This window comes from Streptomyces sp. NPDC093510, assembly GCF_040683555.1.
Taxonomy (GTDB): domain Bacteria; phylum Actinomycetota; class Actinomycetes; order Streptomycetales; family Streptomycetaceae; genus Streptomyces.
This window is the reverse complement of record NZ_JBFBEE010000007.1, coordinates 1,571-57,978: the sequence shown is the minus strand read 5'-3', so window position 1 is coordinate 57,978 and position 56,408 is coordinate 1,571. Positions and strand designations below refer to the sequence as shown.

Annotated in this window: 51 protein-coding genes, 1 tRNA gene, 6 pseudogenes and 1 riboswitch (1 of these 59 cut by a window edge); of the genes and pseudogenes, 36 read left to right on the top strand and 22 right to left on the bottom strand. The window is 69.6% G+C overall.

From position 1 onward, the window contains the following. Positions 1–1,598: the 3' portion of a tetratricopeptide repeat protein gene (locus AB0N81_RS13215; RefSeq protein WP_365357894.1), read on the top strand. Its footprint begins 538 nt before the window's first position; only the last 1,598 of its 2,136 coding nucleotides appear in the window; the start codon falls outside the window, past its left edge; its stop codon occupies positions 1,596–1,598. A 9-nt stretch (positions 1,599–1,607) separates the two neighbouring features. On the opposite strand, the gene AB0N81_RS13210 is transcribed toward AB0N81_RS13215, so the two are convergent. Further along, a complete protein-coding gene (locus AB0N81_RS13210; protein WP_365357893.1) occupies positions 1,608–3,413 on the bottom strand; it encodes a translation initiation factor 2 in 1,806 nt (601 codons plus the stop codon). 225 nt (positions 3,414–3,638) lie between these two features. Here AB0N81_RS13210 and AB0N81_RS13205 point away from each other — a divergent pair, with 225 nt between their 5' ends. From AB0N81_RS13205 to AB0N81_RS13190, 4 genes are all read left to right on the top strand, one after another. After that, on the top strand, positions 3,639–4,997 hold the full coding sequence (locus tag AB0N81_RS13205) for a radical SAM protein (RefSeq protein ID WP_365357892.1): 1,359 nt from the start codon (positions 3,639–3,641) through the stop codon (positions 4,995–4,997). Between the two features lie 41 nt (positions 4,998–5,038). Continuing rightward, a riboswitch (SAM riboswitch) is annotated at positions 5,039–5,148 on the top strand. A 44-nt stretch (positions 5,149–5,192) separates the two neighbouring features. Next, positions 5,193–5,450 carry a hypothetical protein gene (locus tag AB0N81_RS13200; protein WP_365357891.1) on the top strand — a complete coding sequence of 86 codons (258 nt, stop codon included), beginning with the start codon at positions 5,193–5,195 and terminating at the stop codon, positions 5,448–5,450. Positions 5,451–5,551: 101 nt separating this feature from the next. Continuing rightward, entirely contained in the window at positions 5,552–6,286 is a 735-nt protein-coding gene (locus tag AB0N81_RS13195; RefSeq protein WP_365357890.1) for an SDR family oxidoreductase, read from the top strand. A gap of 20 nt (positions 6,287–6,306) precedes the next feature. Further along, positions 6,307–6,861: a GNAT family protein gene (locus AB0N81_RS13190; RefSeq protein ID WP_365357889.1), complete on the top strand. Its 555-nt coding sequence runs from the start codon at positions 6,307–6,309 to the stop codon at positions 6,859–6,861. On the opposite strand, the pseudogene AB0N81_RS13185 reads toward AB0N81_RS13190, so the two are convergent. Then, positions 6,842–7,056: pseudogene (locus tag AB0N81_RS13185) on the bottom strand (amino acid permease); the annotation flags it as partial. The gene AB0N81_RS13190 and the pseudogene AB0N81_RS13185 overlap by 20 nt on opposite strands. Before the next feature lie 142 nt (positions 7,057–7,198). Then, a complete protein-coding gene (locus tag AB0N81_RS13180; protein ID WP_365358098.1) occupies positions 7,199–8,185 on the bottom strand; it encodes a hypothetical protein in 987 nt (328 codons plus the stop codon). 263 nt (positions 8,186–8,448) lie between these two features. On the opposite strand from AB0N81_RS13180, the gene AB0N81_RS13175 reads away from it, so the two are divergent. The 4 genes from AB0N81_RS13175 to AB0N81_RS13160 all read left to right on the top strand — a co-directional run bounded on the left by AB0N81_RS13175 (position 8,449) and on the right by AB0N81_RS13160 (position 13,531). Beyond that, positions 8,449–9,909, top strand: a complete 1,461-nt coding sequence (locus tag AB0N81_RS13175) for an FGGY family carbohydrate kinase (RefSeq protein ID WP_365357888.1) — start codon at positions 8,449–8,451, stop codon at positions 9,907–9,909. Further along, positions 9,909–11,327 (top strand): NAD(P)/FAD-dependent oxidoreductase, encoded by a 1,419-nt coding sequence (locus AB0N81_RS13170; protein WP_365357887.1) that lies wholly within the window; start codon positions 9,909–9,911, stop codon positions 11,325–11,327. The genes AB0N81_RS13175 and AB0N81_RS13170 overlap by 1 nt, the downstream gene beginning before the upstream one ends. Beyond that, the gene (locus tag AB0N81_RS13165) at positions 11,324–12,544 is read left to right on the top strand and encodes an FAD-dependent oxidoreductase (protein WP_365357886.1); all 1,221 of its coding nucleotides are present in this window, start codon (positions 11,324–11,326) and stop codon (positions 12,542–12,544) included. Before AB0N81_RS13170 ends, AB0N81_RS13165 begins: the two co-directional genes overlap by 4 nt. Positions 12,545–12,730: 186 nt before the next feature. Beyond that, on the top strand, positions 12,731–13,531 hold the full coding sequence (locus tag AB0N81_RS13160) for a hypothetical protein (RefSeq protein WP_365357885.1): 801 nt from the start codon (positions 12,731–12,733) through the stop codon (positions 13,529–13,531). Here the strand turns inward: AB0N81_RS13160 and gap are convergent. Beyond that, positions 13,528–14,532, bottom strand: coding sequence for a type I glyceraldehyde-3-phosphate dehydrogenase (gap, locus tag AB0N81_RS13155; RefSeq protein WP_365357884.1), 1,005 nt, complete (start codon positions 14,530–14,532; stop codon positions 13,528–13,530). The genes AB0N81_RS13160 and gap overlap by 4 nt on opposite strands. A 90-nt stretch (positions 14,533–14,622) precedes the next feature. Here gap and AB0N81_RS13150 point away from each other — a divergent pair, with 90 nt between their 5' ends. The 3 genes from AB0N81_RS13150 to AB0N81_RS13140 all read left to right on the top strand — a co-directional run bounded on the left by AB0N81_RS13150 (position 14,623) and on the right by AB0N81_RS13140 (position 18,175). Next, a complete protein-coding gene (locus AB0N81_RS13150) occupies positions 14,623–15,090 on the top strand; it encodes a MarR family transcriptional regulator (protein WP_365357883.1) in 468 nt (155 codons plus the stop codon). A gap of 192 nt (positions 15,091–15,282) precedes the next feature. After that, entirely contained in the window at positions 15,283–16,470 is a 1,188-nt protein-coding gene (locus tag AB0N81_RS13145; RefSeq protein ID WP_365357882.1) for a thiolase family protein, read from the top strand. Positions 16,471–16,657: 187 nt separating this feature from the next. Beyond that, the gene (locus tag AB0N81_RS13140) at positions 16,658–18,175 is read left to right on the top strand and encodes a long-chain fatty acid--CoA ligase (protein ID WP_365357881.1); all 1,518 of its coding nucleotides are present in this window, start codon (positions 16,658–16,660) and stop codon (positions 18,173–18,175) included. On the opposite strand, the gene AB0N81_RS13135 is transcribed toward AB0N81_RS13140, so the two are convergent. Next, on the bottom strand, positions 18,141–19,418 hold the full coding sequence (locus AB0N81_RS13135) for an FAD-dependent monooxygenase (protein ID WP_365357880.1): 1,278 nt from the start codon (positions 19,416–19,418) through the stop codon (positions 18,141–18,143). The two genes, AB0N81_RS13140 and AB0N81_RS13135, sit on opposite strands and share 35 nt — an antisense overlap. Then, the gene (locus tag AB0N81_RS13130; RefSeq protein WP_365357879.1) at positions 19,415–20,812 is read right to left on the bottom strand and encodes an MFS transporter; all 1,398 of its coding nucleotides are present in this window, start codon (positions 20,810–20,812) and stop codon (positions 19,415–19,417) included. Before AB0N81_RS13130 ends, AB0N81_RS13135 begins: the two co-directional genes overlap by 4 nt. Before the next feature lie 90 nt (positions 20,813–20,902). Between AB0N81_RS13130 and AB0N81_RS13125 the strand changes: the two genes are divergently transcribed. Beyond that, positions 20,903–21,550, top strand: a complete 648-nt coding sequence (locus AB0N81_RS13125) for a TetR/AcrR family transcriptional regulator (RefSeq protein WP_365357878.1) — start codon at positions 20,903–20,905, stop codon at positions 21,548–21,550. 5 nt (positions 21,551–21,555) lie between these two features. Further along, positions 21,556–22,317, top strand: a complete 762-nt coding sequence (locus AB0N81_RS13120) for a sulfite exporter TauE/SafE family protein (protein WP_365357877.1) — start codon at positions 21,556–21,558, stop codon at positions 22,315–22,317. A 26-nt stretch (positions 22,318–22,343) separates the two neighbouring features. On the opposite strand, the gene AB0N81_RS13115 is transcribed toward AB0N81_RS13120, so the two are convergent. Continuing rightward, the gene (locus AB0N81_RS13115) at positions 22,344–23,081 is read right to left on the bottom strand and encodes a TetR/AcrR family transcriptional regulator (protein ID WP_365357876.1); all 738 of its coding nucleotides are present in this window, start codon (positions 23,079–23,081) and stop codon (positions 22,344–22,346) included. Positions 23,082–23,190: 109 nt separating this feature from the next. On the opposite strand from AB0N81_RS13115, the gene AB0N81_RS13110 reads away from it, so the two are divergent. Continuing rightward, on the top strand, positions 23,191–24,555 hold the full coding sequence (locus AB0N81_RS13110) for an MFS transporter (protein ID WP_365357875.1): 1,365 nt from the start codon (positions 23,191–23,193) through the stop codon (positions 24,553–24,555). A 154-nt stretch (positions 24,556–24,709) separates the two neighbouring features. Beyond that, positions 24,710–25,000: pseudogene (locus tag AB0N81_RS13105) on the top strand (hypothetical protein); the annotation flags it as partial. Here the strand turns inward: AB0N81_RS13105 and AB0N81_RS13100 are convergent. From AB0N81_RS13100 to AB0N81_RS13080, 5 genes and pseudogenes are all read right to left on the bottom strand, one after another. Then, the gene (locus AB0N81_RS13100; protein ID WP_365358097.1) at positions 24,928–26,145 is read right to left on the bottom strand and encodes a CoA transferase; all 1,218 of its coding nucleotides are present in this window, start codon (positions 26,143–26,145) and stop codon (positions 24,928–24,930) included. The pseudogene AB0N81_RS13105 and the gene AB0N81_RS13100 overlap by 73 nt on opposite strands. Before the next feature lie 307 nt (positions 26,146–26,452). After that, a pseudogene (locus AB0N81_RS13095) lies at positions 26,453–26,728 on the bottom strand (transposase); the annotation flags it as partial. Between the two features lie 53 nt (positions 26,729–26,781). Continuing rightward, on the bottom strand, positions 26,782–27,282 hold the full coding sequence (locus tag AB0N81_RS13090; RefSeq protein WP_365357874.1) for a DinB family protein: 501 nt from the start codon (positions 27,280–27,282) through the stop codon (positions 26,782–26,784). Positions 27,283–27,458: 176 nt separating this feature from the next. Beyond that, positions 27,459–29,540: an MDR family MFS transporter gene (locus AB0N81_RS13085; RefSeq protein WP_365357873.1), complete on the bottom strand. Its 2,082-nt coding sequence runs from the start codon at positions 29,538–29,540 to the stop codon at positions 27,459–27,461. Positions 29,541–29,778: 238 nt separating this feature from the next. Beyond that, the gene (locus AB0N81_RS13080) at positions 29,779–30,318 is read right to left on the bottom strand and encodes a DUF309 domain-containing protein (RefSeq protein ID WP_365357872.1); all 540 of its coding nucleotides are present in this window, start codon (positions 30,316–30,318) and stop codon (positions 29,779–29,781) included. 108 nt (positions 30,319–30,426) lie between these two features. Between AB0N81_RS13080 and AB0N81_RS13075 the strand changes: the two genes are divergently transcribed. The 4 genes and pseudogenes from AB0N81_RS13075 to AB0N81_RS13060 all read left to right on the top strand — a co-directional run. After that, positions 30,427–30,500, top strand: a tRNA-Pro gene (locus tag AB0N81_RS13075). Between the two features lie 492 nt (positions 30,501–30,992). Then, entirely contained in the window at positions 30,993–31,313 is a 321-nt protein-coding gene (locus AB0N81_RS13070; RefSeq protein WP_365357871.1) for a hypothetical protein, read from the top strand. Between the two features lie 195 nt (positions 31,314–31,508). Further along, positions 31,509–31,700 (top strand): tyrosine-type recombinase/integrase, encoded by a 192-nt coding sequence (locus AB0N81_RS13065; RefSeq protein ID WP_365358096.1) that lies wholly within the window; start codon positions 31,509–31,511, stop codon positions 31,698–31,700. After that, positions 31,697–31,958, top strand: a pseudogene (locus tag AB0N81_RS13060) (helix-turn-helix transcriptional regulator); the annotation flags it as partial. The gene AB0N81_RS13065 and the pseudogene AB0N81_RS13060, both read left to right, overlap by 4 nt. Here AB0N81_RS13060 and AB0N81_RS13055 read toward each other — a convergent pair. Next, positions 31,891–33,149: pseudogene (locus tag AB0N81_RS13055) on the bottom strand (transposase); the annotation flags it as partial. The pseudogenes AB0N81_RS13060 and AB0N81_RS13055 overlap by 68 nt on opposite strands. A 263-nt stretch (positions 33,150–33,412) precedes the next feature. Beyond that, a complete protein-coding gene (locus tag AB0N81_RS13050; protein WP_365357870.1) occupies positions 33,413–33,802 on the bottom strand; it encodes a hypothetical protein in 390 nt (129 codons plus the stop codon). Positions 33,803–33,941: 139 nt separating this feature from the next. Here AB0N81_RS13050 and AB0N81_RS13045 point away from each other — a divergent pair, with 139 nt between their 5' ends. Then, the gene (locus AB0N81_RS13045; protein ID WP_365357869.1) at positions 33,942–34,940 is read left to right on the top strand and encodes an ArsR family transcriptional regulator; all 999 of its coding nucleotides are present in this window, start codon (positions 33,942–33,944) and stop codon (positions 34,938–34,940) included. 423 nt (positions 34,941–35,363) lie between these two features. On the opposite strand, the gene AB0N81_RS13040 is transcribed toward AB0N81_RS13045, so the two are convergent. From AB0N81_RS13040 to AB0N81_RS13030, 3 genes are all read right to left on the bottom strand, one after another. After that, positions 35,364–35,846 carry a tyrosine-type recombinase/integrase gene (locus AB0N81_RS13040; protein ID WP_365357868.1) on the bottom strand — a complete coding sequence of 161 codons (483 nt, stop codon included), beginning with the start codon at positions 35,844–35,846 and terminating at the stop codon, positions 35,364–35,366. A gap of 223 nt (positions 35,847–36,069) precedes the next feature. Then, complete coding sequence (locus AB0N81_RS13035) at positions 36,070–36,579, bottom strand: hypothetical protein (protein ID WP_365357867.1); 510 nt, start codon at positions 36,577–36,579, stop codon at positions 36,070–36,072. Then, a complete protein-coding gene (locus tag AB0N81_RS13030) occupies positions 36,569–36,898 on the bottom strand; it encodes a helix-turn-helix domain-containing protein (RefSeq protein WP_365357866.1) in 330 nt (109 codons plus the stop codon). Before AB0N81_RS13030 ends, AB0N81_RS13035 begins: the two co-directional genes overlap by 11 nt. Positions 36,899–37,645: 747 nt before the next feature. Here AB0N81_RS13030 and AB0N81_RS13025 point away from each other — a divergent pair. From AB0N81_RS13025 to AB0N81_RS13005, 5 genes are all read left to right on the top strand, one after another. Then, positions 37,646–37,870, top strand: coding sequence for a hypothetical protein (locus AB0N81_RS13025; protein ID WP_365357865.1), 225 nt, complete (start codon positions 37,646–37,648; stop codon positions 37,868–37,870). Positions 37,871–38,137: 267 nt separating this feature from the next. After that, a complete protein-coding gene (locus AB0N81_RS13020; protein ID WP_365357864.1) occupies positions 38,138–38,602 on the top strand; it encodes a tyrosine-type recombinase/integrase in 465 nt (154 codons plus the stop codon). After that, positions 38,599–38,928, top strand: a complete 330-nt coding sequence (locus tag AB0N81_RS13015; protein WP_365357863.1) for a helix-turn-helix transcriptional regulator — start codon at positions 38,599–38,601, stop codon at positions 38,926–38,928. Before AB0N81_RS13020 ends, AB0N81_RS13015 begins: the two co-directional genes overlap by 4 nt. Then, a complete protein-coding gene (locus AB0N81_RS13010) occupies positions 38,925–39,218 on the top strand; it encodes a hypothetical protein (RefSeq protein ID WP_365357862.1) in 294 nt (97 codons plus the stop codon). The genes AB0N81_RS13015 and AB0N81_RS13010 overlap by 4 nt, the downstream gene beginning before the upstream one ends. Positions 39,219–39,999: 781 nt before the next feature. Continuing rightward, positions 40,000–41,328 (top strand): zinc ribbon domain-containing protein, encoded by a 1,329-nt coding sequence (locus AB0N81_RS13005; protein ID WP_365357861.1) that lies wholly within the window; start codon positions 40,000–40,002, stop codon positions 41,326–41,328. A gap of 73 nt (positions 41,329–41,401) precedes the next feature. Here the strand turns inward: AB0N81_RS13005 and AB0N81_RS13000 are convergent, their stop codons facing one another. Together AB0N81_RS13000 and AB0N81_RS12995 are read right to left on the bottom strand one after the other, a co-directional pair. Further along, complete coding sequence (locus tag AB0N81_RS13000; protein WP_365357860.1) at positions 41,402–41,977, bottom strand: Imm21 family immunity protein; 576 nt, start codon at positions 41,975–41,977, stop codon at positions 41,402–41,404. Positions 41,978–42,471: 494 nt separating this feature from the next. Beyond that, complete coding sequence (locus tag AB0N81_RS12995; protein WP_365357859.1) at positions 42,472–42,699, bottom strand: hypothetical protein; 228 nt, start codon at positions 42,697–42,699, stop codon at positions 42,472–42,474. Between the two features lie 47 nt (positions 42,700–42,746). Between AB0N81_RS12995 and AB0N81_RS12990 the strand changes: the two genes are divergently transcribed. The 4 genes from AB0N81_RS12990 (at position 42,747) to AB0N81_RS12975 (ending at position 45,560) form a co-directional block, all read left to right on the top strand. After that, positions 42,747–42,968, top strand: coding sequence for a hypothetical protein (locus AB0N81_RS12990; RefSeq protein WP_365357858.1), 222 nt, complete (start codon positions 42,747–42,749; stop codon positions 42,966–42,968). 135 nt (positions 42,969–43,103) lie between these two features. Beyond that, a complete protein-coding gene (locus tag AB0N81_RS12985; protein WP_365357857.1) occupies positions 43,104–44,498 on the top strand; it encodes a Mucin-2 in 1,395 nt (464 codons plus the stop codon). A gap of 134 nt (positions 44,499–44,632) precedes the next feature. Then, positions 44,633–44,842, top strand: coding sequence for a hypothetical protein (locus AB0N81_RS12980; protein ID WP_365357856.1), 210 nt, complete (start codon positions 44,633–44,635; stop codon positions 44,840–44,842). Positions 44,843–44,876: 34 nt separating this feature from the next. Continuing rightward, on the top strand, positions 44,877–45,560 hold the full coding sequence (locus AB0N81_RS12975) for a hypothetical protein (protein ID WP_365357855.1): 684 nt from the start codon (positions 44,877–44,879) through the stop codon (positions 45,558–45,560). A 76-nt stretch (positions 45,561–45,636) separates the two neighbouring features. Here AB0N81_RS12975 and AB0N81_RS12970 read toward each other — a convergent pair whose 3' ends face one another. Further along, positions 45,637–48,021: a hypothetical protein gene (locus AB0N81_RS12970; protein ID WP_365357854.1), complete on the bottom strand. Its 2,385-nt coding sequence runs from the start codon at positions 48,019–48,021 to the stop codon at positions 45,637–45,639. Between the two features lie 152 nt (positions 48,022–48,173). Between AB0N81_RS12970 and AB0N81_RS12965 the strand changes: the two genes are divergently transcribed. From AB0N81_RS12965 to AB0N81_RS12945, 5 genes are all read left to right on the top strand, one after another. Continuing rightward, on the top strand, positions 48,174–48,530 hold the full coding sequence (locus AB0N81_RS12965; protein ID WP_365357853.1) for a hypothetical protein: 357 nt from the start codon (positions 48,174–48,176) through the stop codon (positions 48,528–48,530). Positions 48,531–48,674: 144 nt separating this feature from the next. Continuing rightward, a complete protein-coding gene (locus AB0N81_RS12960; RefSeq protein ID WP_365357852.1) occupies positions 48,675–48,914 on the top strand; it encodes a hypothetical protein in 240 nt (79 codons plus the stop codon). A 260-nt stretch (positions 48,915–49,174) separates the two neighbouring features. After that, positions 49,175–49,654 (top strand): hypothetical protein, encoded by a 480-nt coding sequence (locus AB0N81_RS12955; RefSeq protein ID WP_365357851.1) that lies wholly within the window; start codon positions 49,175–49,177, stop codon positions 49,652–49,654. A 265-nt stretch (positions 49,655–49,919) separates the two neighbouring features. Continuing rightward, positions 49,920–53,234 carry an RHS repeat-associated core domain-containing protein gene (locus AB0N81_RS12950; protein ID WP_365357850.1) on the top strand — a complete coding sequence of 1,105 codons (3,315 nt, stop codon included), beginning with the start codon at positions 49,920–49,922 and terminating at the stop codon, positions 53,232–53,234. A gap of 1,198 nt (positions 53,235–54,432) precedes the next feature. Beyond that, positions 54,433–54,555 carry a hypothetical protein gene (locus tag AB0N81_RS12945; protein ID WP_365357849.1) on the top strand — a complete coding sequence of 41 codons (123 nt, stop codon included), beginning with the start codon at positions 54,433–54,435 and terminating at the stop codon, positions 54,553–54,555. 157 nt (positions 54,556–54,712) lie between these two features. On the opposite strand, the gene AB0N81_RS12940 is transcribed toward AB0N81_RS12945, so the two are convergent. Next, the gene (locus AB0N81_RS12940) at positions 54,713–54,919 is read right to left on the bottom strand and encodes a hypothetical protein (RefSeq protein WP_365357848.1); all 207 of its coding nucleotides are present in this window, start codon (positions 54,917–54,919) and stop codon (positions 54,713–54,715) included. 570 nt (positions 54,920–55,489) lie between these two features. Beyond that, positions 55,490–55,696 (bottom strand): annotated as a pseudogene (locus AB0N81_RS12935) (alpha/beta fold hydrolase); the annotation flags it as partial. Between the two features lie 236 nt (positions 55,697–55,932). Between AB0N81_RS12935 and AB0N81_RS12930 the strand changes: the two are divergent. Further along, positions 55,933–56,408: ALF repeat-containing protein (locus tag AB0N81_RS12930; RefSeq protein ID WP_365357847.1), on the top strand; the 476-nt coding region annotated here is incomplete at its 3' end.

The window sequence follows — 56,408 nt, the reverse complement described above, 5'->3', positions numbered from 1 at the left end:
TCCTCCCCTCGTCGGCGGAGAGCGTCGTCGTCGCCACGAGCCACCGGACGCTGTACGACGTCGACGGCGGCGTCGACCTGGAACTCCCGGTCGGACCGCTCGAAGAGCCGTACGCTGGACGGCTGTTGAGCCGCATCGTCGACGACCCGCGGCTCGCCGCCGACCCCGCGTCGGCCGCCGAGCTCACCCGGATCTGCGGCGGCCTGCCCGCCGCCCTCCACGTGGCCGCCGAATGGCTGCGCAAGCACCGCACCCGCAGACTCGCCCGCCTCACCGCCCAGCTCGCAGCCGAACTCGACACCAGGGGAGTGTCCACGGTGGAGACCGTATGGGACGCCACCTACCAGGACCTCGCCCCCGGAGCCGCCGCGCTCTACCGCCTCCTCGTCGAGCACCCCGGCCCCTGGATCGACCCCGGGGCGGCCACCGCACTGCTCGGCAGGGGAGAGGACGAGGCCGAGGACGCCCTGGACGAGCTGGTGCGCGCGAGACTCCTGGCCGGCGAGCCGAACGGGCGGCTGCGCCTGCACGGCCTGTTGCGCGCGCACGCGGCACGCCGGGCGGACGCGGAACGCCGTGCCGACGGCGACTCCGAGGCGGACGAGGGGCGGCGACGCGTCGTCCGCTGGTACCTCCGCCAGGCCCAGCATGCCGACGCGCTGCGCGCCGGACCGCGCATGACCTTCGCCGAGCCGGTCCCGGCTCTACCCGACACCCCCGACACGGACTTCGGGATCACCGCTGTCGACAGCGAGAACCAACAGCAGGCGAAGGCGCTGCACTGGCTGGAGGCCCAGCGGCCCGCACTCTACGACTGCGTGCGCATCGCCCACGCACGCGGGCTCGACGACGAGGCCTGGGCGCTCTGCGAACCCCTGTGGACGCACTACCTGGACCACCCCCATCTCGCCCAGGTCATCGAGGCGTTCACCGCGGGACGCGACGCCGCGCTGCGCGCCGGGCGGCCGCTCACCGCGCTGATCCGCATGCGCTGCCAGCTCGCGCGCCCGCTCTGGGAGCGGGGCCGTTTCGACGACGCGGAGACGGAACTGCGCCTAGCCGCGGCGGCCGCCGAGACGCTGGGGGACGGGACCCGGGAGAGGAAGTTGCGCGCCTCGGTCATCGAGTTCCGGGGGCTGCTCGGCTGCGCCCGGGGCGAGTGGGCGGCAGCGGCGGCGGACTTCGAGGCGTCGCGACGCATCCACACGGAGATCCCCAACGCCTACGGTGCCATGCTCCAGACCTACCTCCTCGGCAAGGCCCTTACGGAGCTCGGTGAACTCGACCGCGCGGAAGCCCTGTTGACGGACGCGCACACCCGCGCGGAGGAGCTGCGCCGCCCCAGGCTGACCGCCCGGACCGGCTTCGCCCTCGCCCGCGTCCTGCGCGCCCTGGGCCGCCCCGCCGAGGCGCGGGCGCTCTACGCCGAGTCACTGGCCGAGGCCCGCCTGAGCGAATCCACCCGCGAGGAACTCCGGACGCTTGACGCACTCACCGAACTGGCAGAGGAGACCGGCGACACGGCCGCCGCCGAAGAGCACCGCGCGGCGGCACGGGGCGTGCGGGAGCGGGGCGGAGGGCTGGAGGACCCCACGTAGACCGTCCTGCTACGACAGGCCCTGGATCTCCTGCTGCCCTTCCTCCGGAGTGGCGGGTGTCAGCGTCGCGTGATGGGTGCGGGCCGCGACGACGCAAGGGATCGTCACCGGGTGTGCCGGTGCGTCCGGGTGGGCCGTGAGCCACGCGTGTACGCCGGAGAGCACGGCTGCCGGGTCGGCGCGCAGGACGCGGCCGTCCGGCTCCCGGTGCGGCTCGATGCGGACGGACAGGAGAGGGCCGCCGGTCCGGCGCAGCACGCAGTACGAGGCGGTCAGGGCGACGGCGGCCGTGCGCGGGCCGCCGTACTCGGCGAGCACGTGCCGCGTCCAGCCGTCGACGGTCCAGGTCTCGCCGCGCGCGGGCCCTGCGACGGCGGGCCCGGCGCGGCGGAACAGGAGGCCCGCGCTCTGCGACTGGGTGTCCGACGCCCTGCCGTACTCGGCCGCCAGGTGGTGGGCGGGCGCGTCGGAGCGGGCGGGCCGCCGCTCGACGTGCAGGTGCGGGCCGTGCAGGTCGACCTGCACGGCGAAGGCCGCGAGGGCGCGGGCGGGTGGCGCGGGGTCCGGCAGGAGACGCGGCTCGGCGGGGGTGCCCCGGGGAGTGAGGCCGAGGAGGCGGTACAGCTCCTCGCGCAGACGGTGCACGGCGGCACCGCGCTCGGCGAACGCCCGCTCGGCGAGCGCGGCCGAGGTGCCGGGCACATACGCGGCGACGGCGCGTTCCAGATCGGTCGTGGTCGTCCCGTCCAGCGGGCACAACACCGGTACGTGGGCGAGGAGTTCGGCCATCGGGGTGCCCGCGATCAGCTCGCCGCCCCCGTCGCCCGAGGCGAGCACCGGAACGTCACGCGCCGCCGCCGCGTACAGCGCGGCCGAGCCGTGGTCGGTGACGACCGTGTCGGCGGCGATGAGCAGGGCGGCCCACTCCTCGTCGGGACGGGCCAGGACCAGGCCCGCGTCGAGAGCGGGCGCGAGGTCCTGCGCGAGGTCGAACTCCCCGGTCCTGCTGTGCTCGTTGGGATGCAGGACGAGCCCCAACTGGTACGTGTCGTGGGGCAGTTCGGCGGCCAGGCGGGCGGGGAGCCCGGGGTGGCGCCGGATCAGGGAGTGCGGGCCCCACGTGGAGGTGAGGACGACGAGTTTGCGGCCATGGGTGCGCAGGGCGGCCCGGTAGCGCTCGCGCAGCGGGAGGGAGGCGAGGACGCGGTCGAGCGTGGGGTCTCCGGTGACGGTGGCGCGCGCCGCGGCGGGCGGGCACTCGGCGGCGAGGCGGGCGACCTGGGAGGGGTGGGCCAGCGCGTGGAGGCGGGCCAAGGGGTGCCCGCCCGGCATCAGGAGGGCGGGGTCCATGCCGGACGCGGAGTCGCCGGAGCCTTCCTCCTCCCTGAGGGCCTTGTTGTAGCCCGCTCCGTGCGGCAGCAGGACACACGGGCCGCGGAGCCCGTCGAGGCCCCCCTTGGGGCTGGCGGCCAGGATCAGGTCGTGGGGGCGGGCGAGGGCCTCGGCCCACGGGATGGTGCGGCCGCCTGCCCGCTCGACCGCCCGGAGGGCGTCGGTGCCGAAGTCGGAGCCGGGGACGAGGGTGAAGCGGCGGCGGACGCGGTCGTCACCGGCGAAGACGGGGAGGACGTCGAGGAGCCGGTGCAGGGCGGTCGCCGACCGTGCGGCGAAAAGGACGTGCCGCACGCGACCAGATCCCTCGGGCCCGCTGCCCGCTGCCCGCTGCCCGCTGCCCGCTGCCCGCTGCCCGCTGCCCGCTGCCCGCTGCCCGCTGCCCGCTGCCCGCTGCCCGCTGCCCGCTTCGGGATTGTTCATTCTAGTTCGGGAGGCGGTCGTGTGTGACCCGTTTCCGCACTTCGGGGCGGGTATGTGGGGGTCGGCGGGCGGCATGCCGCAGATCGTACCCGGACCGCCCGGCCGGGCCCGCAGGATAGACCTGCGGCGGATGCGCGCTGCGACCGGAGTCGGATCCGGAAAGCATCCGCAGGGTATTAGCGTGGTCTGAACAGATCGATCGACAGGATCCGAGGTGCCCGGCACATGCCAAGCCGCAGCGAGAGCCGTACCCAGCTCATCGAGTCACTCATGGAGCGGTTCCCGCACGTGCCGCGGGAAGCCGTGATCAAGGAGGATCTGCTGCGCGGCGGCATCGCCTTCGACGAGTCCGCGCTGAGCGACAACGAAGGCGGCGACGTCAAGCCGAAGTCGTACTTCATCTTCTCCTTCGACCACGGCACGCTCCCCGAGCTGGGCGCCGCCGCGCTGCGCCGCCCGCCGGAGGAGATCGTCCTCACCGGCGGCCCGTACGAGCTGCGCCGCACCGTCGTCTCGGTGCGTGTGAACCCGTCCTCGCCCTACCGTGTGGCCGCCGACGACAACGGCGTGCTCGGCCTCTACCTGGACGGCGTGCGGATCTCCGACGTCGGCCTGCCCCCGATGCCGGACTATTACCGGCACACGCTGGAGAACGGCAAGTCGGTGATGGAGGTCGCGCCCACCATCCAGTGGGGCTACCTCATCTATCTGACGGTCTTCCGGGTCTGCCAGTACTTCGGCGCCAAGGAGGAGTGCCAGTACTGCGACATCAACCACAACTGGCGCCAGCAGAAGGCGGCGGGTCGCCCCTACACGGGCGTGAAGCCGATGGACGAGGTCCTCGAAGCCCTCGCCATCATCGACAAGTACGACACGAACAAGTCGTCCACCGCGTACACGCTCACCGGCGGCGCCATCACCACGCAGCTCCAGGGCAAGGACGAGGCCGACTTCTACGGGCAGTACGCGAAGGCCATCGAGGAGCGCTTCCCGGGCCGCTGGATCGGCAAGGTCGTCGCGCAGGCCCTGCCGAAGGCGGACGTGCAGCGCTTCCACGACTACGGCGTACGGATCTACCACCCCAACTACGAGGTGTGGGACCCGTACCTCTTCGAGCGGTACTGCCCCGGCAAGGAGCGCTACGTCGGCCGCGACGAGTGGCACCGCCGCATCCTGGACTCCGCCGAGGTGTTCGGGCCGCGCAACGTGATCCCGAACTTCGTCGCGGGTGTCGAGATGGCCGAGCCGTTCGGCTTCAAGACGGTCGACGAGGCCATCGACTCCACCGTCGAGGGCCTGCAGTACTTCATGTCGCGCGGCATCACGCCCCGCTTCACCACCTGGTGCCCTGAGCCCACGACCCCCCTCGGCAAGGCGAACCCGCAGGGTGCGCCGCTGGAGTACCACGTGCGGCTCCTGGAGGCCTACCGCGCGACGATGGAGGCCAACGGCCTCAGCTCGCCGCCCGGATACGGCCCGGCGGGCCCCGGCAACGCGGTCTTCTCGGTCAGCTCCTTCATGGACAGCCTGCCCGCGGAGGCGGCCGCTCCCGAGGACGCCGTCGTCCCGGAGGGGAGCCGGTAGCCCCGGACCGGCCGCAGAGGCGCCGTGTTACGGTCGGACCGGGTCACGAGTTCCAGCGTCAAGCCCCGGCTCGCTGGACGGCACCCCGCTCCGTCGCGGGTGCCCCGGGTGACGACCCGCCCCGTGCGACGTGCACGGGGAACGGCGGATCACCGGGGTCGGCGACACCGGGGTCCACGACTCCGGAGGCGCACCATGACGCACCCGCACGACACCCTCACCTCGATCGACGTGCTCCTGTCCGCGTACGACGTCTCGGACGACGGCCGGATCGATCTGCACGTGCTCGGCCCGACCAGGGGCGTGCCCTCGGCCCTGTGGACGCGCGACCCGGAGCGGCTGCGCGCCCTGCTGCGGGAGCACGGGGGCCCGGCACAGTGGCAGCCCCGCCGGAACGTGCTGAGGCTGCGGCGCGGCACCGTGGGCACCACCCCCGTGAAGGTGGCCCCCTGACGAAGATCACCGCTTCGTAGGATGACGACGTGTTCCGGACGCGGGCGATCCCCGCGTCCGGGCGGGCGCGACAGTCAGCCACCCCGAGTCGGAGGTCCACCGTGCAACACCACCCCGTCACCGTCGTCACCGGCGGCAGTCGCGGTATCGGCGCAGCTGTCAGCGCCCGTCTCGCCGAGGACGGCCACGACGTCGTCATCGGCTACCACTCGAACGCGACGGCCGCGGAAGAGGCCGCCGAGGCGGTCCGCGCCGCCGGCCGCCGCTGCGTCACCGTCCGGGTCGACACCGCCGACGAGGCCGACGTCGACCGCCTCTTCGACACCGCCGCCGCCGAGCTCGGCCCGGTTACAGGCCTGGTCAACAACGCCGGGGTGAGCGGCCCCGTCGGTCCTCTCGCCGACGCCGACGTGGCGGGCATGCGCCGGGCACTCGATGTGAACGTACTCGGGTATCTGCTCTGCGCCCGGCGCGCGGTGCGGGACATGAAGGCCGCGGGCGGCGGCGCGATCGTGAACCTCTCGTCCGCCGCGGCGACCCTCGGCGCACCCGGCGAGTACGTCCACTACGCGGCCGCCAAGGGCGCCGTCGACACGTTGACGGTCGGCCTGTCCAAGGAGGTCGCCGGGGACGGCATCCGGGTCAACGCCGTTGCCCCCGGCGTCATCTGGACCGAGTTCCACGCCGACCCGGAGCGCCCCGCGAAGCTCGCGTCGGGCATCCCCATGGGACGCTCCGGCCGGCCGTCGGAGATCGCGGCGGCCGTCGCCTGGCTGCTCTCGGACGACGCCTCGTACGCGACCGGCACGGTGCTGAGGGTCGCCGGCGGCCGCTGACGCCGTCGTAGGCTGGGCTGATGATCAGTGGAGTGGTCGCTCTCACGAAAGACGTCCTCATCCGGCCCGTCGTACTCGACGACGCGGAGGCACTCGCCCGCGCCCACCGGCGCAATCGCGCCCATCTGGCGCCCTGGGACCCGGCCAGGACCGCGGCCTTCTTCACCACGGAGGGCCAGGCCGAGCGGGTCATGGCGCAGCTGGCGGAGGGCCGCGAGGGCCGGTCCGCGCACTGGGTGCTCGTGAGCGCGGGCGAGATCATCGGTCACGCCGCCCTGTCCAACATCGTGCTGGGCCCGGTCCGCAGCGCGAACCTCGGCTACTGGATCGACGCGGAGCACGTGGGCCGTGGGCTCGCCTCCGCCGCCGCGCGGCACGTCTGCGAGGCGGCGGACGGCCAACTCGGCCTGCACCGCGTCGAGGCGGGCACGCTGCTGCACAACACCGCGTCGCAGCGCGTGCTCGCGAAGTGCGGTTTCGAGGAGTACGGGATCGCGCCGGGCTACCTGTTCATCAACGGTGCCTGGCGCGACCACCGGCTCTTCCAGAAGATCCTCAACGACCGCCCCGCGTAAGGCGGTCGACCTCGGCCTGCTCGCGGTCGGAGCCGTACGCCTGCGGCGTGCTGTACGACCGGCGCGCGACGAACGGTTCATCGAGCTGACGGTCACCGGCGAAACCTGCGGAAGACAGCACAGCACCGTCACGAACGCCACCCAGACCACGGCGACCCAGCCGATCGGCCTGCTCCAGTGGCCCAGGTTCCACGGCTCGTTGGACGTCTCCTCCGACAGGGTAGCCAAGCTCCTTGAGGCGCTCCGCCTCGTGGATGGAGCTCGACGGCCAGGTGGGGCGGGACACGACTGGACCTCCGGTGGGGGGACGGCGGTGAGGGGGCGGGGGCCGGCGGGCTCAGCCCAGGCCGCGGGAGGCGCCGGAGCAGCGGGCGCGGGCCTGGACGAAGACCTCGGCGGCGGCATCGGCGTCGCCGGGGGAGTGGGTGCGGTACGTCCACGGCACGGTCGTGAAGAACGGGTCGAGGGCCTGGAAGACCCGTGACGCGTCGTGGAACTGATGGGCGCCCCACAGCGCGTGCGCCAGGTGGTTGAGGTCGAGGAGCGAGGTCGTGGCGAGCGCGGCGTGGTCGAACCACATTTGCAGGGCGATCAGCGCGGTGCGCGTGGCGTCCCCGGAGACCCGGTGCGGATCGAGGGCGTGCTCCTGCCCCGACTCCCTGCGGTACCGCTCGACCCGCACGTACAGCGGCAGCAGGTGCAGCGCGGAGCCCGCGGGCGCCGAGGCCGACGCCCACCGCACGAAGTCGTACGCCTCGGTGAGCGGGCCCTCCGAACGCCGCCCGTACGCGAACTGCAGCATCCGGTGGTACGCCTCGCGGTTGCCCGGATCCCGCTTGTCGGCCTCGGCGAGCAGCTGCCAGGGGCCGGGGAAGAGCATCGGCTCCGGCGGCGCCACCCGGTGCTCGTCCCACCGCTGCCCCACGTCCAGCCGGGCCAGGGTGAGGAGGCAGATCCACGGCACGGGGTCCTCGGGCGACATGGCCGAGGCGTCGGCGCAGGCCGCGACCGCCTCGCGCCACAGGTCGTTGGTCCGCCGGTGCCCCGTGCGGTGCGCGCGCAGGGCCCGCTCTACCAGAACGCGGGTGTGCAGGACGGCGGCCGACGCGCTGCGCGGTTCCTCCGTGCGCCAGGCCCGCACCACGTCGGAACCGGCGACGGCGGCCCCCAGGATCTGTGTGCGCTGAGTCCACAGCCCCCAGTCCGGTGTCTCGGTCAGCAGGTTGCGCGTGGAGGCCCACCGGCCGGCCCTGAGGTCCCGGAGTACCGCGCGCAGCGCTTCGTCGTGGCCTGCCGGGTGGTACACCGGGCGGCCTGACGGCATGGGCATGAGACCTCTGTCAGGGGAGAAAAGGGGGGAGGTTGAACGGGCTGCACGGGCCGAGCTGTCAAGAGCGGCAGGGTTCAAGGGAGTTGACGGTGACGCTCGGCGGACAGTGTAGAGCCGCCTCTTCCGGCTCCAGGTCACTTCGCGGACCTTTTGCGGCCCCGTTCTGTCAAAGCGGCGCGCCGGGCGGTCACTTGATGTTCAGGCCGCGTCATCCGGATGTCTTGACGCCCTTCGGGACCCTGTAGCAGGCTTCCGCGGTGATCACCTATGAGCGGGCTCCGGCGCAGCGCCCCGTGCTCGCCGTGGACCAGGGCACTTCCGGGACGAAGGCCCTCGTCGTCTGCCCGGAGCGCGGCGTGATCGGTTCGGGAGCGGTGCCGGTGCGCCCCCGCTACCTCCCCGGCGGCCTGGTGGAAGTCGACCCCGCCGAACTGTTCACCTCGGTCGTCGAAGCGGGCCGCGCGGCGCTGGCGGACGCGGGTGAACCGGTCGCCGCGGTCGGCCTCGCCAACCAGGGCGAGACGGTCCTCGCCTGGGATCCGGAGACCGGGGAGCCCCTCACCGACGCCCTGGTCTGGCAGGACCGCCGCGCCGCATCCGCCTGTGCCGAACTCGCCGACCACGCCGATGAGTTGCGCACGCTCACCGGTCTCCCGCTCGACCCGTACTTCGCCGCTCCGAAGATGGCGTGGATACGCCGCCACCGCACCCGGCGCGGCACCGTCACGACCAGCGACTCCTGGCTCGTCCACCGCCTCACCGGCGCCTACGTCACGGACGCCGCGACAGCGGGGCGCACCCAGCTCCTCGACCTCGACACCGTCGCCTGGTCCCCGCGGGCCCTGGAACTCTACGGGCTCGACGGCGAGCACCTGCCCCATGTCGTCGACGCGGCGGGGGAGTTCGGTACGACCACGGCGTTCGGCCCCGCCATTCCCCTCACCGGACTCCTCGTCGACCAGCAGGCCGCACTGCTCGCCCAGGACGTGACCACCCCGGGCAGCGCCAAGTGCACCTACGGGACAGGGGCGTTCCTGCTCGCCCAGACAGGGCCGCGACCGCTCCGCGGCGATTCGGGACTGGTCAGCTGCGTCGCCTGGCGGTTCGCGGGACGGAGCAGCTACTGCCTCGACGGACAGGTCTACACGGCCGCGTCCGCCGTCCGCTGGCTCACCGACCTCGGCGTGATCGCGGGCGCCGAGGACATCGACCCGGTCGGCTCCGCGGTCCCGGACGCGGGCGGCGTCACCTTCGTGCCCGCGCTCGCCGGTCTCGCGGCACCCTGGTTCCGCGGTGACCTGCGCGGATCACTGACCGGGCTCGGCCTCGACACCACCGCAGGACACCTGGTGCGGGCCCTGTGCGAGGGCATCGCCGCGCAGGTCGCCTCGCTCGCCGACGCGGTCGCCGCCGACCTGGGAGAGCCCCTGACGAGCCTTCGGGTCGACGGCGGACTGACCCGCTCGGCCCTGCTCATGCAGACCCAGGCGGACCTGCTCCAACTCCCCGTTGAAGTCTCGGCGTTGCCCGACGTCACGGCCCTCGGCGCCGCCGCCGTCGCCCGCATCGGCCTCGACCCCGCGCTCACCGTCGCCGAAGCCGTCCCGGAGTGGCGGCCCGCGGCCGTCTACGAACCGCGGATCGACGCGGACCGTGCCGCCGAACGCCTCGCGGAGTTCGGCTCGGCGGTGGCCGCACTCCTGGAACGTACGCCCTGATGGCGCTGACCAGGAGCGGAACACCACCGCCGGACGTGACGTACGACGTGACCGTCATCGGCGCGGGAGTCGTCGGCTCGGCCGTCGCGCGTGAACTGGCCCGCCACCCCGGCCTGCGCATCGCCCTGGTGGAAGCCTCGAACGATGTCGGAGAGGGCACGTCCAAGGCGAACACGGCGATCCTCCACACCGGCTTCGACGCGGTGCCCGGCTCCCTGGAGTCCCGCCTGGTCCGCGAAGGGCAGCGGCTGCTCTCCGCGTACGCCACCGAGTCCGGCATCCCCGTCGAGCCGGTCGGCGCGCTGCTCGTCGCCTGGGACGCCGACCAACTCGCGGAGCTGTCAGGCCTCCTGGCGAAGGCGGAGCGCAACGGCTACGACGCGGCGCGGATCATCGGCCCCGCGGAGGTCCGGGCCCGCGAGCCGCACCTGGGCCCCGGCGCCCTCGGCGCACTCGACGTCCCCGGCGAGAGCATCATCTGCCCCTGGTCCACCACCCTCGCCTACGCCACCCAGGCCGTGCGCGCGGGCGCGGACCTTCTCCTCAACTGCCGCGTACACGGCGTCGATCCGGCGGGCGACACACATCTGCTGACCACGAGCCGCGGCACCCTGCGGACCCGCCACCTCGTCAACGCCGCCGGCCTGCACGCCGACACCGTCGACCGGCTGCTCGGCCACGACGACTTCACCGTCACCCCGCGCCGCGGTCAGTTGCTCGTCTTCGACAAGTTCGCCCGTGACCTGGTGCGGCACATCCTGCTGCCCGTCCCCACGGCGCTCGGCAAGGGCGTCCTCGTCGCCCCGACCGTGTACGGCAACGTCCTCCTCGGCCCCACCGCCGAGGAGTTGGACGACAAGGCGGCCACCGGCTCGACGGCCGACGGCATCGCCGCGCTGCGCGAGAAGGGCCTCCGGATCCTCCCGGAACTGCTCGACGAGGAGGTAACCGCCGTCTACGCCGGACTGCGCGCCGCCACCGAGCACGACGACTACCGGATCAGCGCCCACAAGGAACAGCGGTACGTCACCGTCGGCGGCATCCGCTCCACCGGCCTCACCGCGTCCCTGGCCATCGCGGCACACGTCACCGAACTCCTCGCCGCCACGGGCCTGGACCTGGCAACCGCCCGCGACCTGCCGCCCGTCCGCATGCCGAACCTCGGCGAGGCCTTCCCGCGCCCCTACCTGCGCGCCGACCTCATCGCGGCCGACCCCGCGTACGGCGACGTGGTCTGCCACTGTGAACGAGTGACGCGCGGCGAGATCCGCGACGCTCTCCGGGCGACGGTGCCGCCCGGCTCACTGGACGGCCTGCGCCGCCGCACACGGGCGGGGAGCGGACGCTGCCAGGGCTTCTACTGCGGTGCCGAAGTGCGAGAACTCTACGAACGGGGTGCGGAGTTGGATACCGGATGAGACGCGAGCGCATCGTCGACGTGCTGATCGTCGGCGCCGGGCCCGCGGGCCTCGCCACGGCGGCCGGACTCGCCGCGGCGGGCGTCGGCGAGGTCGAGGTGGTGGACCGCGAGCGGCAGGCGGGCGGGATGCCTCGGCACTGCCTGCACGGCGGCTTCGGGCGCCTCGGGATGACGGGGCCGCAGTACGCGGAGCGCTGCGCGGCGGCGGCCGTGGGCACCGGCGCGGTGCTGCGGACCGGCGTCACCGTGACGGCCTGGGCGGCGCCGCTCACCCTGGACACCACGAGCCCCCGGGGCCTGGAGCGGATCACCGCCCGCGCCGTCGTCCTCGCCACGGGCGCCCGCGAACGGCCGCGCGCCGCACGCCTTGTCCCGGGCACCCGGCCCGCCGGGGTCTTCACCACGGGGGAACTCCAGCAGGCCGTCCACCTCCACCGCGGGCGGATCGGTACACGCGCCGTCGTGGTCGGCGCGGAACCGGTGAGCTTCGCCGCCCTCGACACGCTGCGGCGGGCCGGGGTCGCCGTCACCGCTCAGGTCACCGAGCACCCGCGCCACCAGGCCCCGCGGGCCCGCGCCCTCGACGCGCGGCTGCGGCACGGCGTGCCCCTGCTCACCGACGCCACCGTCGCCGAACTCCTCGGCCGCGGCCGCCTTTCGGGGGTCAGGCTGCGGCACCGGGACGGCAGGACGGCGCACCTGCCCTGCGACACGGTCGCCTTCACCGGCGACTTCGTCCCCGACCACGAACTGGCCCGCCGCGGCGGCCTGTTGCTGGACCCCGGCACGCGAGGCCCCGCGGTCGACGGCGCCTTCCGGTCGGACGAACGCGGCGTCTTCGCGGTGGGCAATGTGCTGCACGCCGCCGAACCGGCCCGCGCGGTGGCGCGCGAGGGAGCCCTGGCGGCGGCAGCCGTGCGGCGCTACCTCTCCGACGGGGACTGGCCCGCCGCCTCGGTGCCGCTGCGGGTCACGGCTCCGCTCGCGTGGATCGCCCCCAACCGTCTGACCCTGGACGAGCCGACAGATGAATTCACCCTGCGGGCCACCGAGTTCGTCCCGCGCCCGTCGCTGGTGATCACGCAGGACGGCAGAACCCTCCACCGCGCCCGCCCGCGCCGCCCGGCCGTCCCGAACCGGCCCTTCCGCGTCTCCGGGAGCTGGACGGCGAGGGTGGACGTGCGGGGCGGCGCGGTCCGGGTCGCCCTCGGCTGACGGCAGGCCTGCGGGCGGGCGCCGGTGTGATCGTCCGGCGGATGCGTCCGGAGCGGCTTTCCGGCGCAACTGTTTCGGCCGTTCGGGGGCAGTGCACCCGTCGGTGCGTTCCGGGCGCCACTGACCAGGTCATGATCACGAAGACCTCGCATCGGCGAGGCCTTTCGCCTGCTCCGAGGAGTTGCCGTGGTCCTCGTCATCGTCGTCGCCGTACTGGCTCTGTGCCTGGGGCTGGCCGCGAACCGGTTCCTGCGGCCCCGGCTGATGAGCGAGGACGACACCGGCATGGCCGTCAAGGACCTCGTCGGCCCGCTGCTGACCCTGACGATCCTCCTGCTGGCCTTCGTCCTCGTCACCGCGTCCGGCTCCTACGGCAAGGCCGAGGTCGCCTCCCGCGGCGAGGCGCGCGCCCTCGACCAGCTCACCGAGATCGCCGAGTACGCGACCGCGGGGGAGCGGGAGCGGGTCCAGGCGGACGCCGTCTGCTACGCACGCGCCGTACGCACCCAAGAATGGCCCGCCATGGGCGACCACGGCAGAGGGTCGGCCGCGCCCAGTGTGTGGTCGACCGACCTCCGCCGCTCCTTCCGGGACCTGGAGGGCAAGCCCCTCTTCGGCATGCTGATCGCCGCCGACAACAAGCGGTCCGACGAACGCGAGGAACGCCTCACGCAGGCCACCGCCAGCATCCCCGGCGCCATCCTCTGGTTCCTGCTCGCCACGCTCACCGTCACCGTCGTGGCGCTCGCCATCTGCCTGCCCCGCAGGGGCAACCGCGGCCAGATCATCGTGCTCACGGTGATCACCGCCCTCCTGACGGCGACGCTGTGCATCATCCGTGACGTCGACCGGCCCTTCGGCGGTGTCACCGCCGTCGAACCCACCGCGATCACGGAGGTCGAACGGCAGGCCACCCGCGACTTCCTCGCCCACCACAAGGCCGCCGACCTGCCCTGCGACACCAAGGGCAATCGGCGCGGGGCCTAGAGCGAGGCCCCGACCAGCTGGGCGAGGTCGATGAGGCGGTTGGAGTAGCCCCACTCGTTGTCGTACCAGCCGACGACCTTGACCTGTGATCCCGTGACGCGGGTGAGCTCGGCGTCGAAGACGCAGGACGCGGGGTCGGTGACGATGTCGGTGCTGACGATGGGGGCCTCGGTGTAGGACAGCACGCCCATGTACGGGCCCGCGGCCGCCGCCGCGTACGCCTCCTTGATCTCCTCGACGCTCGTGGGCCGCCGCGTGGTGACCGTCAGGTCGGTGACCGAGCCGGTGGGGACGGGCACCCGCAGCGCGAACGCGTCGAGACGGCCGGCGAGTTCGGGCAGCACGAGGCCGATGGCCTTGGCGGCGCCGCTGGAGGTCGGGACGATGTTGAGGCCCGCGGCGCGGGCGCGGCGCAGGTCCTTGTGCGGGGCGTCCTGGAGGTTCTGGTCCTGCGTATAGGCGTGGACCGTGGTCATCATGCCGGAGCCGATGCCCACGGCGTCGTGCAGCACCTTCGCCAGGACGCCGAGGCAGTTGGTGGTGCACGAGGCGTTGGAGATGATCGTGTGGCGCTCGGGGTCGTAGGCGTCGTCGTTCACGCCGAGCACGATCGTGACGTCCTCGCCGCTGGCGGGAGCCGCGATGATGACCTTCTTCGCGCCGCCCTCGACGTGTGCGCGGGCGCGGGCCGCGTCGGTGAAGATGCCCGTCGCCTCGATGACGACGTCCACGCCGAGCTCCCCCCAGGGCAGGCCGGCGGGGTCGCGCTCGGCGAGCACCTCGATCGTCCTGCCGCCGACGCGGATCTGTCCCGGTCCCGCGGTGACCTCTTCGGGGAAGCGGCCCAGGACGGAGTCGTAGGCCAGCAGGTGCGCCATGGTCGGCACGTCGCCGAGGTCGTTGACGGCGACGATCTCCAGATCCGCGTCCCGTGCCGCCGCCGCGCGGAAGACGTTGCGGCCGATGCGTCCGAAGCCGTTGATGCCTATACGAACAGTCATGGAACTCTCTCCTTGCGCCGCCGAGGCGTGATCGAGAACAATATAAGCAGCTTACATAAGTAAGCGATGTAATTTTCCAGGGTGGCTTGCATGCACGACGACGACCGGACCGACGACGCTTCGAACGGCGAGCTGGACGTGAACGCGTTCACCGAGGCGATCGAGAACTTCAACCGCTTCTACATCCGGCTCCCGGTGCTGGAGAAGCTGCCGTTCACGACGCTGTCGGTGCTGGACACCCTCGCGTTCGGCGGCGGTCCCAGGCGGCTCACCGAGCTGGCGAGGACCGAGCAGGTCAGCCAGCCGGGCATCACTCAGCTGGTCACCCGCCTGGAGCGCGACGGCCTGGTGGAACGCAGGCCCGACCCCACCGACGGGCGCGCCGTCCTCGTCCATCTCACGGAAAAGGGCCGGCAAGTCGGCCGGTCACGTCACGAGGACCGGACGCGCCACCTCGCGCCGCTCGTCGAGCGCTTGTCCCCGGAGCAGCGCAAGGCGATCGCGGACGCCCTCCCCGCCCTGGCGCGCCTGGCGGAACTGGGGCGGGGCGAGGCATAGGTGAGGCTCGGTGAGGCCCAGGGCACCCTTCCCATGGCCCCCACCTCCCACATACACTCCAAAACTAGCAGCGCTAATTAACGCAGCGAGACCCGCAACAACCGAAGCAGCGAGACCCGCAACAAACCGAAGCAGCGAGACCCGCAACAAACCGAAGCAGCGAGACCCCGCAGAACGATCCGGAGCCGTATCGTGCGCACCGTCCACTTCGCCGCCGCCCGCCGCACCCCCATCGGCAGACTCCGCGGCGCCCTCTCCTCAGTCCGGCCCGACGACCTCGCGGCGGGCGTCGTGAAGGGACTCCTCGCCGACATCCCCCAGCTGGACCCCGCCAGGATCGACGACATCTACTGGGGCGCCGCCAACCAGGCGGGCGAGGACAACCGTAACGTCGCGAGGATGGCCGCACTGCTCGCGGGGCTCCCGGAGTCCGTGCCCGGCGCCACCGTGAACCGGCTGTGCGCCTCCGGCCTCGAAGCCGTCACGACCGCCGCGCGCACCGTCGCCGCGGGGGAGGCCGACATCGTCCTCGCGGGCGGCTCCGAGTCGATGAGCCGCGCCCCCTTCGTGCTGCCCCGCCCCGACGAGGCGCTGCCGCACCGCATGGAGACCGCCGACACCCGCCTCGGCTGGCGCCTCACGAACGAGAAGATGAAGGACCTGCACGGTGTCCTCGCGATGGGCGAGACCGCCGAGGAGGTCGCCGGGCGGCACGGCGTCTCGCGTGAACGCCAGGACGAATTCGCGCTCCGCAGCCACCGGCGTGCGGCCGCCGCCCGCAAGGACGGCCACTTCGACGACGAACTCCTGCCCGTCACACGGCCCGACGGCGTCGTCGTCGACGCGGACGAGTGCGTGCGCGAGGACACCTCGTACGAGAAGCTCAGCGGCCTGCGGCCCGTCTTCCGCAAGGACGGCACCGTCACCGCGGGCAACGCGTCGCCGATGAACGACGGCGCGGCCGGACTGCTCCTCGTCAGCGAGGAGGCCCTGAACGACCTCGGCCTCGAATCCCTCGGGCGGTACGCGGGCGGCGCCTCGGCGGGCGTCCACCCCGACGTCATGGGCATCGGGCCCGTCCCCGCCACGCGCAAGGTGCTCGCCCGCGTCGGCTGGGACATCGGCGACATCCAGGAGGCGGAGTTCAACGAGGCGTTCGCCGCCCAGGCGCTCGCCTGCGTCGACGCCCTCGGCATCGACCCGGAGCTGGTCAACCCGTCCGGCGGAGCCATCGCGCTGGGCCACCCGCTCGGCTGCTCCGGTGCCCGCATCCTCACCACCCTGCTGCACCGGATGCGGCGCGTCGGCGCCACACGCGGCCTCGCCACCATGTGCGTCGGCGTCGGCCAGGGCAGCGCCCTCCTGGTCGAACGCGACTGAGAGCGGAGCCTGTCCTCGAACCCCGCCTGCGCCCCGACGCCCGGCACGCACGCTCGCCGCTGCGCCCGCGCTCCACGCGAACGACGGGGGTTCGAAGGCAGGCTCTGAGCCGGCTCACGCACCGCCGCCCCGGCCGCCAGAACCCTCGACGCACCGCAAGCCCCACGGAAACGGAGCACCCTCCCTCATGGCCACGCTGTCCCTCGCCGCGATCCTCGCCGAGCCCGCCCGGCGCCACCCGGACCGAACCGCCCTCGTCGAGGGTGAACTGCGCTTCTCCTTCAAGGAGTTGTGGCACGAGGCCCGAGCCCAGGGCGCGGCTCTCGCGGAGCTCGGCGTGCGGCCGGGGGACCGCGTCGCCCTGATGGCACCCAACACCGCCGAGTTCCCGAAGGCGTACTACGCCGTCCTCGCCGCCGGCGGAGTCGTCGTACCCGTGCATCTGCTGCTCTCCGCGGAGGAGGTCGAGCACGTACTGCGGGACAGCGGCGCGACCCTGCTCCTCTGTCACCCCGCTCAGGCGAAGACGGGCGCGGCCGCCGCGGAAGCGACCGGCGTGCGCATGCTGCGGCTCGGCGCCGACGGCGAGCTGGAGGCGCTGGCCCGGACCACCGAGCCCCTCGCCACCTACGCCACGCGCGACGCCGACGACCCGGCCGTCGTCTTCTACACCAGCGGCACCACGGGCGTCCCCAAGGGCGCCGTGCTCAGCCACTTCAACCTCGTGATGAACGCGACGGTCAACGCCTTCGACGCCAACGACATCCGCCCCGACGACACCGCCCTCGGCGCGCTGCCGCTCTTCCACGCCTTCGGCCAGACCGTCTCCATGAACTCGACGTGGCGGGCGGGCGCCACCCTCGTGCTGCTGCCCCGCTTCGACGCGGCGCGGGCCATCGAGCTGATGGTCGCGGAAGGCGTCAACACCTTCCACGGCGTCCCCACCATGTACGTGGGTCTTGTGGCCGCCGCCGAGGCCGCGGAGCAGCTGCCCGAGCTGCGCATCTGCATCTCCGGCGGCGCCTCGCTGCCCGTCGCCGTGCTCGAACGCTTCGAGAAGGCCTTCGGCACGCCCGTCTACGAGGGGTACGGACTCTCCGAGACCTCCCCGACCGCGTCCGTCAACCAGCCCGACTTCGGCACCAAGGCGGGCAGCATCGGCCACCCGCTGTGGGGAGTCGACGTGGAGATCGCCCGCGCCGACGTCGACGACCGCGTCGAACTGCTGCCCACCGGCGAACTCGGCGAGGTCGTCATCCGCGGCCACAACGTCTTCTCCGGCTACCTGGGACGCCCCGAGGCGACCGCGGAGGCCCTCGTCGACGGTTGGTTCCGCAGTGGCGACCTGGGCACCAAGGACGCCGACGGGTTCCTGAGCATCGTCGACCGGAAGAAGGACGTCATCATCCGCGGTGGCTTCAACGTCTACCCGCGGGAGGTCGAAGAGGTCCTGATGCGCCACCCGGCCGTCGCCCAGACCGCCGTGATCGGCCTGCCCGACCCGGTGCACGGCGAGGAGATCTGCGCGGTCGTCGTCGCGGCCGACGACGCGACCCCGGAGGCGGCGGAGGCGATCATCGAGTGGTCCAAGGACCACCTCGGCCGCCACAAGTACCCGCGCCTCGTGGAGTTCATCGACGAACTCCCGCTCGGCCCGAGCATGAAGGTCCTCAAGCGGGAGCTCCGGAGCCACTACTCGGGCTGAACTCGCGGGCAGCGCGAACGGGCAGGGTGCGAGCGGGCAGAGTGAGGGCCGAGTGGGCCGGCCGGCCCTCCGCGGAGCGGGGCATGGTGCTGAGCGTGCGCAGCATGTCGTTGCGCTGCTCCAGGTCCCGGGCGGTCGCGGGGAAGAGCGTGGCGCCGCCTTCGCCGACCTGCGCCTGGTTGACGGTCACGAACGCGCGGGTGCCGTGTTCGTACGCGGCGAAGCCCGCGGCGTGGTCCCGGTCGGCCAGCGAGTCGGCGAGCATGTACGCACCGACGAGCGCGAGGCTGGAGCCCTGCCCGGTGAGGAACGAGGGCGCGTACGCGGCGTCGCCCACCAGCGCGACCCTGCCGCTGGACCAGTGGGGCATGCGGATCTGGCCGACCGCGTCGAAGAACAGGTCGTCCGCGTCGCGCATCGCGGCGAGCATTCCGGGGACCTCCCACCCGGCGTCGGCGAAGACCGAGGCGACCAGGCCCCGTTGGGCAGCGGGGTCGCGGAAGGCCGCGAACGGCGGTTCCGGGTGGGCGAAGCTCAGGAGGGCGTGCACCTCGTCGCCGTCCCCCGCGGCGTAGAGTGCCGCGGCTCTGCCCGGGGTGTTCCACAGGACGGCCTCGTGGGAGAGCCCGAGAGTGTTGGGCAAGGCGAATCCGGCGAAGCAGTGGCCGAGGTACCGGTGGAACTGCTCCTCGGGGCCGAACAGCGACTCGCGGGTACGTGAGTGCAGACCGTCCGCACCGAACACCATGTCGAACGTACGCCTGTCACCACCGCGGAAGGTGACGTCGACCCCGTGGCCGGACTGGTCGAGGGCGTCGGTGTCGATGGAGTCGCCGAACAAGAACTCCACGTCGTCACGGACCGCGGTGTAGAGGGCGTGGGTCAGATCCCCGCGCGGCACTTCGAGGTCCCGTCCCGCGACACCGCCGGTGACGGCGTGCGGGCTGATCGAGGCCACCTCGCCGCCGTCCGCGTCGAGGAAGGTCAGCCGGCGCAGGTCGACGTGTGCCTCCCGCAGCCGCGGCAGGATGCCCATCCTCCGGACGACTTCGAGCGCGGTGCCGCGCACGTCGACGGGGTAACCGCCGTCGCGGAGCGAGCCCGCCCGCTCGACCACCGTGACCGCGAACCCACAGCGGTCCAGCCAGAACGCGAGGGCGGTCCCCGCGATGCCGGCCCCGGATATCAGAGCTGTGCGCCTCGGCTTGGTACGGCTGCCGCTCAACAGACCGGTGCGGGTCATTCCTTGACTCCTTTGCTCATGGTGCGGGTGACGAGCAGGGCGAGCGCCGTGACGGCGCCGGCTATCAGAAAGCCGGTGACGAAGGCCGATTCGGCCGGGACATCCGACCCGGCGGGGGTGGCGGCGGTGAGGAGTGCGCCACCGACCTGCGCACCCACGGCGTAGCCGAGCACGCGGGTCACCAGGACCAGACTGGTGGCGATGCCGGTGTCGCCCCGGTCGACGGAGGTGGCGGTGCCGGTCACCAGTGCCGTGACGCACAGGCCGTTGGCGAACGCGATCAGCATCTTGCCGACGACGAGGTGCCAGACCTCGCAGTGCACGGCCGCAAGCGCGGTCAGGGCGGCGGCCATGAGGACGACCCCGGTGGTGACCACGGCGCGCGAGCCGAAACGCCGCGCCCAGATTCCGCCGAGCGGCCCGGCGAGCGACGCGGCCACGGCGCCGGGCAGCAGGAAGAAGCCGATCTCGGTGGCGCCGGCCCCGAATCCGTAGGCCCCGGTGGGCACGTCGAACAGCTGCGGGACGAGGTAGACCGCCATGGAGGTGCCGACGCAGATCACGAACGTCAGCACACACGACTTCCACATCGCGGGCCGTGCCAGCATGCGCAGATCGACCATCGGCGCGGCCGCGCGACGTTCGACGGCTGTCCACGCGGTCGCGAAGGCGGCCAGGACCAGGAGGAGGGCGCCGAGCACGAACGGCTGCGAGGCGATGTCCGGCGCCACCGCGAGCACGAGCATCAGCGTGACCAGCGTCCCGCTCAGAAGGCCCAGGCCGGGCCAGTCGATCCCGGCACCGTCCGGCCTGCGCGGCTCATCGAGCGGCATGAGCCTGTTCACCAGCAGGGTGGACCCGATGACCGCGATCGTCGGCAGCGCGAACATCCAGTGCCGTGACAGCCCTTCCGCCACGGGCCCCGCCGACAGCGTCCCGGCCATCCCGCCGCCCACGAACAAGCCGCTGACCACCCCGATGGCGACCTTCGCGGAACCCTCGGGAAGGTGTTCGCGCACCAGGATGAACGACAGGGGCAGCGCGCCCACCATCACCCCTTGCAGGACCTGACCGAGCAGCAGCACGGGCAGGTTCGGCGCCGACGCGGACACCAGGCCACCGGCCGAGACCACCGCCATCAGCCGGATCAGCACCCGTTTTCCGCCGTAGCGGTCGCCTAACTTGCCCGCGATCGGCGTGACGAGGGCGCCGGTGATGAGAAGCACGATGCTGAGCAACGCCCCTTCGGACGGACTCATGTCCAACTCCCGTTGCAGGAGCGGGAGTGTCGGTGTCACCACCGACTCCAGGGCGCCGGTGGCGACGGCCAGCATGCCGAGGGCAACAACTGCGGCCCTTCCGATGCCTACAGGGGGAGCCAGGGTCGCGGTCATGGACGTCCTTTCCGTTGCGTCGGTCAGTACGGGCCCCATGAGCCCGTAACTACACTACACGGTGCAGTGTAGAACGGTTAGGATGAACCCATGCCGACCACCAAGACACCGACCACGAAGACACTGCGCGAGGGATCGACGCGGAAGCGGGCCGCGATCCTCTCGGCGGCCCGGGAACTGTTCCTCACCGACGGCTTCGACCGGTCCAGCGTCGACGCGGTCGCCGCCCGCGCCGAGGTGTCCAAGCGGACGGTCTACGACTACTTCGGTGACAAGCAGACGCTGCTTCAAGCCGTCCTCGACACCGTCGGCCAGTCACTGATCACCACCATCCGGCGCACCCTCGACGACACCCTCACCGACCTCGCCGAGGACGCCGACCTCGAGGACGCCCTCGTCACGTTCGCGATGCGCATCTCGACCGACATGCTCGACTCGGCGGAGTACGCGACGCTGCAACGACTGGTCCGGACGGAGTCCGGGCACCTGCCGCGCGAGGGCAAGAACCCCCTGGCCGACACCCCCGAGGAGGCACTCGCCGAGCGGTTCGCCGCCTTCGGCGTGGCCGGACTGCTCGACGTACCCGACCCCCGGCTCGCGGCCGACCAGTTCATCGCGCTCACCTTCAACGTCGCGCTCAACAGGCTCGGCTCCGCCAACGCCGCCGAGGACACCCGCGTCCGGCCACTCGTCGTCGAGGGAGTACGCACCTTCCTCCGGGCCTACCGAACCGCGTAGGGCCCATGGGATGGGACCTCTCGCCGTGGCAGTTCGTCGCGCTGGCCGCCGCGGCCCTGGTGGTCGGCTTCTCGAAGACGGCCGTCAGCGGGGCGAACACCATCAGTCTCGCCGTCTTCGCCGCGGTGCTGCCCGCCCGCGAGTCGACCGGCGTGCTGCTCCCCGTCCTGATCGCGGGCGACGTCCTCGCCGTGCTCACCTACCGCAGACACGCCCACTGGCCCACCCTCTGGCGGCTGTTCCCCGCGGTCGCCGGGGGAGTGGTCCTAGGAACGGTCTTCCTCGTGTGGGCCGACGACGCTGCCGTACGCACGTCGATCGGCGCGATCCTGCTACTCATGGCGGGCGTCACGATCGCGCGCCGCGGACCCTCGGCCGGCGCCGCACCCGAGGCGGAGGAGGTCCCGCCGGTGAGCCGCCTCAAAGCCCCGTCCTATGGCGTCCTCGGCGGCTTCACCACCATGGTCGCCAACGCGGGCGGCCCGGTGATGTCCATGTACCTGCTCTCGGCGGGCTTCCGGAAGCTTGGCTTCCTGGGCACGTCCGCGTGGTTCTTCCTGATCGTCAACACGTCCAAAGTGCCGTTCAGCGTGGGCCTCGGCCTGATCGACGCCCGCTCGCTGCTCCTGGACGCGGCGCTGGTGCTCTTCGTGGTGCCGGGCGCGATCCTCGGCAAGTACACGGTGAACCGCATCAACCAGCGCCTCTTCGAGCAGCTGGTGATCGCGGCGACCGTACTGGGCGGCCTTCAGCTCCTCCTGCGCTGAGTACGTGTTCTGAGTGACTGCCCCTGTTACGGCGGGCTTGGGAGCCGTGAGCCGGGGTGCGCCCGGGCCGCGATCCCTTCGACGAAGATGTCCAGCGAGAAGTCGAACAGCGCGCCGGCCGGGCTGGGCTCCAGTTCGCTGATGCGGCTCAGGTACGGCAGTTCCACGTCCGAATCCGGCTCCGGGCGCAGCCACGACGGCGGCAATTGGTTCAGGTCCGCGGGGTCCAGGTGCGCGGGCGGCCGGTCGTGCAGGGCGTCCTGCAGTTCCACGAATCCCACGACGAGCCGGATCGCCTCCATGCAGGCGAGGTAGGCGTCCGCGAGGGACAGCCCGACGCCCGTGAAGAACCCGATCATCGCGTCCACGTTCCGCAGCATCGCCGGGTGCCGGGCCATGGTGACGTTCTCACGTAGTGCCAGCGTCGTCATGCCTGGATGGCGCCGGTAGTGGGCGCGTAGGTCCCGGCAGAAGGCGCGCAGGCTCTCCCGCCACCGACCCGGGTCGGCATCCAAGGCGGGCGGGCGCCACTCGGCCTCGAACAGCTCGGCGGCGAGGGTGATCAGATCGCGCCGGTCCTCGACGTAGTTGTACAGCGCACGCGGTGAGACGCCCAGGTCGGCCGCGAGGGAACGCATCGTCAGCTCGGCCGGACCCCGGCGCCCCAGGAAGTCCAGGGCGGCCTGTCCCACCGACTCGCGGGTGAGCGTGGCGCGCCCCTTGCGGTGGGTCGGCCGTCGCCGGGCCGGAAGGTCGCTGCTCATCGGGCATGAGGCTACCAAGCCCCCTTGAACTTCACACGTGTTGACTTTAAGGATTCCGGTCGGGAGAGTGTCCCCGGTAAGGCTCACCTAACTTCCTCTGGAGTCGCCCATGAGCTCGGCCCGTTTTGCCATGGACCTCACCCCGCTCCGCGACAACCGCGACTTCAGGCTGCTGTTCGCCGGGTTCGTCGGGGCACTGGTCGGGACGCTGATGACCAGCGTGGCGGTGGCGGTGCAGGTCTACGACCTCACCGGGTCGGCGGCACACATCGGCCTGGTCGGCCTCGCCCGGGCCTTACCGATGGTGGCCGGCGTCCTGGTGGGCGGCGTACTGGCGGACCGGTACGACCGCCGGCTGCTGATGCTGGCCACCCGGCTTCCGCTGACGCTCGTCGCGGCCGCGCTGGCCGTCAACGCCCTGCTCCCGCAACCGCACGTGTGGCTCATCTACGTCGCCACCGGCCTGACCGGTCTCCTCGCCGGCCTTGGCGGCCCGGCCATGCTGGCGGCCATCCCCGCCCTCGTGGGCACCGAACGCCTGGCCGCGGCAGGCGCGTTGACCTCAGCCTCCGTCCAACTGGCTGCTCTGTTGGGGCCGGCCGTCGGTGGCGTGCTCATCGCAGGTCCCGGGCTGGCCGCCTGCTTCGCCGTCGACGCGGCCGGGTTCCTGGCCTTCTCCTTGGCGCTGCTGTTCGTACGGCCGCTCCCGCCCGCCACCAAGGGCGACGCCAGGGGTGTCCGGCAGGCGTTCGCCTCGGTGGCCGACGGGATGCGCTACGTACGAGGCCAGCGCCTCATCGTCGGCCTGCTGCTCATCGATGCCGCAGCGATGGTCTTCACGATGCCGCAGGCGCTCTACCCAGTCCTGGCCGACCAGCAGTTCGGCGGCGGCCCGGGTGTGGTGGGCCTGCTCTACGCGGCGCCCGCACTCGGTGCCCTGATCGGAGCGGCCACCAGCGGCTGGACGGCCCGCGCCGGCGGCCACGCCCTCATCGGCGCCGTCCTGCTGTGGGGGCTCTCGCTGACCGGCTTCGGCGCGACCTCGCTGCTGCCCGTCGCCCTGGTCCTGCTCGCCCTCGCCGGACTGGGCGACCTGATCTCCGAAACTCTGCGGTCAGCTCTGCTGCAGCACGGCACACCGGACGAACTGCGCGGACGCGTCAGCAGCCTGTGGATGGTCCAGGCGACGGTCTCACCCGCCCTGGGCAACGCCGCGGTCGGCTTCCTCGCCGAACTGACCAGCGCCCGCACCGCAGTGATCACGGGAGGGCTGGTCTGCACCGTCGCCACGCTCGCGGTCGCCGCGGCCTTCCCGGCCCTCCGCCGCGCCCGACTCATCGAGTCGCCCGCCCAGGTTCCGCAAAGTGCATCCGATGGTGATCGCTCCGACGCGTCGGGATCACCACAGGGGGGCGACCCATTGGCAGCCATCGAAGATCGGGGTAACCAAGCCCCGCCGGCTGCCCGGCGCTGAGCGCGAGAGAACGGTCGAGGGAACCGGGACGGTTGCGGCCGTTCGGTTCGGTTCGGTTCGGCGAGGGTGAACGGGAGTGCCGCGACGCGGGGCGCGAGGTTCTTCTCAGGCTGCGGCTGTTGCACCCCGAACTCGCCGCGGGCCAGGGCGGCCCCGCCGCTGGGTCGGGGAACGCTCCCTGGGCTGGATCATGCACGCCCGTCGCCCGGTCCGCGACTACGACTGGCTCCCGCAGCACAGCGAGGCTTTGATCACCCTGGCGGCTATCACCCTGAAGTGGTGGGTTGACCGGCGGTTGAAGGGGAGCCTGGCTGCCTGGAACGACACGTTGCCGAGCAGTACCGCGCATCGGACCGCGCAAGAAAGCGCCGTTCAGGCCCAGTTCGGCAGATCGGTGCCCCAATGGGTCGGTGCGCGGTTCCAGTTCGCGGGTACGCCGTCGTAGTGGACCGGGGGCAGGGCATGACGCAGCAGTCCGTAAGGCGATTCGGTCTCGGTGAGCCAGGGTTCGGAATCGCAGGTGTCGGCTTCGCCCTGTGCGGGGGCGGGACGGATGTCGTGCAGCAGCCAGGACGCCGTGCCTGCCAGGGAGAGGCGAAGAAGACGTCCACCGCCGGTGGCCTGCCGGTCGCTCAGTGCACGGAGGACGGCGGCGGCGAGCAGGTACCCGGTTCCGTGGTCCAGCGCCTGCGCCGGCAGTACACCGGGGCGGCCGTCGGCCGTGGCCTCGATCGCGGCGATACCGGTACCGGCTTGGACCAGGCTGTCGAAGCCGCGACGATCGGCCCAGGGTCCGGACCAGCCCCAGGCGCACAGTTGGGCCACGATCAGGCCGGGATACCGGGCCAGGAGCGCGTCGGGGGCCAGGCCGTGCCGGTCCAGGGCACCGGGGCGGTAGCCGGTCACCACGACATCTGCCTGGCTGAGAAGGTCCTCGAAGGCGTGCCGGTCGCCACGGCTGGTCAGATCCAGCAACGTGGAGCGTTTGCCCACGCCGGTGTCGGCGTGAGCATCTGCGTCCTCCGGGAGCTGGGGGGCGTCCACGCGCAGCACGTCGGCGCCCAGCAGCGCCAGTGTGCGTGTGGCGACGGGGCCGGCGATGACGCGGGTCAGATCCAGTACCCGCACGTCTCGGGCCGGCGCGGATGCGGGCGCCAGCGGTCGGGGGCTGCTCCGACCCACGTGCCGCGTCTCGACCAGGGCGGGCCCGGCCGCAGCGGGTGCGGAAGCCACGGCCACGGCCAGGCCGCCTGCCGCGTAGACGGTCTCCTGGACCTCCCCTGCCGGACGCGAGGCCAGCTCCTTCGAGAGCACACCCACCAGCGCCTGATCCCCTCCCGTGTCCGCGACACCCAGGGCGCTGAGCAACCGGGCACGGTGGTGGGGGTAGTTGGCGTGGGTGCGGACCCATCCGTCGGCCGCCTGCCAGAACCCGGACAGGGGAGCGAAGGAAGTCGGAGTCCGGCCGTCGATCCGCAGGTGGCGTTCACTGACGAACGCGGTGGCCACCGCCGCCTCGTTCACCCGCACCGCGGGAACCGGCACGCGGTTGCGCAGCGCCAGCAGTTCCGCCGCGGCCAGCGAGGACACTCCCACGCTGGCCCGCGCCAGTTCCCTCACCGGCAGACGCGACGGCAGGACAGCACCCGCCCCCTCGAAGGCCACACTCCGAACCAGTTGGCCCCGACCTCCCAGAACCGCCCAAGCGTGTGCGGTGGCCGCATCCTCGGTACACGTCATCCGCTCATTGTGCAGCGCACCCCAGAAAGACGCTGCCAGCCAGTCATTGTGACTCTTCCCCTCACTTAGGGCTGACCCTCTTGGCCGGACAGCCGGGTCACGTTGCCGTACGCTCCGCAGGTGAAAACAGGCAAGCCGGGCCTCCCCGGCGGTGGCCGGCGCTGACGGCCGCGGTGTCGTCGGTGGGCCCCGGCCGGACCGCGTCCAGGACCTGCGTCGACGAGGTGCGATCCGGGGTGAGCGCGGCAACGAACGAGTACGGCCAGCCCGGCACCACGTGGTCCGATGAGCGGCCGTTGCGGCCCTGGACCAGGCAGAACAGCCGATCCGGCGAGCAGGCGGCGTCCGACCGCAGTCACGGGGAGACATCCGCCGTGAGCACGATCCGCCCGTCGAACCGCGGAAGCGGCAGAGAAACCAGCAGGTCACGCAGGAGGTTCGGGTCTGTTCGAGCCCCCGAGTATGGAGAGTGGGCGATTGAGGAGCTCAAGATCGGATCTGCGGGTGGTCTCCAGTGGTGCCGTCGAGGAGTTCACGCACGATGTCCATGTGACCCGCGTGCCGGACGGTGTCCTCAAGCATATGAATGAGGACCCAGCGCAAGGACACCTCGTTGCCGTTCCAGGCCGTGCCCAGGTCGTCGAGGTCCAGCTCGGCGATCGTCACGTCCGCTGCTGCCCGGGCCCGTCCGTAGAACTCCACGATCTGTTCGGTGGTTTCATTCATGGCCACGAGCATGTCTTCGGTGAAGGGATCGAACCAGAACGGCTCGGTCTCGCGTCCGAACGTCGTGCAGAACCACCCGTACTCGACGGTCGCCAGATGTTTCACCAGGCTCAGCAGATTCGTCCCTGATGGAGTCATCGGCCGCCGTAATGCGTCATCGTCCAGCCCGTCGAGCTTCCAGAGGACCGCATCGCGGTGCCGGTCGAGGCTGGCGTGCAGACTCTGCTTCTCACCGCCGATGAACGGCACATGCTTGATCATGCGCGGAACGTAGCAGTGTGGTCTGACAACAGTTCATCTGGCCAGTGGCCGATGCCCCGTCATCCTCACCGACGTGACGAAAGAGGTTAAGGAACAAGCTGAGAGCCTGTGTCACAACCCACCCGGCCGGGGTTATGACACAGGTGCTGAACAGCGCCCGCCGCGCCGAGCGGCGTTCAGCGCGCGCCGACCGTGGCGCCCGCCGTCTCCGGCGACAGCCCCTGCTCCAGATCCTCCGCCAGCAGCCGCTTGGCGATCGCGTCGACCGCCGCGGTGAGCTCCTTGTCCGGCGGCCGGCCGAGGTCCTTCGTGATCTCCTCGCCCAGCCAGGAGGCCCACGCCCTGGAGATGACCTCCGCCTCGCGCTCCCCGGCGGGCGTGTGCGAGAAGTACGTGCCCGTACGCGTCAGATACCCCTCCTCGACCATGCGGTCGAAGACAGGCACCAGGACCTCGGGAGGAATCCTGCGCCGGGCCGCGATCAGCCCCAGGCTGGCGTGCCCGACCATCCGCGTGAACAGGGAGACCTGCATGACCGCCCAGGCGCCCGCGATGTCGAGCCGCGTGTCGGAGTCCCGCATGATGCCGCGCGCGGTGTCCATGCCGACGTTGCGGATGATCGTGGCGACGCCCCGCTCCAGCACATGCCCGGAGTCGCCGCTGCTCGGCTGCGCGAAGCCCTCGCCCATGTCGGGCGCTCCCATGCGTGCGCTGTCGCGCAACTGCACCTGCTTGAGGAAGAGCGCCACCAGGAACCCGAGGAACGCGACCGGCACGGTCCACAGGAAGACCGTCTGCAGTGTGTCCGCGTACGCCTTGATGATGGGCACGGCGCTGGCCGCGGGCAGTTCGTGCAGCCCGCCCGGGCTCTGCGCAGCCTTGCCGAGCACGGCCGGATCACCGCCGGCCCGCGCCGCCTCGGCGACCCCGTCCTCGAGGTTCGGCGCGAGGGTGTTGGCGTAGATGGTGCCGAACACGGCCGTGCCGAACGAGCTGCCCAGCGTACGGAAGAAGGTGACACCGGACGTGGCGGTGCCCAGATCCGTGTACGCGACGGTGTTCTGCACGGCGATCGTCAGGACCTGCATGCACAGCCCGATGCCGGTACCGAGCACGAACATGTACAGCGACTCCAGCCACGTACTGGTGGTGTGCCCCATCAGCGAGAGCAGATACAGCCCGAGGGCCATCACCAGCGCCCCGACGATCGGGAAGATGCGGTATGTGCCTGTCTTGCTGACGACGTTGCCGCTGAAGACGGACGCGATGAGCAGCCCGACGACCATGGGCAGCGTGCGCACGCCCGAAATGGTGGCCGAGTCCCCGTCGACGTACTGGAGGTAGGTCGGCAGGAACGTCATCGCGCCCAGCATCGCGAAGCCCACGATGAAGCTGAGGATCGAACAGACCGTGAAGACGGGGTTGGCGAACAGCCGCATCGGCAGCATCGGCTCGGCGGCCCGCGTCTCGACGACGCAGAACAGCGCCAGTGCGACCAGCCCGCCCACGAACAGCCCGATGATCGTCGGCGACCCCCAGGCGTACTGGTTCCCGCCCCAACTCGTCGCCAAAATCAGCGCGCTCGCGCCGACGGCGACCAGCGCGATGCCCAGATAGTCGATGACGGGCCGCACCGCCGACTTCACGACGGGGATCGTGCGGGCGGCCGCGATGACGACGACGATCGCGATGGGGACGTTGACGTAGAACGCCCAGCGCCACGTCAGATGGTCCGTGAAGAGCCCGCCCAGCAGCGGCCCGATCACCGTGGACACCCCGAAGACGGCCCCGATCGCACCCTGGTACTTGCCGCGCTCCCGCAGGGGGATCACATCGGCGATCAACGCCATGGACGTGACCATCAGCCCGCCCGCGCCGATGCCCTGCATCGCCCGCCAGGCGATGAGCAGCGTCATGTTCGTCGACAGACCGCACAGGAAGGAGCCGGTGATGAAGATGACCGCCGAGACCTGGAAGACGACCTTGCGCCCGAACAGGTCACCGAACTTGCCGACGAGGACCGTCGCGACGGTCTCCGCGAGCAGATACGACGTGACGACCCACGACATGTGCTCCGCACCGCCCAGATCCGACACGATCGTGGGCAGCGCGGTGCCGACGATCGTCTGGTCGAGGGCCGCGAGCAGCATCCCCAGCATGATCGTCACGAAGACGACGTTGCGGCGCCGCCGGTCGAGGACGGGCGGCGCCTGAGCTTCGACGGGAGCGGGCGCGGCCGACTGATCAGTGGTGGTCACACGGCCACCCTCACACCGGCGCCGGGCATGTGCATGCGGGGCGAGTCCGCATCAGTGACGCCCGGACGATACGTGGCACGCGGCCCGATCACCGATGCCCGGACGGCACGCGGCTCAGTCGTCGGTGACGCTCGTACCGCATGCGGCCCAGTCGTCGGTGATACCCGGACTGCACGCGGCCCCATCGGTGAGGGCCGGACCGCACGCGGCCCACCCAGCCCCTCCGCGCCCCTACTCCCTACTCCCTCGTGTCGCCCCGCAGCCGCGGCGCGTGGGTCGCCGCGTCCACCGCGTCCACCGTGGCGCCCTCCCGCCCCAAGCGCTCCGCCAGCGTCTCCGCCCAGGTCACCACGGCGGCGACATCGATTCCGTAGGGGCGGTCCTGCCCGGTCCGCGTGCTCCAGTCGGAGACGGCCACGGCGCCGCGTAGCAGCAGCCGAGCCCCGCCCGTGGTGTTGCCGCGGGCTGAATGCGTGAGGCCGACCGCGAGCTGCGCCAGCCCCTTCCACAGGTCGCGCTCCGCATCGGGCCCGGACTTCCACGCGTCCTCGAAGACCTCGTGCGCGTGGAACGGGCGCCCCGCGTCCAGCAGCGCCTGCGCCTCGGCCACCGACTCCTCGGGCGCGCGCACGACACCCTCCGGCTGCCGTGGCACACCGTCGGCGTCATAGGGCAGCGGTCGCCCGAGCCCGTCGCGAGGCCGCTGGTTGCGGGCCCGCCCCTCCTCGTCACGATCCCGCTCACGGCCACGTTCGTACGGTCCAGGTGCAGAGCTCATACGCCGATTGTCGCGCGTGCCTGACGGCGGTCACCGGAGGACGAAGCACCCTCCTGGGTGGGGTAGAGTTCTACCTGTGATCACGCGGGAACACCGCGCAGAACACCACGGGACGTGGCGCAGCTTGGTAGCGCACTTGACTGGGGGTCAAGGGGTCGCAGGTTCAAATCCTGTCGTCCCGACTCGTAAGAGTCGCAGTTCAGGGCCGGTTTTGGAGGAATCCGAAACCGGCCCTTGATCATTTTTGGGGACCAGCTGGGGACCAGCGTGCTTGACCGGGTTCAGCGGGTCATGACAATCGGGCTTGGCAGCGAGCGCGCAGCGCGCTGAGCTGAGCGCCGCCCTGGCGGCCGTGTGTGCCGAAGGTCGTGGCGGCACAGGTGCTCGCAGCCGATCTTGGTGACCCCTCGTAGCAGTGTGTGGCGTCGCGCGAGACGGCGGTGGAGATGCGTCCGCCGCGCGGGCCGGTGTGAAGGGGCGTGACCCAGATGCGCCAAAAATACGCCAGAAACCCGCCACGGGATGATCTTGCTGGCTACTGTGCGACATCCCGCGGGTTCCTCTAGGCCCCGCTAGGTCCCTGATCCCGCGGCCAGGGGGTTCTTCTTCGGTCGCAGGGGCTGACGACGTACTTCCTGTTCCTGGAGCTGCGACACAAGGTCGAGCTCCACTGGATGACCGGCCGGGTCGTCGAGTGCCCGATCGACGAGATGAACAAGCCGCGCGGCGCGAAGGACGCGGCACTGCGGATCCCGCCGACCGGGCCGGAGGTCGCCGCGCTCTTTACTGGCTGGGACGGCGAGCTGGCCACCTGCCGCAAGTTCGCCCCGACCGCGAGGAACTCCACCACCTCGAAGCTGATGCCCCAGGTTGGGCTGCGGGTCAGCGAGGCATGCAAGCTCGACCTGGCCGACATCAAGTGGGACCTGGGCCGCTTCGGCAAGCTCCACGTCCGCCACGGCAAGGGCGCCCGCGGCTCGGGCCCGCGCGAGTAGATGGTCCCGCTGATCAACGGTGCTGACCGCACGCTGCGGTGGTTCATCGAGGACATGTGGGGCCAGTTCGACGACGATCACACTCGCCCTGGTGCCCCGCTGTTCCCGAGCGAGCGGAAGAAACACTGACGGTTCCGCCCGACGCGGTCGAGGCCCATCTGCCGGGCTGCTGGAAGGACAAGCTGACCGCATGCCCTGCGGCATTTCTGCGCGTCTCAACTCTACGGAAACGGGCTGGACTTACTCGCAATCCAGGAGGTTCTTGGACATTTCTTGATCGCCACGACGATGATGCGGTATATCCACGTGCAGCAGACCCGGGTCGAGGACGCCTGGGTCGCCGGGATGGAACGGGCCGCGAAGCGGCTGGAAGGACTGGTCCGATGAAGTGGAACCTGCGGCTGACCGCCGCGAACAAGGGTATCTGGAGGCGTCCGAGCTCAAGCGGAGCCTGGCCGAGCACGGTCTGGTGATCTCGTCGGGCAAGATGTTCGGTGGTCCGGCCAGCCGGTCTCGCTCAAGCTGGAGGGCCTGGACGTCATCTGCGTGGTCTTCGGCTGCGAGATCGGCGACCTGCTTATCCCCGAACCTGAGAAGGCGCACCGCCCCGGCCAGGCCGAGGAGACGGAACGGGCCGCAGTCGGTGTCGAGCTGGGAGTCGAGTTCGTGCCCGAGGGGCGAGCAGCGGGCGTAGCCGATGCGGATGTCTGCGCTTTGAAGGTCCGGGTCGATGGACGCCGGTGGCGGGGTGTCGGGGCGCCACGGACGGCCCGGGCCGCGGTCGGCGGGGGTGGGCACCCGCGGTGCCTTCTTCAGCCGGGGCACCAGGGTGAAGTGGCGGGTGTGGTAGGCGGAGGCGACCGCGCCGCCTGAACCCTCGGCGGACGCGTGCGGGGGTGAGCCGGCCGGGCTCTGCGGGCCGTTCCCAGGGGCGGCGGACGTCCTCGATGAGTGGGCGCCGAGTCGCAGTTGGGTATGGGCGGTGATGATCAGCCACGTCCAGCGGTCCGCGGCGTCGGGGGTGCGGGCTTCGGGCGGGTCCAGTCGAGCGTCTGCTTGGCCATCCGGAAGGTGTGTTCCAGGTCGAATCGGCGCAGGAACGCCTGCCAGCGCAGATCGACGTCCTCGTCGGTCATGCCCGTCCGGGAGGACCACAGCCGCACCGGCAGCGGGTCTCCGCCGCCGGGCAGGTGGTCGACCTCCGGTCCGGATCAACGTGCCCTCGATGATGAGGAGTTCGCCGTCGTGGTCGAGCCATGCCGAGCGGGTGGTGGGCCGGGCGTGGATACGGTCCCAGGCCATTGTCCGCGCGGTGCCGTAGCGGTCGGTGACCTGCACGGTCGCCGGGTCCGGCTCACCCCAGGTGTCCGGTTTGGCGAAGCGGAACTCCTTGCCGTGTTTCGGGGGCCGGCCACCCTGCGGCGGACAGATCCAGGGGCGGGGCACGGGCTTGCGCATCGCCCGGCCCGAGCGCAGTCGGCCCAGCACCTCCACCGGCAGGCCGTCCAGGAGGTGAGCCATGCGCGGTGCGTCGTATCCAGCGTCGAAGACGGCCAGGATGTCCGCGTCGCCTTCGCGCCACTGCCCGCCGACGATCAGGTCCTCGGCGCGGCGGACCTGGACGGCAGTGACCTCGGCGACGTCGTCCTCGGGGTCCGAGACGGACCGCGTCCAGCAGCTGGCACCAGGACGTGCGACCGGTCTCCAGTGCTGCGACGAATGAGTACGGCCAGCCGGGGATCATCAGGTGCTGGTCCCGTCCGCGGCCGTAGGTGTGGGAGAACAGCCGCTCCGCCTGCACGGCCCGTCCGGCCGCTGCCAGTTGCTGACGTCCACACCCTCGTCGCTGCACTGGCTCGCGCAGTCCCACTCGGTGCGGCCATCCTAGAAGACCTCGAGGAGCACGGGCCCGCCAGCATCGTGTGGGCGCCGTTGAACGGCGGCAGCCCCCGCTCCTAGGCCGCCCTGTGAAGTGCCCGAGACTTGCTCTCGACAACTGTTCAAGTCAACGATGCGTTCGGCGACGCGGCGGGGGCGGGGGGCGTCTCGGTCGCACGGCCCCCGGCCCGTGAAGGCACCAGGGGCGCGCGTTCGGAGGCTCAGGCCTTGTCGTAGTACCAGCCGCTGCAGTCGTACGGGCCGCTGGAATTGTGCTGACACGCCTTGTACCGCACCGGCGTACCCTCGGCGATCTCGTAGTTGACGACCACAGGAGGCGCGTTGTACCCCTTCGCGTTGATGACGTCGTCGTATGCATTCCAGACGCCGTTGACCTTGATGTCGATCAGGCCGATGGTGCCGACCCCGTTGGAGGCGTAGTCGTGGACGGTGAAGATCTCGCCGTGAGACTGGAACTCGACGTTGGCCTCGCAGCCCGGATTACACACCCCGCCGTCGGCCATCGCGGACGGCGCGCCGAGCAACAGGCCCGCGCCGAGCGCCCCGGTCATACCGAGAGTGGCGAGGATTCCCTTTACGCGTGCGTGCATGAATATTCCCCTTTCCCGCTGTGTGACGTGATCGGCGTAGAACTGCATTGTGCGAGAACGACTCTTGCCGTGATCCTGTGAGGGGCCAACCCATTCGATCTGCTTCGAATAGCTGGACATTCGATAGAATCGGGGAACTGTGGGTGTACGGATCCACTTCAGTGGCGACGATTTACGAAAAGTAACGATTGCTCGGCAATCCCCGCTGATGTGGGAGATCGAACGCAGCCTGCGCGCCCTGCAGTTGAGAGACAGCGGTGCAGCGACAGCGCCCTGGCAGGCATGGGCACGGTTGCGCTTGCCCCGGAGCGCGCATCACTTGCTGACCCTCGTGCCGCCCAGCGGCCCCTGCCCCGATTTCCTGTCCCCGATCGAAGCCGAGCCCGGCCTGGAGAGCGGCTTGGAGCGCGTGCTGAGCACCCCGCGTTCCCTGCTCAGCCGTGACATGGGTCAGCTGGCCGAGCGTCGTAGACTCCCGCTCTGGGCACGGGAGTTGGGCCGGGGATCACCCCTGGTGCTGCGCGCCCTGGAACGTGCTATGCGTGACTACCACCAGGCAGTCATCCAGCCTGTGCATCGACGACTGACCGCCGACCTCGAAACCGTCGTAGGAGGCCTGACACAGACGCTGTCCCGCCAAGGTCTGGACGCGCTCCTCGCAAGCCTGCACCCCTCGATCCGCTGGAACCCACCCGTCCTGGACGTGAGCCACGAACTGTTCGACCAGGATGTGCACCTCGACGGCTGGGGGCTTCACTTGGTGCCGTCGTTCTTCACTCCGACCAACGCCTTCTGCGTCAACCACACCCCGCCGATGACGGTGGTTTTCCCCATTCTTCCTATAGAGCCTTGGCGCCCGGGGCCTGGGCCCGGCCGAACGCATGCGGCTGACACGCTCGCCGCACTGCTAGGTGGCAGACGCGCCATGCTCTTGCGTGCCATCGCCGCCACTGACGGCATCACCACCACGAGACTTGCTGCCACCGCCGCTCTGGCCCCCTCCACCGTCAGCCACCACACCGCCGCACTGCGCCACGCGGGACTCATCACCACCCATCGCACCGGAACGAGCGTCCGGCATGGCACTACACCGCTGGGTCTCGATCTGCTCCGTGCCCAGCCCAGCGGCATCGCCTGAATCCAGCGCAGCCGCGGCTACGTCGACAGACACACCACCGAAGGCGGACGTACGCCCGAGGCCCCGTCCGTGTACGGACATCACCTCGAACACACCCCAAAATTGCCGAGCTCCCGTCCAGCCTTTCGACTGAACGGGAGCTCGTAACGAGCCTCGAGAGCTCCTCGAGAACTGCCGTACAGCGGCGACGGCAGGATTCACGCCGGCCGGACTCCCTCTCAGCGTCGAAACGCCCTGAGCGGGCAGGAGGGGCAGCGCTGCGCTCTCACCCGGCGCTACACCGTGGAGGCGACGCCACACCACGCCCGGGAGCCTGTCATGAGCGACCACGAGCAGCAGCCGGCTGCTGACCACACAGCCGTATCCGAAACCGGCCCTTGATCGTTTTGGGGGCCAGTTGGGGACCGGCGTGCGTGACCGGGGTCAGCGGGTCATGACGATCGGGCTTGGCAGCGAGCGTGGTGCGCGCAGCGCGCTGAGGTGGGCGGAGAGCGCGGTGCCGGCAGCCGTAATCTTGTGTACGTCTGGATGCAGGTAGCGCTGCGTGGTGGTCAGTGAACCGTGGCTGGCGGTCCTGCGTAGGACGTGTACCTGGACTCCGGCATCGGCGAACCAGGTCAGTCCGGTGTGCCGGAGGTCGTGGCGGCGTAGGTGTTCGTAGCCGAGCTTGGTGACCACGGTGTCCCAGTGTGTGGCGTCGCGCAGGACGGCGGTGGAGATGCGTCCGCCGCGCGGGCCGGTGAACAAGCGGGCGTCGGGGTTGGGGCCGGCGGACAGTATGCGCTGGGCGATGAGGGGGCGGATCTCCTCGATGATGGGCACTTTTCGGGCCCGCTTTCCCTTGGTGCCCTTGTGGTCAGCCCGCCAGGCGCGGGTGTGGTCTGACGCCGCGCGGTCCAGATCCACTGGGTGGTGTCGATGTCCCCGACACGGCAGCCTGAGACCTCGCCGATCCGTGCGGCAGTGCACGCGGCGAAGAGGACCACATCTCCCCAACCGCGGTAGTGGTCGTGGGAGGCGGCAACGAGCGCGTCGGCCAGCGCAACGAGGGTCTCCCAGTCGGGCAGAGCCAGCGCCCGTGGGTCGAGGAGTTCGTCCTCTGCTTGCTTGTAGAGCTTCTGCCAGCCGGTCACCCGGGCGGGATTGACCTTGATGATGCCGTCCCGGGCCGCCTGTTCCATGACACGGACCAGGACGGCGATCGTGTTCTTGACGTGGAGCGGCTGTGTTCGTCGGCGATCCAGTTCTGCACGGTGCGGTCGACGAGACCGTTGGTGATTATCCGCACCGCGATGTGCCCCAGGGCGGGGACAACACGCATCCGCCACCCCGACAGGTAGGGGTCGAGCGTTTTCAACTCCAGGCCGCGCATGGCGAGGTCCATGTTCGCTTCGCCGTATTCGGCGAGCTTCATGGTGGCCAGCGACGGGGTCAGGCCCGCCTGTGCGGCTTCGACGATGGCTTGGAGCCATTCTTGGGCCTCGTCTTCGCTGTCCTTGCCCTCGGAGAGCGACTGGCGGCGTTTGCTGGTGGGGTCGGTCCACCGGACGCGTGCCCGATACGGAGTGGGGCGGTCAGGGCGGTGCTCGATATCAGTGGAGAGCCGGACACCGACAGGAACGATGGTCTTATCGGCCATTGAGCCCCTCGGCGGGGACGGTACGTCGGCGGCGCAGCCATTCCTCGACGTCGAGGACGCTATACATGACGACGCGTTCCGAGACCGGGATGAAAGGCGGCCCCTGAGGAGGCTGGGCGGTGCGCCAGCGGCGCAGGGTTGAGGCGTCCACTCTCAGGCGCGTGGCGAGTTCGCTGGTTGAATACCAGGCGTTGGTCAGGAGAGGCGCTTGGTTATCAGGCGAGACGACATGATGGCGAGGAGCTGCAGGGTACGCTGCGGCCTCCTTCTCGTGATGCGGTTCGGCGTTGGCAATGGTTGTTATCGGCTCATTGGGCAAGTGCGGCTGTTCTCCGGGGAGTACGGAACACTAGACGGATCTGTGAAAGAGTCCAGAGACGGACGACACAGTTCGCGACTGGAGAACGCGCGCGGCGAATTTCGAGTCGGTAGTGGCGACGCGTCAACTGTCGCTTAGGTCCGTGGTTGCGCTCGGGGGCGGACGTTGGCGACATAATCGTCTCTGGAAAGGCCGGTTTGGCTAACCGGCGTTTCCGGTCTATGTTGCTACCGCGTCGGATGGCAGCAGGACGCTGAGCTGCGCAGATGGCCTTTCGGCTGTTTCGCCGCCGTGTTCGTCAACGCAGCCGGAAGTCAAAGTGGGGTCCCGCGGGACCCCCACCGCCGACGGTCGCTCTTTCGGTCCTGTGCAGGGTGAGTGGGGCGTGGGCTGCGCTTCGTCCATCGGCGGTCCGCCTTGAATGAATGGTGGCGCCAGCTGCTGAGGCTCGTGACGGGGAGGGGCCTGAAAGGAGGGGCCAGGAGATGATGTTCGGCCTATGGTCTGCTGACGGTCGCTGGAGCGGTGGTCGGGCCCATGTGGAGTCACTGACGTCGGCTCCGTTTATGTTGGCGGCATGGTCGTCATTCCGACGGTCGGTGTTTGCGGACGGCGTTCAGGTAGGGTCAGCCTGCCTTTGGCGTCCACGAAGGCTGGAGCAGGACGCGAATGACCGCTTGAAAGCGCAGTCCGAGGCCATACAGCGAGCAACCCGTCGAGCTGGCGCGGCGGGCGAAGGCAGTAGTTTTGGTCGAGCGTCCGATTGCCGAGGGGCGAGTCGGTTTCACCGACCTCGATGACGACGAGGTTTCAGAGTTGAGGTGTGCGGTCGATTTCGCCAAGCGGCACGGCCTGGAACCGCACGGCAAACGCATCGAGAATGCCCGGATCGGCGTATCGGTGGTGCCGGCAAGCACACGACAGACTTCACTGCACTCGGCTGTGGCCGCACTCAAAGAAGATGACCCTTAACGTTCCACGGTTGGTACGTTCTGCCGCGAGCCGCGAGCCGCGAGCCGCGAGCCGCGAGCCGCGAGCCGCGAGCCGCCATCGCCCCGCAGCGGCTGCTCACGCTTTCGCCGCTGGCCATCGACCGCGGGTCGGTATGGGGACCTGTCAACACGGAACGGTGTTCGGGGCACCGCAGATCGGCGGTGTGTACACGCCTCGGAGGCGTCCGGCCTGGACGTCGTCGACCTCTACCGCAATGCGAAGGCTCCGCAGTTCGGCCGGTACGGCATGATGCATGTCCGCAAGGCCAAGGGCACCAAAGGGTCGGGGCCCCGGCGGCGGAACGTCGCCAGCATCATGCCGTGGGCGGTCGAGGCTCTGGAGGACTACGTCGTCAATGTCCGTCCCCGCTACGGCTTCCCGAGCCATCCGGCCCTCTGGCTGACCGAACGCGGCGGCCGGCTGCAGGTCCGCGAGATCGAGGACCGGTTCGCCCTCTACCGCGACGAGTTGGGGCTCCCCGAGGAGCTCGTGCCGCACTGTCTGCGGCATTCGTACGTCACCCACAACATCGAGGACGGCGTCGACCCGAAGTTCATCCAGGAACAGGTCGGCCACCTCTACGCCTCCACGACCGCCCTCTACACCGCGGTCAGCGACGACTTCGCGAACACCATGATGCTCAAGGCCATCGAGTTGGCCTTCGACGGCGACCCCGGCCCGCGGGCCACGGAACTGAGCGGATCACGATGACAGCCAAGCTCGACTACAAGTGGCACCTGCGCGAAGTCATGGCCACCAAGGGCATGTTCTCCACCACCGACCTGCGGCCCCTGCTGGCCGAACGGGGCATCGACCTGTCCGCCAGCCAGATCTACCGGCTCGTGGTCGAGACCCCGGAACGGCTCAACCTCAAGGTGATGATGGCCCTGCTCGACATCCTCGGCTGTTCGATGGACGACCTGATCGAGCCGGTCGCCGCGGGGCGGCCCCGGGCCAACAAGGCCGCGGACGGCACCGAGACCACCGGCGTCGGCGAATTCCGGCCCAAGCGGGCCCGGATCACCCGTCCCTCATGAACGAGGAGGCGAGCCGGACCGCGGCCGACCCGCACGCGATCATCACCGAGCTGGTCGTCGCAGTCGAGCCCGGTCAGGTCCCGGAGACCATCCGGTCAGCAATCACACAGGCCGTCGGGAACAAGGCGGCAGCCGTCCGACTGGCCCAAGCTCTCCAAGACGGGCTGCTGACCTCGGGCCGGCCCGAAGGTCCGGCCTCGGTCGAACGATTCATCCGCATCCTGATCGAGGCTGGCGCCGTCAACGTCGTTCGGCCGCCCTGCTCACGCTGCGGGACTTCGGATCTGTGACCGCTGCGGCTCCAAGCGAGCGATCGACGACGGCGGATGGGCCTGCACGAAGTGCGGCACGCAGAAGCGGGTGAGTACCTGCCGGGACCGCGATGGCCGACACATCTGCCTCAACTGCTACCGCAAGCAGTGCACCGACGACCCGGAGACGGAACTCCTCGACTACCTGGCTGGAGCAGGCCTGGGACTGGACGAGACCGATCTCCGGTCAGTGATCACGGCGGTGACCGGCGAGAAGGGACCGCATACCCGCCGCCTCGTCTGGGACCTTCAGAACCAGCCGGGGCTCCTGACCGGACAAGCTCCCCACTACTCGCCCCGGACGTTGCTGCTGGTCAGCACGCTCCGCGACGCAGGTGCACGAGACGTCCCGGCACCGAAATGCCCTCGCTGCCAGCGCACGGTCCGGCTCGGCTACACGATCAACAAGCTCCGCGTCTGCGGCACCTGCTACAATCACTCCACGGCCCAGCCCTGCAAGTGGTGCGGACGAACCCGTCCCGTCGCCGGCAGAGACGCAGCGGGAGCCCCGTTCTGCAACAACTGCCGCGACAAGGAGCCGGTCTGCCAGGAGACGTGCATCCGCTGCGGGCGACTCCGCGCCGTCTCCGTCCGCACCGACGAGGGGCCGATCTGTCTCGGCTGCCGCAAACCACCCAGCATGCAATGCACCTCCTGCGGCAAAACCCGCCCCTGCTTCCACAGCGCAACAGGCTCCCCGCGCTGCCGAGCCTGCCTGACCAAGCCGGAGCCTTGCACCGACTGTGGGCGACTGAAAACCGTGGTCGCACGCACTACACGCGGACCGTTCTGCGAGAACTGCTGGGAGAGAGCCCCGGAGGCCGCCAAGCAGTGCAAGGGATGCGGCACCATCGAGAAACTGTTCCACTACGACCTGTGTCGACGATGCGCGGGAGAACGCCACCTGCGCAAGCTCCTGACCTCGCCGGACGGGACGATCCGCCCTGAACTCGACAAGGTCGTGTCCGCCCTCCTGGACTTCAATCCCCGCCGGACACTGCTCTATCTGCGGGAGTCGTCCACGGCCAACCGACTCGTCGCCGACCTTGCCTCCGGAGCATGCGAGCTCAGCCACGAAGGCCTCGACGCCCACATAGCCGGACAGCGTGACCTGGCCGTCGACTACTTCCGAGCCGTCCTCGTCTCCGTCGGCGTCCTGCCCTCCCGGGACGAGTACCTGGCCCGGCTTGAACGGTGGATCGAGAAGAAGATCGGGACCATCGACGACCTCGAAGACCGCAAGTTGATGGCCGCGTTCGCCCGCTGGGACCTGATCGCCCGCATCCGGCGGCGAACCCGCGGCAAGGCGATCGCCGCCCACACGGCCGACATCGCCCAGACCCGAGTCGCCAAGGCCATCGCCTTCCTCAAGTGGATCAAGGATCAGGGCGAGACGCTGGCAACCTGCCAGCAAGCACACATCGACCTCTGGCTCACCTCCGAGGATCACCAAGGCCCCTACAACGCCCAGCCGTTCGTCGCCTGGGCCGTCCGCAGCAAGAACGCATCCCAGATCAGCATCCCCGCCCGGCCCCGGCGGGCCTTCCCCCGCCCGCTCGACGCCAACGCACGCTGGGACATCGCCCGCCAGCTCCTCAACGACGACTCCATCGAGACAAAGGACCGCGTGGCCGGGCTCATGGTCCTGCTCTATGGCCAGACACCCGCCCGGACCTGCCGTCTGACCACCGAACACGTCACCCAGGACGAGAACGGCGTCTCGCTTCAGCTCTACAAGATCCCGTTGAGAGTGCCCCCGCCCCTTGACGATCTGATCCTCCAACTCGTTGACATCGCCAACGACCAGCACACGGCGACGTCGAACGAGCTCAATAAACCCTGGCTCTTCCCGACCCAGCGGCCCGGACAGCACCTGACCAGCAAGCGACTCAACGCTCGGCTGCGAAGGATCGGGCTCCCACCCGAATCCGGACGATGCGCGGCCCTGCTCGACATCTGCACCACAATGCCGCCGGCCATTCTCGAACGCCTCCTCGGCGTCAGCGCCCCGGCTGCCGAGCGATGGTCGGCCGGAGCCGTCAGGACCGCCTACGCGGCCGAGGTTGCAGGTCGTTCCCCGCTTAGTTGAGCGACAGACGAATGCGTCGCATCGGCGGGTTGGCCTCGGTGATCCGCGCGAAACTACCGACAATACGTGAGAGTCATGCAGGAAGGAGCTGGACGACCCCCACCCACGGGAAGTCGCCCGTCTTATGAGTCGCGCGAACGCTCCAGCGTCCTGCGGGCACAGGAACCTGGGCCTGCTCCGGGAGACCTCCCTGGTCCGGGTACTCCACAGCGAGGTCCGCTCCGGCTACGGCGGAGTCCAGGAGAACCGCCGATCCATCGGTCTCCCACACCCCACCGTCCTCCCAGTCGGTGGCGGGATCGTCCAAGACGGTCCTCGCGGCCTCAAGGAGCTCGACATCTGAATTAGCGGCGAGCCACCGCACGAAGACGTTCTGTTCGGAGAGGTAGCAGGTCGTGGCTGGTTCGTCCGCCAACACCAACCCCGAGGCTTCCACACCAACGCCGACGATCCCGGCCCAGCCCTCTACGTCGCATGCGCGGTCGTAATCGTCGGCAACCTCAGTCCCGCCGACGATGATCCCGTCCTCCGTGCAGCCACCCCACTGGTCCACAGCAGAGGTCGGGATAACGATCAATGGGCCACCCATCGACCGCACCCAAGCGAGGTCGGCGTGGAGGTATCGAGAGCTGTTGCGAGACGTCGTCATGCGATCAGTCTGCACACTTCCACCGACAGCGGCTGGGGAGCTATTCCGCACCAGCCAATATCCGAACCTACCGACACTCGCCAAAACCCTGCACCGCTCCGAGTTCTACCACCTCGGCAGCGCCGCCCACCCCGCACACCCGACCACCGCAGAGGGAAAGCCCGCCGCACATCTGGGGACCGGCGCGTATGCGCTGGATCTTCTCTGCACCAACCCAGGGCCGCGCGGGCGTTTGGTTGGTGAGGGCAGGCACCCGGCACGTTCAGCTAATTCGGAAGCCCAGGTCCGCGAGGAAGTCACGAGGGTGCATGACCTCGATGTCCTGTTCCCGAGCCCTCTTCGTCAGACGATCATCCCCTGTCACGAGGACGCATTGCTCGTATTGGGCGGTGACGCCGATCAGGGCGTCACGGGTATGCCCTTCAGAGCCCGACCTCAGTTCCTCAAGCGTCGATGTCCCACTGCTCAAGCGGGCCTGGTCAAGGCGCGAAACGTTAAGGACGAATCCACCGCTCGGGACGAGACGGCCAAGGCTGAATCAGCACGAGAAGTAGCAGACGCCGCTTCTCCAGATCACCGGTCTCGGCCAGCTCATCGACGGTGACGTGTGGGAAGAGGATCTCGACGTTTCCGCTGTCGACAGCTGCGCGAACCGCCTCGTAGGCACCCGAGTGCAGTGCGATCGGGTCCACCGCGTTGGAGTCCAGGACGAAGTGCCGCATGGTGCGGACCGTACTTGCTCGCGGCTGTGCCGCGTGGGAGGTGCCCGGTGACGAGCATTGAGCATGTTGCGACGCTGGCGACGTTCGGGGCGGTGTGGGCGGTCCTTGCGGTCGGGCACAACCTGGCGGATCACGTGATCGGTCAGACCGACCGACAGGCCGCGGGTAAGGGTGCGCCGTCGGCGACGGATGTCGCCGACGGCGTGAACCCTCGGAAGGGCTGGGGTGCGTGCCTGGCTTACGTCACTTCTGTTGGGCTGGTGGCTTAGGAGCCCTCCCCTGGGTAGGCATCTGTGCTGGTCAAAGCCTCAAGGACTGGTGCGACGGTGGTCGACAGATGTCGTGCATGGCATACGAGATCATGGGCGTGACCGGTCGGGGAAGACACAGGGGGTAGGGGAATCATGGTTGCGTTCCACGCATCCGCGCTGGACGGAGTGGCCCGAAATCCGGCGCTGCCGACGCCGCTGCTGCTGCGCCTGCTCGCCCTCGGGGCAGACGGTGACCGTCCGCCCCGTGACGTTCTTCACCGGGCCGGACTCCCCGAGTCGGCCGTCGCGCTGATCCTGGCCCACCCGAACCCGGGGGCCCGGATCGATTTCGCCATGAGTGTCAGGGCGGAGCCTGCACAGCGGGCTCGACTCGCGGACGATCCTTCTCCCAAGGTGCGGGCAGCTCTCGCATATGGACCCGAGGTGTACGATCCGCGCGCAAGGGTCGCGCCGCTCCCGGATGCCGTGTGCGCCCGCCTGCTCGACGACCCGGAGCCTTCCGTACGCGCGGCACTGCTGGAGTCGCCCCATCTGGCGCCATGGTTCGTGGCATCGATGGCCACTCATCACCGTGCGGCAGCGCGCCGGGAAGCGGTGCGTGCATGGCCGTCCCTGTCGGCGGGCGAGCGGTCGGCACTGCTGGCCGACCCCGACCCCGAGGTGCGGCGGGCCGCCGAGTTGCAGGAGTGCCGGCGGGACGCCCGCGTGACCGCCGAACTCCTCCGCGACCCGAAGTCCGCCGCCGAGGCACTGCGCTGCGGGCTCCTTGACCGTGCCGGCGCCGAGCGGTGCCTCGCCGAGCGGACGCACCTGGCGGCCCTCGCCGAGAACCCGTCGCTGGCCGCCGACCTCGTAGAGCGGCTCGCCGTGGACCCCGACGAGGCCGTACGGCTCGCCGTCTCCCTTCGGCCCGAGCTGGACGAGACGCGGCGCATGGCCATCGACTTCACGGCCGGGGATCTCGACAGGGGTGACGGCGTGTGGTGGGTACGGGACGGGCTCGCCGACCCCGAGGTAATGCGCCGGGCCGCGACCTCCGCTCACCCGCTGCTCCAGCGCGCCGCCGCCCGGAGCCCCCATCTGCCGCCTAACCTGCTGCGCCTGCTTGCACGCGTCGAGGACCCGGTGGTGGAGAACCTCTTGGGCATTCACCATCCCGACGCTCCGGAGGAGGTCCTGATGCGGGTGTTTGCGCGGCTGGGTGGGACGTTCTCCGCCTGGATGGCGGAGACGCACCCTCGGTTTCCCTGCGAGGGCCTGGCCACCCGCTACGGGAACCACCCCGACGGGAACTACCGCCGACTGGCCGTACGGGATCCGGCCGCCACGCCGGAGCTGATCGAACGGCTCAGCCACGACCCCGTCGTCTGGACGCGTCAGGCGGCGGCCCGCGATCCGCGCCTCCCGTTCCACCGGCTCCGCGAGGCCCTCCTCGTCCCCGAACTGGCATCCAGCGCGGGTGCCAACCCGGCGCTCCCCGAGGACGAGATGGCCGCCGTCCTGGACCGGGCTGGCGTTCCCGCCTGACTGCCGGGCGGAACCGACTTGCTCGCACCCCAAAGTGAAGGCTGCGATCCACCGACCAGCGGTTCGTCGACTCCGTCGCCCGCTACCTGGAGAACACCGCCCGCTGCCCCGCCCAAGCCCACCAGGAGAAACACATGACTGACCAGGCCGACACCGAGCAGCCCGAGCAGGACATCCTCGCCCAGCTGAGGGAAGCCGCGGAAGCGCTGGAGCGGTCCTCGCAGCAGCTCGCCGAGACCATCGAGCCGCTCTACGTGACGGCGAGGCCTGACCAATCCCCGAAGACCAGGCCGTGGCCGCTGCCCTTCCAGGCGTCGCCTGCGGCCTTCCTGCCGACGAGCTGATTCTCTGACCCGGACCGACGGATACCGTGGGAGTATGCACAACGATCACCACGACCTCTCCTGGATCGGCGAGCACGCCTGCGCCGACACGCCGTCTCGCGACACACCAGGTATGCGTGACGGGATCTCGTTGACCGCGATACGCGGCATTGACACGTCCGCGTGGCTCGACCACCTGGGCGCTGTCACGACCGGGACGCCGGTCGCGTACCGGGACTACACCATCCCGGACGACGTCGAAGGGTCGCTCGCCATGGTCGGAACCAGTGGCGACTGGTCCTTTGTCCTGGAGGACGGGGACGCGGCCACAGTGTTCCTCTCCCAGTTCGACAACGATGACGTTCTGTCCCGTGAAGGAGAGGAGATGGTGTGCGTGACGCTCAACCGCCACGATGCGCCTGCCATGATCCTCTACTCCTCTCCGGCCGATGACCGGATGGCATGGTCGGCTGATTTCGGCACGGCCTTCCTGGACGGGTACTCCGCGCTTCCCGAAGACACCGCGGCCCGCCTGTCCGTTCTTGACGACAGGCTCGCTGCATACGGTGCCGTCCATGCCCGGCTCGCTCCTCCGGCCCGTCCGTGGTCACAGATGGGCCTGTCGGACTGGGCGCCGGCCGTGTATCGGGCCGTCGGCTGCCTGTTCGGCATCCGGATCGACCGGGACGACATCGAACAGGGACAGCTGCCCGCGGTGGTACTGCCGGAGCCCGTGTAGAGGCGACCAGGACACAAAGAGGGGAGGGGCGGCACGCCTGGCTGGTGTGCCGCCCCTCCCCAGTGCTGTTACAGGGTCAGCTCGTCTTCATGGTGCACTTGAAGACGCCGTTCTTGTCCTCGCAGTCGCCGCTCATGCCGGTCTCGAGCCAGTACGCGTCGCGGTCGTCGAGACGGAGCTTCTTCGCGAAGCCCGCGGAGAACGCGGACATGGACCCGGAGTTGTGTTTTCCGGAGATCGCTGAGCGTCCGCAGACCTCCTTCCAGGTCGGCTTCATACCGTCGATGTTGAGCAGGTGCACGCCGTCGGCCTGCTTCTTCGCAAAGGTCTGCACGCACTCGGAGCCGGAAGCCACCGGGTTGAGGCCGTCCTCGCTCTTGGGCTGGCCAGCACTGTTGTACGAGGCGTTGAACGCGAACTCGTCGCAGTTCGGCTTGTCGGTCGCATCCTGCATCGCGCCCAGGTCGCCGTACTTGTTGGCCCAGCCGTCTTCGTCGCAGACCACGGCACGGTTCTTGCCGTTGCGGCCACCTGGCAGGTAGTAGAGCGGCGTGTTACGGGTCTTCACGCCCATGGTGTTCGGCAGCTTCTCCTGCAGCAGCCAGGCGTGTGCTGCGGCCTGCGGGAACTTGGCCGCGTTGAACGTGTACGTGGGGGCGACGTTGACGAAGATGCAGCCGCTCTTGCCGAAGGCCTTCTTCGTGTCGCAGCGGATCATTTCGAGGTCGGACGGGTCGTCCATGCCCCACTGGTAGCCGACGTCCTGGAGGCCGGGCGTGTTACCGGCTTGGAGGATTCCGGCGATGCGGAAGTCGGTGCGGAAGTCGAAGGTCCGCTCCTTTTCTGTGTCGTCCCAGGTGAACGTGGTCTTGAGGTTGGCTTCGTGGGTGTCGGCGGCCGACGTCCACAGCGGCTTGCCGTCCCAGTCCTCGTACGGCGCCTTACCGGGGTCCTTGCACTGCGTATGGCCGGTGCAGAACTGGTCCTTCATGACCATCTCGATGGCCCGGAACAGCGGCGAGATGAGGACGGGCTTGATGTTGACGCGCTGCGTCCAGGTGGTGGTGCCGTCCAGCGAGATTTCGCGGGTCATGCTGAAGTACGCGGTGGCGTACGGCTTGCCGTCCATCTTGTAGTAGGCGGGGAGCGTCTTGCTCTCGCACTCGACAGTGCGGGTCGCGAACGCGGCCCTGCTCTCACCCGATGGGTTGGTGGCGCACCAGTCGGTCATGCCGTTGGCGGCTCGGGCTCCCGGCGCGCGTGCAGCCTTCTCCTTGACCCGCTTCTGCTGTTCCTTCAGCTTCTGCTGGACCTCGGGGGGCAGTTCGTCGAACGTGAGGGACGGGCCGAAGCATGCCTGGGCGCCGTTCTTGTCGACCGGGCCGCACTGCTCCTTGAGCGGGGTCTTCCTCGCCGTCGGGCTGTTGGAGACGGGGGCTCCGAGGGGTCGGGTGATCACGCCGGTGGGGACCTGTGCCGACTGATCCGGGTTCGGGCTGTTCGTATCCGGATCGGGGAGCTTGAGGTCGACGGAGTAATCGCCACCGGTGCTGGTGCCGTTTCCGCTGAACGCCACGCTGACGGCATCGGATGCTCCGCCATCGTTGGCGGTGCGGACGTTCAGTGTGTGCGAGGCGCGGGCGACCGCGGAATGCAGGCCGGTGTCGGCGGAACGCAGGCTGGTGTCGAACGTCACCGACGTCTTACCGACGGCGTCAACGCGCTTCCACGCGGCACCGTCGAGCTGCCATTCCACCCACTTCGCCGTGTGGCCGGCGGGCAGGTTGACGGTGAACTCGCCCGGTTTACCGTTGTTGGCGACACTGGTCGGCTTGGCCGGCTTCTCCACGACCGGCACTGCGACCTTGAACTTGGACCACGGTGACCAGTCGGACTCGTATGCCTTGCCGTCGTAGGCGGAGGAGCGGACGAGGTAGGAGACGCCGTTCTTCAGCTTGCCCTTGGGGACGTTGACCGAGGTGGGCTTGCCGGATGCCACGTAGTCGGAAACGAGGACACCGTACTGGTTGGTGTCGCTCAGCTTGACCTTGGAGACCGGCTTCCACGCGGCGTCTGCGGTCCAGACTTCGAACGTGGAGGTCGTGGTGTCGCCGTCCGCGTCGATGACCGTGTTACGCAGGGCGGGTGTTTCAGTGTTGGTCTGCCACACGCCGGAGGTCTGCGTGAACGGCGGCCCGACCTGGGGTCCCTTGGGGGTGTTCGGTATCCCGTTTGCGGCCCGCCCTGCTGCGCCGGGAGCGCCGAACACGTGGGGCGGTGTCGCCGACGGCTTCTCGTCGGCTGCGGCCGCGCTGACGTCCCCTCCGACGTCGTCGGCCACGACGACCTGGATTACACCCGGCTCACCGAGGACTTCCTGCTGCGGGACGACGGACCCGACCTGGTCGACGACCGCGCCGCACAGAGCCTCACCGCCCTGTGCGAAGCGGTCGTCACCCACTGCACGATCGATCAGTTCGCCGACTTCCTCACCGAACAGGTCCCCCAACCGCGCGCCGCCTGGATCCTTGGCTGCACCCTGCACCCTGCACCCTGCACCCTGCACCCTGCACCCTGCAGCTCGCCGGCCGCTGACGACGGCGCCCGCTTCTGGTGGCAGTACGCCGCCGGCGCCGGCGACGTCCCGCTGCCTCCTACTGCCTCTACCTGCAACACCTCGCCCGCGGTGACACCTACGCCGCTGCACTGTGGCAGGGCCAGGCCGTCGTTCACTCCCCGCAAGACGGTGACACCGCCGACACCGGCGAACAGGCCCCGGCCTGCCAGGTAATGACCGCCGACACCAGCCTGTCCACGCTCCTGCGTGTCCTGAGCCGGCTCAGCCGCACGAGCCCGCGCACACAGGCAGCCCAGGCCGTCATCGAATTCGTCACCGCTTCTGTGACCGCCAGCTACGACCAACACCCCGACCTCGAGTTCCCGGTGCTGGGCCGCCCTCAGTTCGTTTAACAACTGGTCATCCTCGCGGCGTCCCTGAGCGACCGCCCCGACACCGCCGAGACCGCGCCGGCCGAGGAACTGCCCAACCGGAGCGGCTGCGCCACCGGCCACCTTCCGGCGCCTGGGCGCAGACAAGGCCCCGAGGGCCTGTTGGTGGAAGTCACCGCCGGCGACCACGAGAAGGCGTCAGCCCGGGTGTTCTTCAAGGAAGCGGTCGCTGTCTGCTGGGAAAAGGCGATCCTCGCCGGCAGCACGAACGGTACCGCTATGGCCTACTACCTCAAACGCTTCCGCGCACGAGCCGCACTGGCCCGGTCTCCCGACTCCGCCTTCGCGCCCAACGCCCGCCTCATGTCGCACCCCCACCTCTCTGTCCGATACAGTAGATCTTGAACTGGTCGCCACAACGCGCGGCAACCGGCGATGCGTTGGTGGTCCAAGGAAAGACGCCCCGCTTCCTGCGGGGAAATGCAGGTGCAAGGCCTGCCCGGCGCTCGATCAGAGGCCCGTTCACGCACAGCGTGTACGGGCCTCCTCGCTTTTTACACTCACGCGCGGGGCGCTCGAGGATATGGCGATTCGTTGCCGCCCGTGCCCACCATGCCCCCCCAGCCGCCGCTGCCCGCGTCGCCGCCTCCGCCGCCACGTCCTCGGTGGTCGCGGCTGACCGGCTGGCTCGGCCATCGCAGCAGACGCCGCTGATCCATACGGCCTGGCGCCCGATGGTGACGCCGTCGATGGTTCTTGCCGTGGAAGCGCATGAGGAGCCGTGCGCCCCCATCGCTCACAACGAGCTCGCTGCGCCGTCCCGGCGTTTCGAAGAGATCGCGGTGCGCCTCCAGGTCGGCAACCTGGACCAGAAGGTCGAGGCAGGCAGCCACGAGATCGACCAGAACCAGGCTCAGATCATCGAGCTGCTGCCAGTTCGTGGGGCAGCGCCCCGACGCCAGCTGACTGCCCGAGGCCCCGGTCCGGGCCCTGTGTTCGAGGCCGATGTTGGTGCGCAGGTGCTCCTGCCGACCAGGTGGCACCATGCGGAGCGGCAGCCGCCGCTCGCCGATGTCCGCCGCAGCTCTGCCTTTCTGTACGCCCGAAGTGGCTGCGGATTGAGACGACAATCCCCGCGCGTGTAGCCCATGACCGCGTCTTCTCGGCCACTTAGCCGTCGGTGCTTGGCGCGCGGGGTGCAACGGTCGTGTTCAGGCGGGTGGGCTCCGTGAAATTCCGGCCGTTTTGTACCGATCTTGCATGAAGGCCATTTCATTTCACATGGAACGACCGTTCGAGAGAATCGCCGCGTGCCTCGGGAGCGACGTGTGCCAGATTGTGGGCCCCTCGTGACCGCTGGGGTCTGCGAGGTCCGTCTTCCTGTGGGGGGAAGTCTTGATGCAACGCACCATGGGTGCGCGTGTTTCGCGTGCCCGGAAGAGAACAAGCCTCGCCACCGCCGCCGCTCTGGCCACCGGCGCTCTCACCCTGTCCCTGCTGCCGGCGACCGGTACTGCCGCGGCCGAGGAGCCAGGGTCGGCGTGGGGCAAGGACGCTCCGTCGTTCACGATGCCCGACGTGAAGGTCGGCACCAACAAACCCGTCGCGTCGCAGGCCGAACGCACGCCCTCGGACGAGGTCGCGGCCTGGCGCGCGCAGCAGAAGAAGCGCGCCGAGGGGACAGAGCCGGCGTCGGCGTCCTCTCGCTCCGTCCATGAGATCCCGGCCCATGTGCCCGAGGGCCAGGGTGACGTGCCGTGGCACCGGATCAGCAACTTCGCGATCACCGACGCGCTGACGGCCCGGATCAACTACTCCACCGGCAACCTGATGCTGACGGCCACCGACTTCTCCATCGCGGGGGTCGGCCAGGAGCTGACCCTGGCGCGTACCTACAACTCGCTGGACGCGCCCTGGGGCAAGGTCTCCCAGCGGTGGTGGCAGCAGTACGAGCGCTACCTCCAAGTCCTCGAGGGCGAAGTGGTGCTGTACGACGCCTCCGGCGACACCCTGCGGTTCAAGAAGGCCGCCGACGGCTCCTTCACCACGCCCAAGGGCTACTCCAAGGAGCTGAAGAAGAACGCCGACGGTACCTACATCGTCACCAACTGGAAGTCGCACACCAAGGACACCTACAACGAGCACGGCACCCTGACCAAGGTCACCGACAAGAACAAGGGCGCCATCACCGTCACCCAGCATGACAAGGGCAGCGAGCACCAGGGGTTCAAGCTGACCGAGACCCGCTCGGACCGCTGGATCGACCTGGTCAAGACCGACGCCTCGCAGTGGCAGGCCAAGGACAACTCCGGCCGCACCGCCGTCTTCGACCTCGACCCCGACGGCAACCTGCACAAAACCACCGACGCCGAAGGCAAGACCACCACCTTCGGCTACGACACCTCCAACCGCCTGACCAAGATCACCACAGCCGAGGGTCGCGTCACCGTCTTCACCTACGACAGCGCCAACCGCGTCACCTCCATGCTGCGCGCCACCGACTTCAACGGCTCCGGCCACACCGGACCCACCTGGACCTACGAGTACGACGCGTCCTCACCCACCGCTGCGGGGACGACGAAGGTCACCGACCCCGAAGAACACGTGACGCGCTATGAGCACGACGGTGACGGAGAAGTCGAGAAGGTCACCGACGCGCTGGACCACAAGCGGTCCACGAAGTACGACGCGAACCACAACGTCGACACCGCCACCGACGCCATGGGCACCGGCACCACGCCCGGCAACGTGTCCGACTACGGCTTCAACACCCGCAACAACCTGGAGTCCATAAAGTCGCCGACCGGCGGGAAGTCGACGACCAGCTGGCAGACGATCGCTGGCGGCGACAAGCCCAAGGACTCCACCAACGCCGACGGCGAGAAGACCTCCTACACCTATGACACGGCCGGGAACACCAAGTCGGTGGCGCAGACCGGCACCGGCGGCGGACACGTCTCCTACACCTACAACCCCGCCACCCCCGACTGCGGCGGTTTTGAGGGCCAGCGGTGCACGGCCCAGACGAAGATGTCGTCCACGAAGACGGTGAAAACGTCCTTCACCTACGACCGCAAGGGCAACCTCACGAAGGCCACCCCGCCCAAACCGCTGGGGCAGACGACCTATACCTACGACGAGTTGGGCCGCACCGAGACCCTCACCGACGGCAGGGGCATCAAGAAGGTCTTTACCTACGACCACCTCGACCGCATCAAGACGGTCTCCACCAGCAACGGAACGGTCCGCTACTGGTACGACGGTGACGGCAACCTGCGTCAGCGCGACGACTCCACCGGCACCGTCACCTACCAGTTCGACCCGCTCCAGCGCGAGACGGTCCGGACCCTGCAGGACGGCTCGCAGACCCTGCTGGCCTACACGCCCGCGGGCAACGTCGACTACTACCAGGACCCGGCCGGCAAGACCGACTACACCTGGAACGAGGTCAACAAGCTCAAGGAGTTCAAGGACCCGGCGGGCAAGAGCACCACGTACAAGTACAACAACAACGACGTCCGCACCCAGACCACCTACCCCGGCGGCACCGTGCAGATTGTCGATGTCGACAACTCCAGCCGCCCCAAGAACATCAAAGCGACCTCCGGCAAGGGCACCCTGGTCGACCTCACCTACACCTACGGGTACGGCACCGACGCCAAGACCGACGGCGACAAGATCCGCACCAAGACCGACGCGGTGACCGGCATGAAGACCAGCTACACCTACGACGGCGCCGGACGCTTCTCCTACGCCGCCGAGAACAAGGGCTCCACGCTCAACTCGTCCTGGCAGTACTGCTACGACTTGGCGGGCAACCTCACGAGCCAGGGCACCGCCGAGGGCTGCCCGCGCGGCACGACGTACAGCGTCAACGACGCCCAGCAGATCACCGCGAAGAACGGCTCGTCGACGAACTGGTCCTATGACCTGGCAGGCAACGAGACCGCTGGGGCCTCTACCTCGGAGGGCACCCGGACCGGGGAGAAGTGGTCCGATCACAGCCAGCTCACCTCGCTGACCGTCGCGGGTAAGACCTACGCGGGCCAGTACGGCTCCACCGACCAGAGTGAACGCATCAAACTCGGCGACACCTACTTCCACAACGGCCCCCACGGCCTCTCCGCCGCCTCCACCGGCGGCGTCGACACCGGCTTCAACCGCGAACCCGGGGGCACACTCAACTCCATGGCCCAGGACGGGAAGACGTACTTCTACCTCACCGACGCGCTCGGCTCCGTCGTCGCGCTCGCCGACGAATCGGGGGCGAAGGCCAACACGTATAGCTACAGCCCCCGTGGCGTAGAGCGGTCGACGTCCTCGGAGAAGGTCGTCCAGCCCTACCGGTTCGCCGGCGGCTACCAGGATCCGACTGGCCTCTACCACTATGCGGCCCGCTACTACGACCCCAACATCGGCCGCTTCACCCAGCCCGACCCCTCCGGCCAAGAGGAGAATCCCTACCTCTACGCCGAGGGCGACCCCGTCAACCGCATCGACCCAACCGGGCTCTTTGGCTTCTCCGACGTGATGGACGTGGCTGAGAAGGTCGTCACCGCAGCCACAGGATGCCTCGCTGGAGTCGGTGCTGCCGGTGAATCCGGCATTCTTACCGCTGCTACGGGGTTCTTCGGGACTCCTGGCACGGTAGCCGCAGGTGGTGCCGCATGCGCAGTCGGAGCGGGGGCTGCATTCATGAACGCTGACATCATCTCCTACGGATAATGCTTCATCGGAACGCTTGACTGGGAGTGGCCGCGAAGAGTCTGCGGCCACTCCTATCAACCTGGCCAAAGGGGAAACCCGTGCGACCCGAAGTGAAACTGACCGTATTCACCGTTCTGGCAACACTATTCGGGGTTCTCTGCGTATCAATAGGTGCCAGTCGGGGGGACTACTGGCTTTTGGGGGCGGGTGTGGCCGCCGCAGGGTTCGGTCTCTTCCTGGGCGGCTTGATGATTAGGCGTCAGGCCGCGAAAGGCAGAAGATGATTCCTGGTGCAGCCCCGGGGCGCGGTTACGGGCCGTGGAACGCGCAAGCATGCCGGAGAAGGTTTCCCCGTCGTACCGGTTTCCGGTGGCTGAGTGAGAGGAAAATTAGTGAGTTGGAAAAGTATGCCAGCGGCGCTAAAAGCGCTGCATGGCTTACCTTTTTCACTCGCGGTTATGTTGAACCTGGCAGAAGCACTGTGGCACCCGTCTGGCAACGCGTGGCTTGTCATGCGCGTCGCAGCATCAGTGCTTTTCACCACTGCCTTGCTCGCATTCATAGGGCTCTGGGTGTTCCGGAATCGGCAACGCAGAGCAAGGACAAGGTAGACGATGACCCCGCCCAGATGTCTGGGCGGGGCCATCGCGTATCAGGGTCAAATGAGGGCGTCGTTGACGCCGACGCCAGTACAGCTCTTGACGGTGTGCTGGGCCGGTCGCGGGCGGTGCTATCGGTGGGTGCCTGGGAGGGTCAATCACTGCCGCCATCGAGGGGGATTCGATTGGCAAGGCATGCGCAGAACAGGGCGCTCTGGGAGCGGCAACTGGTGGCGCTGGCTCGTTGGCAAAATGGGAATGAAGGCGCTCAAGAAGTAAAGAGTCCGAAATTCGAATTCCCCAGCCGCGGGTGGGGGAATGGGGCGACTGCGGGAGCGCGCAAGTGCTTTCGCAGTCGAACGAAAGGACAGGGGATGAGCCGGCATTCAAAGCGTCTCAGTGTTTTCCTTGGCGGCTTGATGATTCTAGGGCTTATCTTCTGGCCGATCATGGTGTGGATGTCAGGGCTGGGGCAAGGTGCCAGGTGGGTTATAGGCATACCCATGCTCATTGTTCTTTTCGGTTACATGTTCATGGGTGGCATACGGGCCAACCAAGGAAGTCGGCGGTCCTGAATACGGGGCTGGCAGAGACCTCCCGCAACACACAACGCTCCCGTGCCGTTGGTTGAGGTGTTCCACGCCTCAACCCATAGCACGGGAGCCCCGCTGACCTGCTCTTCTGCCGCACTCGACCTGTCGCACGTCCTGGTCGAGTGGGTCACCATGGTCATCGTCTAGACCGCCTTCAGAACTTCCGTGTTTTTCTCAGTACACGGCTGAGAGAAATGAAAGGGGATGGATGCCCGGACCGCGTGGGTAATGGCCCGTCATCCGGAGGAGCGCGGTTACGCCATGGGCCACCTGGATGACGATCGGGCCGCGGACTGAGCAGAGCTCAGGCGCCTGCCTTAGGCTCGCGCAGAGCGACCCCCTCGCTGGCCACGGCCTCGCCGATGCCGTCGGTGGACCACAGGGCGCGGGCGAGAAAGTACAGGGCGATCATCCCGGCGTAGATGAACGCACCCCAGCCGAAGATCAGCAGGAAGACGTTGGCACCGCCGCGCGGGGCGCTGTAGGCGACCCCCTGCCCGGTGGTGAACAACCACGGGAACCAGGCGGAGCGGACGAAGCCTCGATCAGCCGATCGCCGGGAAGGGCCAGGAGATATAGAAGCCGTGCTCGATCTCCAGGCAGAAAGGCCGGTGGAGATCCCGAAGTCGCGGGCCCCCTGGTCGTTCGCCTTCCGGGCCCGGCTGCCGGTGACCACCCGTACCGTCCCGGCCTGCGCGCCCGCGGCGGCTCGACAGCACCCAGCCGCGCGCCCCGCCCATGTCTGCGGCCTCGCTCCGGCCTGCGGCATCGTCACCACCGTAGCGAGCACGGAGGAACGAAGGGCCGTCTCCCGGCGACTCGTGTCGTCCGACATGGATATGTCAGCGGTCCCGACATCGGAAATGCCAGTGGGAACCCGCAGGCGAGGGTCGTCACGCTTCTCGTCCGCAGCTAAGCCTCAGCCGGGAGGCTGGTGCGCCGGGCGGCCAGGGCGGCCGCCGTGGGGTCGGGCTGAAGCGGACCGTGCCCTCCTTACTGCTCGTTTCAAATGAAGTTCGGAGTCGTCTCAAGCAGATGATGCTGCAAACGAGTTGGAGCAGGTTGAGGTGGATGTCCGAGCGTAAGGATGACGCTCGCTCGCGCCGTGCCCGCGCTGATCGACCGCGACGACCTGATACCGGGCAATCAGCCGCGAGGCCACCACCTCCCACTCACCCGCATGACCGGCCAAGCCGTGCAGCGGCACGACCGGCTCACCCGGCCCGCCCCGGTCCCGGCAGACAAGCCGAACCTCGTCGCGCACCACCACACGCTCGGACCACACCACGACCGCCCCCAGGAATCGTCTCGCCCCGATCACGCCCCGACAGCCACGAGCCGCGCTCAAGGCCTCCCTTCTCAAAGGCGCGTCGCCATGAAACACCGGCTACGTCCGCGGCGACGGTGCCCTGCGACCGCAGCGGGGCGACTGCCACTGTCAGACCCAGGTGGCAGCATCACCGAAGTGAACGCCCTAAGGCGTCCTCAACTCACCTCCGTCGCGAACGAAGAGGAGCATTCCCCTTGCGACTGCATCGCGTAGCGCCCGGCATCGCCGCGGGCATCCTTGCCCCGGCCCTCCTGCTCGCCACCCCGTCCTTCGCCGCCACGGCGGCACCGACTGCGGTGACGGTGCCCGCGGTGTCCTCGTCCGCGGACGAGCCGGACGCCGACGATCTGAGGGTGGCCATAGTCCGGATCCTCGCCGACCCGGACAGCGGCCGGCGTGTGACACGAGAAGCCAACGCCCTCCTGGACGCCAACGACCCCGAGGCGATGCGCGCCTGGCTGGAGACCGGCTACCGCATCGCCCAGGCCGAGGACGACCGCGTCGCCATCACGCGTCTGCTCGCCGACCCGGACAGCGGCCGGCGTGTGACACGAGAAGCCAACGCCCTCCTCGGCGCCAACGACCCCGAGGCGATGCGCGCCTGGCTGGAGACCGGCTACCGCATCGCCCAGGCCGAGGACGACCGCGTCGCCATCACGCGTCTGCTCGC

Excerpts from the sequence above, each read along its gene's own strand:
- AB0N81_RS12985 (WP_365357857.1), top strand. The coding sequence starts at position 43,104 with ATGGTTGCGTTCCACGCATCCGCGCTGGACGGAGTGGCCCGAAATCCG.
- AB0N81_RS13115 (WP_365357876.1), bottom strand. The coding sequence starts at position 23,081 with ATGAGCAGCGACCTTCCGGCCCGGCGACGGCCGACCCACCGCAAGGGG.
- gap (WP_365357884.1), bottom strand. The coding sequence starts at position 14,532 with ATGACTGTTCGTATAGGCATCAACGGCTTCGGACGCATCGGCCGCAAC.
- AB0N81_RS13120 (WP_365357877.1), top strand. The coding sequence starts at position 21,556 with ATGGGATGGGACCTCTCGCCGTGGCAGTTCGTCGCGCTGGCCGCCGCG.
- AB0N81_RS12950 (WP_365357850.1), top strand. The coding sequence starts at position 49,920 with ATGGGTGCGCGTGTTTCGCGTGCCCGGAAGAGAACAAGCCTCGCCACC.
- AB0N81_RS13050 (WP_365357870.1), bottom strand. The coding sequence starts at position 33,802 with ATGCACGCACGCGTAAAGGGAATCCTCGCCACTCTCGGTATGACCGGG.
- AB0N81_RS13015 (WP_365357863.1), top strand. The coding sequence starts at position 38,599 with ATGACAGCCAAGCTCGACTACAAGTGGCACCTGCGCGAAGTCATGGCC.
- AB0N81_RS13110 (WP_365357875.1), top strand. The coding sequence starts at position 23,191 with ATGAGCTCGGCCCGTTTTGCCATGGACCTCACCCCGCTCCGCGACAAC.
- AB0N81_RS13190 (WP_365357889.1), top strand. The coding sequence starts at position 6,307 with ATGATCAGTGGAGTGGTCGCTCTCACGAAAGACGTCCTCATCCGGCCC.
- AB0N81_RS13010 (WP_365357862.1), top strand. The coding sequence starts at position 38,925 with ATGAACGAGGAGGCGAGCCGGACCGCGGCCGACCCGCACGCGATCATC.
- AB0N81_RS13080 (WP_365357872.1), bottom strand. The coding sequence starts at position 30,318 with ATGAGCTCTGCACCTGGACCGTACGAACGTGGCCGTGAGCGGGATCGT.
- AB0N81_RS12980 (WP_365357856.1), top strand. The coding sequence starts at position 44,633 with ATGACTGACCAGGCCGACACCGAGCAGCCCGAGCAGGACATCCTCGCC.
- AB0N81_RS13020 (WP_365357864.1), top strand. The coding sequence starts at position 38,138 with ATGATGCATGTCCGCAAGGCCAAGGGCACCAAAGGGTCGGGGCCCCGG.
- AB0N81_RS13130 (WP_365357879.1), bottom strand. The coding sequence starts at position 20,812 with ATGACCGCGACCCTGGCTCCCCCTGTAGGCATCGGAAGGGCCGCAGTT.
- AB0N81_RS13125 (WP_365357878.1), top strand. The coding sequence starts at position 20,903 with ATGCCGACCACCAAGACACCGACCACGAAGACACTGCGCGAGGGATCG.
- AB0N81_RS13000 (WP_365357860.1), bottom strand. The coding sequence starts at position 41,977 with ATGACGACGTCTCGCAACAGCTCTCGATACCTCCACGCCGACCTCGCT.
- AB0N81_RS13170 (WP_365357887.1), top strand. The coding sequence starts at position 9,909 with ATGGCGCTGACCAGGAGCGGAACACCACCGCCGGACGTGACGTACGAC.
- AB0N81_RS12995 (WP_365357859.1), bottom strand. The coding sequence starts at position 42,699 with ATGCGGCACTTCGTCCTGGACTCCAACGCGGTGGACCCGATCGCACTG.
- AB0N81_RS13165 (WP_365357886.1), top strand. The coding sequence starts at position 11,324 with ATGAGACGCGAGCGCATCGTCGACGTGCTGATCGTCGGCGCCGGGCCC.
- AB0N81_RS13135 (WP_365357880.1), bottom strand. The coding sequence starts at position 19,418 with ATGACCCGCACCGGTCTGTTGAGCGGCAGCCGTACCAAGCCGAGGCGC.
- AB0N81_RS13090 (WP_365357874.1), bottom strand. The coding sequence starts at position 27,282 with ATGATCAAGCATGTGCCGTTCATCGGCGGTGAGAAGCAGAGTCTGCAC.
- AB0N81_RS13140 (WP_365357881.1), top strand. The coding sequence starts at position 16,658 with ATGGCCACGCTGTCCCTCGCCGCGATCCTCGCCGAGCCCGCCCGGCGC.
- AB0N81_RS13150 (WP_365357883.1), top strand. The coding sequence starts at position 14,623 with ATGCACGACGACGACCGGACCGACGACGCTTCGAACGGCGAGCTGGAC.
- AB0N81_RS13205 (WP_365357892.1), top strand. The coding sequence starts at position 3,639 with ATGCCAAGCCGCAGCGAGAGCCGTACCCAGCTCATCGAGTCACTCATG.
- AB0N81_RS13035 (WP_365357867.1), bottom strand. The coding sequence starts at position 36,579 with ATGGCCGATAAGACCATCGTTCCTGTCGGTGTCCGGCTCTCCACTGAT.
- AB0N81_RS13180 (WP_365358098.1), bottom strand. The coding sequence starts at position 8,185 with ATGCCGTCAGGCCGCCCGGTGTACCACCCGGCAGGCCACGACGAAGCG.
- AB0N81_RS13070 (WP_365357871.1), top strand. The coding sequence starts at position 30,993 with ATGACCGGCCGGGTCGTCGAGTGCCCGATCGACGAGATGAACAAGCCG.
- AB0N81_RS13210 (WP_365357893.1), bottom strand. The coding sequence starts at position 3,413 with ATGAACAATCCCGAAGCGGGCAGCGGGCAGCGGGCAGCGGGCAGCGGG.
- AB0N81_RS13200 (WP_365357891.1), top strand. The coding sequence starts at position 5,193 with ATGACGCACCCGCACGACACCCTCACCTCGATCGACGTGCTCCTGTCC.
- AB0N81_RS12975 (WP_365357855.1), top strand. The coding sequence starts at position 44,877 with ATGCACAACGATCACCACGACCTCTCCTGGATCGGCGAGCACGCCTGC.